This window comes from Luteibacter sp. P1_D3 (assembly GCF_056406135.1).
On the sequence record NZ_JBFUAT010000035.1, the window covers coordinates 1 to 46,756 of the forward strand.

General features: G+C 65.4%; 38 protein-coding genes and 1 riboswitch. Of the genes, 13 read left to right on the plus strand and 25 right to left on the minus strand.

The features are described from left to right. Positions 1-662 precede the first annotated feature (662 nt). The 3 genes from AC1DYM_RS18740 to ppa all read left to right on the plus strand — a co-directional run bounded on the left by AC1DYM_RS18740 (position 663) and on the right by ppa (position 5,661). Positions 663-2,711, plus strand: coding sequence for a sodium-translocating pyrophosphatase (locus tag AC1DYM_RS18740; protein WP_477340901.1), 2,049 nt, complete (start codon positions 663-665; stop codon positions 2,709-2,711). 206 nt (positions 2,712-2,917) lie between these two features. Continuing rightward, entirely contained in the window at positions 2,918-5,041 is a 2,124-nt protein-coding gene (locus AC1DYM_RS18745) for a prolyl oligopeptidase family serine peptidase (RefSeq protein ID WP_477340903.1), read from the plus strand. 86 nt (positions 5,042-5,127) lie between these two features. Further along, complete coding sequence (gene ppa / locus AC1DYM_RS18750) at positions 5,128-5,661, plus strand: inorganic diphosphatase (RefSeq protein WP_046969505.1); 534 nt, start codon at positions 5,128-5,130, stop codon at positions 5,659-5,661. Positions 5,662-5,793: 132 nt separating this feature from the next. Here the strand turns inward: ppa and AC1DYM_RS18755 are convergent, their stop codons facing one another. The 3 genes from AC1DYM_RS18755 to AC1DYM_RS18765 all read right to left on the minus strand — a co-directional run bounded on the left by AC1DYM_RS18755 (position 5,794) and on the right by AC1DYM_RS18765 (position 9,763). Further along, on the minus strand, positions 5,794-6,819 hold the full coding sequence (locus AC1DYM_RS18755; RefSeq protein ID WP_477340905.1) for a DUF2333 family protein: 1,026 nt from the start codon (positions 6,817-6,819) through the stop codon (positions 5,794-5,796). 212 nt (positions 6,820-7,031) lie between these two features. Then, entirely contained in the window at positions 7,032-8,891 is a 1,860-nt protein-coding gene (thiC, locus tag AC1DYM_RS18760) for a phosphomethylpyrimidine synthase ThiC (protein WP_477340907.1), read from the minus strand. 74 nt (positions 8,892-8,965) lie between these two features. Further along, positions 8,966-9,064: riboswitch (TPP riboswitch) on the minus strand. Between the two features lie 36 nt (positions 9,065-9,100). Beyond that, complete coding sequence (locus tag AC1DYM_RS18765; RefSeq protein WP_046969508.1) at positions 9,101-9,763, minus strand: TetR/AcrR family transcriptional regulator; 663 nt, start codon at positions 9,761-9,763, stop codon at positions 9,101-9,103. Positions 9,764-10,125: 362 nt separating this feature from the next. Between AC1DYM_RS18765 and AC1DYM_RS18770 the strand changes: the two genes are divergently transcribed. Both AC1DYM_RS18770 and AC1DYM_RS18775 read left to right on the plus strand, forming a co-directional pair. After that, on the plus strand, positions 10,126-10,785 hold the full coding sequence (locus tag AC1DYM_RS18770) for a protein-L-isoaspartate O-methyltransferase family protein (RefSeq protein WP_477340909.1): 660 nt from the start codon (positions 10,126-10,128) through the stop codon (positions 10,783-10,785). A gap of 34 nt (positions 10,786-10,819) precedes the next feature. Next, positions 10,820-12,229 (plus strand): TolC family outer membrane protein, encoded by a 1,410-nt coding sequence (locus AC1DYM_RS18775; RefSeq protein ID WP_477340911.1) that lies wholly within the window; start codon positions 10,820-10,822, stop codon positions 12,227-12,229. 791 nt (positions 12,230-13,020) lie between these two features. Here AC1DYM_RS18775 and waaA read toward each other — a convergent pair. After that, the gene (gene waaA / locus AC1DYM_RS18780) at positions 13,021-14,262 is read right to left on the minus strand and encodes a lipid IV(A) 3-deoxy-D-manno-octulosonic acid transferase (protein ID WP_477340953.1); all 1,242 of its coding nucleotides are present in this window, start codon (positions 14,260-14,262) and stop codon (positions 13,021-13,023) included. 96 nt (positions 14,263-14,358) lie between these two features. Between waaA and lpxL the strand changes: the two genes are divergently transcribed. Both lpxL and AC1DYM_RS18790 read left to right on the plus strand, forming a co-directional pair. Then, entirely contained in the window at positions 14,359-15,285 is a 927-nt protein-coding gene (gene lpxL / locus AC1DYM_RS18785; RefSeq protein WP_477340913.1) for an LpxL/LpxP family Kdo(2)-lipid IV(A) lauroyl/palmitoleoyl acyltransferase, read from the plus strand. Positions 15,286-15,407: 122 nt separating this feature from the next. Further along, positions 15,408-16,319: a VirK/YbjX family protein gene (locus tag AC1DYM_RS18790; protein WP_477340915.1), complete on the plus strand. Its 912-nt coding sequence runs from the start codon at positions 15,408-15,410 to the stop codon at positions 16,317-16,319. On the opposite strand, the gene AC1DYM_RS18795 is transcribed toward AC1DYM_RS18790, so the two are convergent. The 6 genes from AC1DYM_RS18795 to AC1DYM_RS18820 form a co-directional block, all read right to left on the minus strand. After that, a complete protein-coding gene (locus AC1DYM_RS18795) occupies positions 16,266-17,060 on the minus strand; it encodes a glycosyltransferase family 2 protein (RefSeq protein WP_477340917.1) in 795 nt (264 codons plus the stop codon). The genes AC1DYM_RS18790 and AC1DYM_RS18795 overlap by 54 nt on opposite strands. Next, entirely contained in the window at positions 17,050-18,327 is a 1,278-nt protein-coding gene (locus AC1DYM_RS18800) for an O-antigen ligase family protein (protein WP_477340919.1), read from the minus strand. Before AC1DYM_RS18800 ends, AC1DYM_RS18795 begins: the two co-directional genes overlap by 11 nt. Then, complete coding sequence (locus AC1DYM_RS18805; protein WP_477340921.1) at positions 18,324-19,436, minus strand: glycosyltransferase; 1,113 nt, start codon at positions 19,434-19,436, stop codon at positions 18,324-18,326. Before AC1DYM_RS18805 ends, AC1DYM_RS18800 begins: the two co-directional genes overlap by 4 nt. A gap of 88 nt (positions 19,437-19,524) precedes the next feature. Next, positions 19,525-19,731 (minus strand): zinc-finger domain-containing protein, encoded by a 207-nt coding sequence (locus tag AC1DYM_RS18810; RefSeq protein ID WP_046979305.1) that lies wholly within the window; start codon positions 19,729-19,731, stop codon positions 19,525-19,527. A gap of 123 nt (positions 19,732-19,854) precedes the next feature. Beyond that, the gene (locus AC1DYM_RS18815; protein WP_159890117.1) at positions 19,855-20,448 is read right to left on the minus strand and encodes a YceI family protein; all 594 of its coding nucleotides are present in this window, start codon (positions 20,446-20,448) and stop codon (positions 19,855-19,857) included. 69 nt (positions 20,449-20,517) lie between these two features. Then, positions 20,518-21,111 carry a malonic semialdehyde reductase gene (locus AC1DYM_RS18820; RefSeq protein WP_046968043.1) on the minus strand — a complete coding sequence of 198 codons (594 nt, stop codon included), beginning with the start codon at positions 21,109-21,111 and terminating at the stop codon, positions 20,518-20,520. Between the two features lie 115 nt (positions 21,112-21,226). Between AC1DYM_RS18820 and AC1DYM_RS18825 the strand changes: the two genes are divergently transcribed. Beyond that, positions 21,227-22,201 carry a mitochondrial fission ELM1 family protein gene (locus tag AC1DYM_RS18825; protein WP_477340954.1) on the plus strand — a complete coding sequence of 325 codons (975 nt, stop codon included), beginning with the start codon at positions 21,227-21,229 and terminating at the stop codon, positions 22,199-22,201. A gap of 144 nt (positions 22,202-22,345) precedes the next feature. Here AC1DYM_RS18825 and recG read toward each other — a convergent pair whose 3' ends face one another. From recG to rpoZ, 4 genes are all read right to left on the minus strand, one after another. After that, positions 22,346-24,460 (minus strand): ATP-dependent DNA helicase RecG, encoded by a 2,115-nt coding sequence (gene recG / locus AC1DYM_RS18830; RefSeq protein WP_477340924.1) that lies wholly within the window; start codon positions 24,458-24,460, stop codon positions 22,346-22,348. Positions 24,461-24,475: 15 nt separating this feature from the next. After that, a complete protein-coding gene (locus AC1DYM_RS18835; protein ID WP_046968046.1) occupies positions 24,476-24,859 on the minus strand; it encodes a RidA family protein in 384 nt (127 codons plus the stop codon). Positions 24,860-25,006: 147 nt separating this feature from the next. Beyond that, positions 25,007-27,190: a RelA/SpoT family protein gene (locus tag AC1DYM_RS18840; protein WP_477340926.1), complete on the minus strand. Its 2,184-nt coding sequence runs from the start codon at positions 27,188-27,190 to the stop codon at positions 25,007-25,009. 111 nt (positions 27,191-27,301) lie between these two features. After that, positions 27,302-27,592: a DNA-directed RNA polymerase subunit omega gene (gene rpoZ / locus AC1DYM_RS18845; protein ID WP_046968048.1), complete on the minus strand. Its 291-nt coding sequence runs from the start codon at positions 27,590-27,592 to the stop codon at positions 27,302-27,304. A gap of 176 nt (positions 27,593-27,768) precedes the next feature. Here rpoZ and AC1DYM_RS18850 point away from each other — a divergent pair, with 176 nt between their 5' ends. Next, positions 27,769-28,596: an MlaA family lipoprotein gene (locus AC1DYM_RS18850; RefSeq protein ID WP_477340928.1), complete on the plus strand. Its 828-nt coding sequence runs from the start codon at positions 27,769-27,771 to the stop codon at positions 28,594-28,596. Positions 28,597-28,737: 141 nt separating this feature from the next. On the opposite strand, the gene AC1DYM_RS18855 is transcribed toward AC1DYM_RS18850, so the two are convergent. Genes AC1DYM_RS18855 through gmk form a run of 6 tightly spaced genes read right to left on the minus strand, consistent with a single transcriptional unit; the run spans position 28,738 to position 32,871 of the window. Then, complete coding sequence (locus AC1DYM_RS18855; protein WP_477340930.1) at positions 28,738-29,034, minus strand: STAS domain-containing protein; 297 nt, start codon at positions 29,032-29,034, stop codon at positions 28,738-28,740. Next, a complete protein-coding gene (locus tag AC1DYM_RS18860; RefSeq protein ID WP_046968051.1) occupies positions 29,031-29,720 on the minus strand; it encodes an MlaC/ttg2D family ABC transporter substrate-binding protein in 690 nt (229 codons plus the stop codon). Before AC1DYM_RS18860 ends, AC1DYM_RS18855 begins: the two co-directional genes overlap by 4 nt. Before the next feature lie 23 nt (positions 29,721-29,743). Then, complete coding sequence (gene mlaD, locus AC1DYM_RS18865) at positions 29,744-30,619, minus strand: outer membrane lipid asymmetry maintenance protein MlaD (protein ID WP_477340932.1); 876 nt, start codon at positions 30,617-30,619, stop codon at positions 29,744-29,746. Positions 30,620-30,677: 58 nt separating this feature from the next. Next, complete coding sequence (gene mlaE / locus AC1DYM_RS18870; RefSeq protein ID WP_159890099.1) at positions 30,678-31,448, minus strand: lipid asymmetry maintenance ABC transporter permease subunit MlaE; 771 nt, start codon at positions 31,446-31,448, stop codon at positions 30,678-30,680. Beyond that, complete coding sequence (locus AC1DYM_RS18875) at positions 31,445-32,257, minus strand: ABC transporter ATP-binding protein (protein WP_046968054.1); 813 nt, start codon at positions 32,255-32,257, stop codon at positions 31,445-31,447. The genes mlaE and AC1DYM_RS18875 overlap by 4 nt, the downstream gene beginning before the upstream one ends. Continuing rightward, positions 32,254-32,871 (minus strand): guanylate kinase, encoded by a 618-nt coding sequence (gene gmk / locus AC1DYM_RS18880; protein WP_046968055.1) that lies wholly within the window; start codon positions 32,869-32,871, stop codon positions 32,254-32,256. The genes AC1DYM_RS18875 and gmk overlap by 4 nt, the downstream gene beginning before the upstream one ends. A 401-nt stretch (positions 32,872-33,272) precedes the next feature. Here gmk and AC1DYM_RS18885 point away from each other — a divergent pair, with 401 nt between their 5' ends. Next, a complete protein-coding gene (locus AC1DYM_RS18885) occupies positions 33,273-38,915 on the plus strand; it encodes an autotransporter-associated beta strand repeat-containing protein (RefSeq protein WP_477340935.1) in 5,643 nt (1,880 codons plus the stop codon). Positions 38,916-38,969: 54 nt separating this feature from the next. Here the strand turns inward: AC1DYM_RS18885 and AC1DYM_RS18890 are convergent, their stop codons facing one another. Then, positions 38,970-39,881, minus strand: a complete 912-nt coding sequence (locus AC1DYM_RS18890) for an AraC family transcriptional regulator (RefSeq protein ID WP_477340937.1) — start codon at positions 39,879-39,881, stop codon at positions 38,970-38,972. A 93-nt stretch (positions 39,882-39,974) separates the two neighbouring features. On the opposite strand from AC1DYM_RS18890, the gene AC1DYM_RS18895 reads away from it, so the two are divergent. Then, positions 39,975-40,967 (plus strand): oxidoreductase, encoded by a 993-nt coding sequence (locus tag AC1DYM_RS18895; protein ID WP_477340939.1) that lies wholly within the window; start codon positions 39,975-39,977, stop codon positions 40,965-40,967. 158 nt (positions 40,968-41,125) lie between these two features. Continuing rightward, entirely contained in the window at positions 41,126-41,392 is a 267-nt protein-coding gene (locus tag AC1DYM_RS18900) for a hypothetical protein (RefSeq protein ID WP_477340941.1), read from the plus strand. On the opposite strand, the gene AC1DYM_RS18905 is transcribed toward AC1DYM_RS18900, so the two are convergent. From AC1DYM_RS18905 to AC1DYM_RS18920, 4 genes are all read right to left on the minus strand, one after another. After that, on the minus strand, positions 41,386-42,726 hold the full coding sequence (locus tag AC1DYM_RS18905; protein ID WP_477340943.1) for an amidohydrolase family protein: 1,341 nt from the start codon (positions 42,724-42,726) through the stop codon (positions 41,386-41,388). The genes AC1DYM_RS18900 and AC1DYM_RS18905 overlap by 7 nt on opposite strands. 17 nt (positions 42,727-42,743) lie before the next feature. Further along, positions 42,744-44,930: a penicillin acylase family protein gene (locus AC1DYM_RS18910; RefSeq protein ID WP_477340945.1), complete on the minus strand. Its 2,187-nt coding sequence runs from the start codon at positions 44,928-44,930 to the stop codon at positions 42,744-42,746. Between the two features lie 108 nt (positions 44,931-45,038). Beyond that, positions 45,039-45,707 (minus strand): hypothetical protein, encoded by a 669-nt coding sequence (locus AC1DYM_RS18915; RefSeq protein ID WP_477340947.1) that lies wholly within the window; start codon positions 45,705-45,707, stop codon positions 45,039-45,041. A 3-nt stretch (positions 45,708-45,710) separates the two neighbouring features. After that, complete coding sequence (locus tag AC1DYM_RS18920) at positions 45,711-46,262, minus strand: DUF6932 family protein (protein WP_477340949.1); 552 nt, start codon at positions 46,260-46,262, stop codon at positions 45,711-45,713. A gap of 275 nt (positions 46,263-46,537) precedes the next feature. On the opposite strand from AC1DYM_RS18920, the gene AC1DYM_RS18925 reads away from it, so the two are divergent. Beyond that, the coding region (locus tag AC1DYM_RS18925) for a hypothetical protein (RefSeq protein ID WP_477340951.1) at positions 46,538-46,756 on the plus strand (219 nt) is incomplete at its 3' end.

A 46,756-nucleotide genomic window follows, 5' to 3' on the forward strand; every position in this document is an offset into this window, starting at 1 on the left:
CCCCGGCCCCGCGGCCCAACCCCCCCGGCTCTTTCGAAGACTGAGGTGGCGTGAGGTCGAGCCAACCGCCCGCAGCTCGCAGCTCGCAGGCTCATTGTAGGAGCCGATTCATCGACGAACCCTCACCACGGCTATCGCGAACGAGGCCTTGCGTCGCATCGTGCGGGCGGTTAACCGCTCGTCTCATCACTGCCCGGCGTCACTCGCTCGCTCGATGCCCTGAGGGTTCGCCGATGAATCGGCTCCTACCCAAGATCTACGTTGCGTGGGCGCGCGATCTGCGTCGCACGTGTGCGTCGCGCTTGTCGCTCTCCCTGCAATCGACCTCAGGGTGAGGAAGAGCCGGCGGGTGCCAGCCTCGGGGCCGGTAGCGGAGGCGAGGGCGTCGGCTGGATCGGGCCCGCCAGGGGGGCGGCCATGGATGGCCGGCCGTTTTCGCGAGACAGGATGTCGAGTCGAAAACCCCCAGTCGAAGCCCGGCCCGGCCCGTAGGGCAATAAGAAAATGGCCGCGCTCGCGGCCCTCCTTAGCGGGACGCCGCAGTGTGGCCCCGAGGCTGGCACCCACCGGCTGCGCCGCACCGCACAACGCCTTCCGCCGCCTCCCCTGCCTATACTCGGGCCGAGCCCCCTTGCGGGCTCTCACCATTCGGGGAGGCTTCGATGCTGCAACAGTACGGTTTATGGATCGCGCTGGCATGTGCGGTCGTTGCGATTCTGTACGGCGCGTTTTCGGTCAGATGGGTATTGGCCAAGTCGCCCGGCAACGAACGCATGCAGGAGATCGCCGCGGCCATTCAGGAAGGCGCGCGCGCATACCTCAACCGCCAGTACGCCACCATCGGTGTCGTCGGCATCGTCCTCCTGATCCTTATCGGTGTCTTCCTCGACTGGGGAACCGGCATCGGCTTCGCGCTGGGGGCGCTCCTCTCGGGGGCCACCGGCTACATCGGCATGAACGTATCGGTTCGTGCCAATGTTCGTACCGCAGAGGCCGCCCGGAGCGGCCTTTCTTCTGCCTTGGCGGTGGCTTTCCGCGGTGGTGCGGTCACCGGCATGCTGGTGGTCGGTCTGGCCTTGCTCGGCGTGGCCGGCTACTACGGCGTGCTCCTGCACCTGGGCTACGAACGCACCCACGCCCTGCACGCACTGATCGGCCTGGCCTTCGGCTCGTCGCTGATCTCGATCTTCGCCCGCCTGGGCGGCGGCATCTTCACCAAGGGTGCGGACGTCGGCGCGGACCTGGTCGGTAAGGTCGAAGCGGGAATTCCCGAGGATGACCCGCGCAACCCGGCGGTGATCGCGGACAACGTGGGCGACAACGTCGGCGATTGCGCCGGCATGGCGGCCGACCTGTTCGAAACCTATGCCGTCACCCTGATCGCCACCATGTTGCTCGGTGGCGTCATGGCCACCGAAACCGGCCCCTCCGGCGKGTTGTTCCCGCTGGTGCTCGGCGGCGCATCGATCATCGCCTCGGTGATCGGCACGTTCTTCGTGAAGACCCGCGGCGGCAAGATCATGAATGCGCTGTACGCCGGCGTCTTCGTCTCCGCCCTGCTCGCGGCGATCGCCTTCTGGCCGATCACCCAGTCGATGATGGCCGACTCGGCCTATGGCGCGGGCCGCATCTACGGCTGCACGATCATCGGCCTGGTCCTCACCGGCGCGATGGTGGTGATCACCGAGTACTACACGGCGACGGAATACGGACCGGTCAGGCACGTGGCGCAATCGTCGACCACGGGCCACGCGACGAACATCATCGCCGGCCTCGGGGTCTCGATGAAGTCCACGGCCCTGCCGGTGCTCGCCGTCTGCGCGGCCATCTGGGGTGCCTTCGAGTTTGCCGGGCTGTATGGCATCGCCATCGCGGCGACGGCCATGCTCAGCATGACCGGCATGATCGTGGCGCTGGACGCTTACGGCCCGATCACCGACAACGCCGGCGGTATCGCCGAGATGGCGGATCTGCCGCCCGAGGTGCGTGGCGTGACCGATCCGCTCGATGCGGTCGGCAACACGACCAAGGCGGTGACCAAGGGTTATGCGATCGGCTCGGCCGGCCTGGCCGCGCTGGTGCTGTTCGCCGACTACACGCACAACCTCAACCAGCATTTCGGCGGGACCGAGATTCGCTTCGACCTGTCCAACCACTACGTGATCATCGGACTGCTGATCGGCGGACTGATCCCGTTCCTGTTCGCCGCCATGGCGATGGAAGCGGTGGGTCGCGCGGCGGGTGCGGTCGTGGAGGAGGTGCGGCGGCAGTTCCGCGAAATCGCCGGCATCATGGAGGGCACGACCAAGCCGGACTACTCCCGCGCGGTGGACATGCTCACTCGCTCGGCGATCCGCGAGATGCTGGTGCCTTCGCTGCTTCCGGTACTCGTACCGGTGGTGGTGATCTTCGGTTTCAAGTGGCTCGGCGGTGCGGAAGCGGGCGCGCAGGCGCTAGGCGGCGTACTGATCGGCACCATCGTCACCGGCCTGTTCGTGGCCATTTCGATGACCACCGGCGGCGGCGCGTGGGATAACGCGAAGAAGTACATCGAGGACGGCAACTTCGGTGGGAAGGGTTCCGATGCGCACAAGGCCGCCGTCACCGGCGATACCGTGGGCGATCCGTACAAGGACACGGCGGGGCCTGCGGTGAATCCGCTGATCAAGATCATCAACATCGTGGCGTTGTTGCTGGTTCCGTTCCTCTAGCCATCTGCTCAGGTAGGAGCCGATTTATCGGCGAATGGGTGCTCGCGGCAGTGTTGCCCGCTGCCGCGGGATCGCCGATGAATCGGCTCCTACCAAAGCGGGGGAGCCGGTTCATGCCTGGGGCCGGGTAGCCCGGAAGTCATGGGCCGGACGGCCCTTCAGGTGAGCTAAGGTCCGGGTTCCGCTCAAGCTCGGAACTCCGAACCATGCATCGACGCTGGATTGCGCTCGTCATCGCCCTTACCTTCAGTGGCATGACCCAAGCCCACGACACCCCGCATACCGCCGCCCCCGCCGCCCAGGCCGGAGCCGATGACGAAAACCTCTGGCTGGACGACATCGACGGCGCCAAGCCGCTCGACTGGGTCAAGGCGCGTAACGCCGAGACCGTAAGTAAGTACGCCGAGAGCCAGGACTTCAAGACGCTGGACGCGCGTCTCCTCGAGATGCTCGATTCCGACGCGAAGATCCCGATGGTTTCGAAGATCGGCGACCACTTCTACAACTTCTGGAAGGACAAACAGCACCCCAAGGGCGTCTGGCGCCGGACCACGCTGGCCGAGTACCGCAAGGACAAGCCGACCTGGGACACGGTGATCGACCTCGATGCGCTGGCCGCTTCGGAAAAAGAAAACTGGGTCTGGCACGGTGCGCAGTGCCTGAAGCCGGACTATCGCCGCTGCCTGGTCTCGCTGTCGCGCGGTGGCGCGGATGCGGACGTGGTGCGTGAGTTCGACCTGTCGACCAAGGCTTTCATCAAGGACGGCTTCGCGCTGCCGGAAGCCAAGAGCCAGGTGGCGTGGATCGACGACGACCATATCTATGTCGCCACCGACTTCGGCCCCGGTTCGATGACCACGTCGAGCTATCCGCGCATCGTCAAGGAATGGAAGCGTGGGACGCCGCTCGCTTCCGCCCAGACGGTGTACGAGGGTAAGGACAACGACATGTCCATCTCGGCGTATCGCGATCGCACGCCGGGTTTCGAGCGCGATTTCGTCCAGCGCGCCCTGGAGTTCTATAACTCGGAGACCTTCCTGCGCGGCAAGGACGGCAAGCTGACCAAGATCGACGTGCCCAACGATGCCGAAACCGACGTCGAGCGCGAATGGCTGCTGGTCGAACCGCGCACGGCATGGACAGTGGGCGGCAAGACATTCCCGTCCGGCTCGCTGGTGGCGACGAAGTTCGACGACTTCATGGCGGGCAAGCGCGAGTTCACCGTGCTGTTCACCCCGGATGAGCACACCTCGCTGGCCGGCCATTCGTGGACGCGCCACCACCTCATCCTGACGGTGTCGCACGACGTGGTCAGCCAGATCAAGGTGCTGACGCCGGTCGCTACCGGTGCCTGGAAGGAAGACACGCTGAGCGGCGCCCCGGCGCTGAGCAACATGCAGGCCGGCGGCATCGATCCCGACGACACCGATGAGTACTTCCTCACCGTATCGGGCTTCCTGCAGCCCACCACGCTGTATTACGGCACGCTGGGCCAGGGCGAGCGCGAGGCGATCAAGCACGCCCCGGCGTTCTTCGATGCCTCCAAATTCGCGGTGAGCCAACACTTCGCTACCTCGAAGGACAGCACCAAGGTACCCTACTTCGAGATCGCCCCGAAGGCGATGAAGACCGACGGCAACAATCCGACCCTGGTCTACGGCTACGGTGGTTTCGAGATCTCGCTGGAGCCGGCTTATGCGGCGGGTGCGGGTCGTGCCTGGCTGGAAAAGGGCGGCGTCTACGTCATCGCCAATATCCGCGGCGGTGGCGAATACGGTCCGCGCTGGCACCAGGCGGCGCTCAAGGCCAACCGTCCGCGTGCCTACGAGGACTTCGCAGCCGTCTCGCAGGACCTGATCGATCGCAAGATCACCAGCCCGAAGCACATGGGCATGATGGGTGGCAGCAACGGCGGCCTGCTCGCCGGCAACATGCTGACCCAGTACTCGCAGCTCTACGGTGCGGTCGTCAGCCAGGTGGCCCTGCTCGACATGAAACGCTACACGCACATGTCGGCCGGCGCCTCGTGGATGGCCGAATACGGCGACCCGGACAAGCCGGAGGAATGGAAGTACATCCAGACCTTCTCGCCGTACCAGAACCTGCACAAGGGCACGACGTATCCGCCGGTCCTGTTCACCACCTCCACCCGCGACGACCGTGTCGGCCCGGTGCACGCCCGCAAGATGGCCGCGCGCATGCAGGCCATGGGCTTCGATGCCAGCCTCTACGAGAACCTCGAAGGCGGTCACGGTGCGGCGGCGGACAACAAGCAGTCGGCCTTCATGAGCGCCCTGGCCTATACCTACCTCTGGGAACATCTGAAATAGGCATGAAAACAAGGCGCTTTGCCGTGGCTGGGGCCGGGCGGTATCCTATTCGGCCGCTTTAACCCCTCGAATCACCAAGGAATCCCATGGGCCTGCACCTCGTTCCCGCCGGCAAGAATGTGCCGGACGAAATCAACGTCATCATCGAGATCCCCAAGGATGCCGAGCCCGTCAAGTACGAAGTAGACAAGGAAAGCGGCGCGATCTTCGTCGACCGCATCCTGTCGACGCCGATGCGCTACCCGTGCAACTACGGCTACGTGCCGGGCACCCTGGGCGGCGACGGCGACCCGCTCGACGCGCTGGTGATCCTGCCGCTGTCGCTGGTCCCGGGCTCGGTGATCCGTTGCCATCCGGTCGGCATGCTGAAGATGACCGACGAAGCCGGCGCCGACGAGAAGCTCGTCGTGGTTCCGGTGGACAAGGTGTTCGCCGGTTACGCGCACATCAAGGATATCGGCCAGGTGTCGGGCCACTGGCTGGAGCGCATCGGCCACTTCTTCGAGCACTACAAGGATCTCGAGAAGGGCAAGTGGGTCAAGATCGACGGCTGGGTCGGCGCGGACGAGGCCAAGGCCGAGATCGTTGCCGGCATGGGTCGTTACAAGGCTGATCACTAAACAGCGGCACTTGCCGATGGCGGCTCTTCGTAGGAGCCGATTCATCGGCGATCCCTGCAGCGCGAGGCGATCGTGATTCGCCGATGAATCGGCTCCTACCGAGCAACCCCTCGGCAGGAGCCGTTTTTGTTTCTAGCCGCGGCCCAGCAGGGTGCGCAGGTCGATGATCGCGGCGTTCGCGCGAGAGATGTAGTTCGCCATCACCAGCGAGTGGTTGGCGAAGAAGCCGAACGGCGATCCGTTGAGAACGACCGGGCTACCCAACGACTTCTGCGATTCTTCCAGCTCCCGGATCACCTGCTGCAGGCTCGCGTCGGCGTTCTTGCTGCGCAGGATCGGCGCGAAGTCGTGGCGGATCGCCTTCAGCTGCTCGAGCAGGGCCCAGGTGTATCCGCGCGCTTCGTAGAAGTTGTCGTCGATCTTGTTCCAGGGCGTCTTCACGTACACCGCCTTGGACTGGGCCGCCTTGCCGGCGACGTCGGCATTGGGCGCCGCATCCACCTTGAGCTGGCCCACGCTTGCGGACAGGCGCTGCGACAGCGAACCGAGCCGTGCAGATACGGTCTGCAGGTAATCGGCAAGATTGTCCGCACGCGCATAGAAATGTGCGTTCGCATCCTCGCTGTCGCTCAGGCGCACGAGGTACTTTTCCAGATCGTCCGTGGCCTTGCCGTACTGCGATTCCGAACTGGGCAGCAGCCAGCGATCGTTCGGGCTGTTGAGCAGCGGATCGGCTTCACCCAGATCCTTGTCCTCGGTCGACTGTGTCTGCGAACGGCTGAAGCTGTTGCGCAGCGCCTGCGCGAGATCGCGCGACGCCACCAGCGAGCCGAATTCCCAGTTGGGAATGTTGTCCATGAACACGCCAGGCGGCAGCTTGTCGTTGCTCAGGTAACCGCCGCGCTTGTCCAGCAACGTCTGGACCGACTCGATCAGGGTGTAGGTGGTCACCGCACCGGTGGCCATCGGCCGGCCGATCTCCTTCATGTGCGCGGTGGTCACCGTGACCGGATCGAACTGTTCCGGCTCCTTGTCCCACCACCACATGGTGAGGAGCACCCACAGGATGAGCAGCGCGAGGACGACAGCCACGGTGAGGCTGATCGGGTTACGCCGGCGACGGGTGGGCGACGGTGAGGGAGCGGCGGTCGCGTTCATGCCTGTCCTTTGGTGGTGGAGCACGGGGGTTAGCTTACCCCGCCTCTGCCGGGTCTACCTTTACGAATATTCTCGGTATGGCTGGTTACGCAAGGTGAAWGGGCACAAAGGCTCCATGTAGGAGCCGATTCATCGGCGAAGGGTGCTCGCGGCAGACTGGCCCGCTGCCGCGGGATCGCTGATGAATCGGCTCCTACAGAGAGCTCGCGGACTCACGCTTTCGTGTAGACCTCGCTGCCCTGGGCGCGGAATTCGAAGGCCTTCTCTTGCATACCGGCCGACGCTTCCATCCCGGCGGCGTAGTCGCGCACATCCTGGGTAATCTTCATCGAGCAGAACTTCGGGCCGCACATCGAGCAGAAGTGCGCCGACTTGTGCGCATCTTTCGGCATGGTCTCGTCGTGGTATTCGCGCGCCTTGTCCGGATCCAGGCCGAGGTTGAACTGGTCATCCCAGCGGAACTCGAAGCGCGCCTTGGACAGCGCGTTGTCACGCACCTGCGCGCCAGGATGGCCCTTGGCCAGGTCCGCGGCATGGGCGGCGATCTTGTACGCGATGATGCCGTCGCGAACGTCCTGGCGATTGGGCAGGCCGAGGTGTTCCTTGGGCGTGACGTAGCAGAGCATGGCCGTGCCGAACCAGCCGATCATCGCCGCGCCGATGGCGCTGGTGATGTGGTCGTAGCCCGGCGCGATATCGGTGGTCAGCGGTCCCAGCGTGTAGAACGGCGCCTCGTCGCACATCGCCAGCTGGCGATCCATGTTTTCCTTGATCAGGTGCATCGGCACATGGCCGGGTCCTTCGATCATGGTCTGCACATCGTGTTTCCAGGCAAGCTTGGTCAGCTCGCCGAGGGTGTCGAGTTCACCGAATTGCGCGGCGTCGTTGGCATCGGCGATGCATCCGGGGCGCAGCCCGTCGCCAAGACTGAAGGACACGTCGTACGCCTTCATGATCTCGCAGATGTCTTCGAAGTGCGTGTACAGGAAGTTCTCGCGGTGATGGGCAAGGCACCACTTGGCCATGATCGATCCGCCACGCGAGACGATGCCGGTGACGCGCTTCGCGGTGAGCGGTACGAAACGCAGCAGCACGCCGGCGTGGATGGTGAAGTAGTCGACGCCCTGCTCCGCCTGCTCGATCAGCGTGTCGCGGAAGATGTCCCAGGTGAGGTCCTCGGCGACGCCACCGACTTTCTCCAGTGCCTGGTAGATCGGCACGGTACCGATCGGCACCGGCGCGTTACGGATGATCCACTCGCGTGTCTCGTGGATGTGCTTGCCGGTGGAGAGATCCATCACCGTGTCGCCGCCCCAGCGGATCGCCCAGACCAGCTTCTCCACTTCCTCGGCGATGCCCGAGCTCACCGCGCTGTTGCCGATGTTGGCGTTGACCTTGGTCAGGAAGTTGCGGCCGATGATCATCGGTTCGACTTCGGGATGGTTGATGTTGGCGGGGATGATCGCGCGGCCTCGCGCCACTTCGTCGCGGACGAATTCGGCCGTGATGCGACTCGGCAACGAAGCACCGAAGGACTCGCCAGGGTGCTGCGCACGCAGCGCACTGTCCGTGAGCGCGTCAAGACGCTGGTTCTCGCGGATGGCGATGTATTCCATCTCCGGCGTCACGATGCCGCGGCGGGCGTAGTGCATCTGTGTCACGTTGGCGCCGGCCGTAGCACGCAAGGGCATGCGCGGAGCCGCGAAGCGGATCGAGTCGAGGCGTGCATCGTCGGCGCGCGCCCGGCCGAAGCGGGATGACAGGCCATCGAGGCGTTCGACGTCGCCGCGTTCGGTGATCCAGCCGGCACGCAGGGCAGGCAGGCCGCGGGCAAGGTCGACGGCGTGTTCGGGATCGCTATAGGGACCGGAGGTGTCGTACACGACGATCGACGGATTGGTCTCGCCACCGAACAGGGTCGGCGTGGGCGCCTGGGCGATCTCTCGCATCGGCACGCGCAGGTCGGGGCGGCTGCCGGTCACGTGGATCTTGGTCGAGCCGGCGATCGGCTGGGTGACGGCTTCGGACAGTTCGCGCGCGGCGCGGGCAAGATCGGAGGGCATGGCGTTCATTGGCTTCTCGTTCCTTGCGGATAAGGGGAGAAGCGGACGGCGCCGCCACGGAAGCACGCGTGCGCGGACGCACGTTACCCGTGGACGAAGCTTCCTACGCCGGTACGGACCGGATCAGGTTCGAAGGGACTCTCTCAGCCCACGCAATTGCTTGGGCACCCCCGCTTCGAGGGGGATTCAACCACGAAGCGGGTATCCGACGCGAGCGCTCAGCAGTTCGGGCGCGGCTCGTAGGCGCGGATGAACATCTCGACGGCGGCCAGGGCATTGGCCTTGACCTCTTCGCCGAACTGCACGGCGCAGTCTTCGCAGCCGAACAGGCGGCGCAGCAGCAGATCGCCCTTGAGCAGGGCAAGGAACTGCGTGGTGGCGCGCGAGGTGTCGGCGATCTCCAGCTGGCCGCGGGCCGTGGCGCCGTCGAGCAGGCGCTGCATCAGCTTGTGCATGCGTACCGGACCTTCTTCCCAGACCAGCCGGCCGAAGCGCGGGTTTCCGCCGGCCTGGCAGTCCGAGAGGATGGCGCGGAAGGTACCGACCGACTCGACGTTGGTTTCCATCGCCGCGTGACGGCTGGCGATGTTGCTCAGGGTGACGCGGATGTCCGCTCCCGGGCTGAAGTCGAAGAGGTCATCCGGCAGGCGTTCCTGCACGTGGGCGCGGATCACCTCGCGGAAGAGGTTGTCCTTGTCGCCGAAATGGCTGTAGACGGTGAGCTTGGAGACGCCGGCGGAGGCCGCGACGGCATCCATGCTGGTTCCCGCGAAGCCGCCCTGGGTAAAGAGTGCCTTGGCGGCATCGAGGATGGCCGCACGCTTCTCCATATCCTTCGGACGCCCGGGACCCTGCGTTTTCATTTTCGGGCTGGCGTTCATGGCTACACCTTCACAAACAAAAATTATGACTTTATTATACGCAGCGGTTCAGTTATTTCCAGCACGTCATGGTTGTCATTCATGAAGCCGGAAAAGGTAAGGGTCTGACCGCTCGTCTGCCTTAGAATAAGGTGGGGCCGGCGCAGGTCGATCCCATGGGCATCAGGGACTTGCGCCACTAGCTGTTCAGGCGCCAGCGAGTCACTGTAGGGCTGGGCATGACTTCCGTCAGTCCCGTCTGGTGACTTCCGGCACTTAGTAGGCATGGCGCGGGCACCTCAGCCTTAACACATTGGGAAAGCAGGCTCCGAACGCTTATCCTTTCCAACCTTTTTATAGCTTTTCGTACGGAATCCAACACCATGGCGATGAATTTCGAGCAGGCCCGGCAGAACATGGTCGAAAACCAGGTTCGCCCGTGGGAAGTCCTGGACTTTGACGTCCTCGAGACCCTGAAGGGGATTCGCCGCGAGGACTTCGTCGCAGCGGCCCACCGCAACGTGTCTTTCGCCGATCTCACCCTGCCCCTGGGCCATGGCGAGGTCATGATGAAGCCGGTGGTGGAAGGCCGCGTGCTGCAGGCGCTGGAGCTGAAGAAGACCGATACCGTGCTGGAAATCGGCACCGGTTCGGGCTTCCTCACCGCCTGCCTGGCCCGTCTCTCCGCCCATGTGACCAGCATCGACATGCACGCCGACTTCGTCGAGGCCGCTCGCCAGCGCCTGGCCGCCACGTCGGTGACCAATGTCACGCTGGAAACCGCCGAGGCCGTCAACGGCTTCAACCCGACCGGCGTTTTCGACGCCGTCGTCATTACGGGTGCCGTCCACACGGTCCCGGAAAAGTTCGTGCGCTGGCTCAAGCCGGGTGGGCGCATGTTCGTCGTACGCGGCGATTCCCCGGCGCAGACGGCGGTGCTCCTCACCCACGAAGGTGAAGGCCGCTACCGCGAGGAATCGCTGTTCGAAACGGACCTTCCCTACCTGGCGCATGCCGCGCCGGTGAAGCGCTTCGTGCTCTGACCCACAGATTACCCATCACCCACGAGGCGAAACCATGCGCTTGAAGCTGCTCACCGTCGCGCTCGCATTGGCCGCGACGCCGTTCGCGAGCCATGCTGAAGACTTGCTCGACGCCTACCGCCAGGCCCGGGCAAACGATCCGGTGCTGTCGCAGGCCGACTCCACCCGCCTCGCCACCGGCGAAGGCGTGGACCAGGCTCGTGCGTTGCTGCTGCCCCAGGTCAACGGCTCGCTCGGCATCACCCAGTCCGATCCCGCTGGCCCGTCGCGCTCGGTACTGACCGACGCCGCCGGCAATCCGTTGCGTGATGCCGCAGGCAACCCGCTCCTGAGCAGCGATATCGGCCACACCCGCCAGCGCACGCTGGGCGCCACGGTCACGCAGAGCGTGCTCAACTTCAGCCAGATCGCCGACCTGCAGGCCGCGCATTCGTCCGCGAACTCGCAGAACGCGACGTACGAGGCCGCACTCCAGCAGCTGGCGACGCGCGTGGCCACGGCCTATTTCCAGGTCCTGACCAACGACGACGCCCTGACCTTCGCCAAGGCCAACGAGCAGGCCCTGGCCCGCCAGCTGGAACAGGCGCAGCAGCGCTTCGACGTCGGCCTGTCCGCCATCACGGACGTGCAGGACGCCAAGGCGCAGCACGATACCTCGGTCGCCGCCGTCATCACGGCCGAGAACACGCTGGCCGATTCGCGTGAAGCCCTCACCCAGATCACCGGCAAGCCGGCCGACAACCTGAAGAAGCTGCGTGAGCAGCTGCCGATGGACGCGCCGACCCCGAACGATCCGAAGGCCTGGGTGGCCGAAGCGGTCAAGAGCAGCCCGAGCATCCTCGCCGCGCAGTACAACGTCGAGTCGTCCGAGCACAGCATTTCGTCCGCACGTGCCGGCCATCTGCCGACCATCGACGCCTCGCTGGGTTACAACAAGAGCACGGCGTGGACGCAGAACGCCGGGGCCGGCTCGGCCGCTTCCGCGGGTACCCTCGGTTCGAGCGGCACCAACGGCCGTGGGGCGACCACGGTCGGCCTGACGCTGAACGTGCCGATCTTCTCCGGTGGCCTCACGCAGTCGCGCGTCCGCCAGTCGATCTACCAGCGTGACGCCGCCCAGGACTCCCTGGAATCGGTGCGCCGCCAGGTGGTGCGTGACACGCTCAACTTCTACCGCTCGGTCGTCGCCGGCATCAGCAAGGTCGGAGCGACCAAGGCTGCCGTCGAGTCCTCGGAGAGCGCACGCGACGCGACGCAGGCCGGTTTCGAAGTCGGCACCCGCACCATCGTCGACGTCCTGATCGCCCAGCAGAACCTCACCCAGTCGCTCAGCGACTACTCGCAGGCCCGCCACCAGTTCATCCTCGACAAGCTGCTGCTCAAGCAGACGGCCGGCACGGTGGACATCAAGGACCTGGAAGAAGTGAACTCGCTGCTGCAGTAAGGCCAACGGCTCCACCGAACGAAAAAAAGGCGGGCCTTCGGGTCCGCCTTTTTCGTTGCACCTGGCGCAACCGCCTCACCTGTAGGAGCCGATTCATCGGCGAAAAGCCAACGGAGCGAAGATGCCGAGCCCCGGCACACTCGCGCTTAGGCGAAGTCGCGGTCGGGTTGGCCCTTGGGGCCGCCGGCGCAGCTCTTCGAGGCGGGCCGTAGCTGTGCTCTCGCTCGCACGGGAACTGAGCGGCCCTCAGCTCATGCGGCCCCAAGGGCCAACCCGACCGCGACACCACACAGTGAGGTTGCGTGACGCAAAAGCGCACCACCGCTTCGTCAGTCATCGTTCGACAAGCGACCGGCTGCGCCATCTAGGAGCCGCTTCAGCGGCGAACCCTCAAGCTCTCGGGCCTTCATGTGAAGCCTTTTATCGCATCGGGCGAGCAGTTGAACCTCCTGCACGATGCGATGTTCGGCCTCGTTCGCGATATCGGTGCTGAGGGTTCGCCGATAAATCGGCTCCTACAACAGCGGCGCCGCGAAGTTGCTGGCGGTGCGCTCGACCGGAAACCACCTCAGCGTTCGTTGACGCGAGGGGCAAGGCCCTTGGGGCCGCATGAGCTGAGGGCGGCCCCGACCGGCTGACGGAGCGAGAGAGTGGCTACCGCCCGCCTCGAAGAGCTGCGCCGGCGGCCCCAAGGGCCTTGGCCCTCGCGGCTTTCGCTGGCGATGACTGCACCGGCTTCCTCGCTCTGTTGGCTTTTCGCCGATGAATCGGCTCCTACATGTTCAGTCCGCTTATTCTTGCAGCAACCGGTCGACGAGTTTCATTACTTTGCCGACGGAGCCGCGCTCGCTGTCGAAGACATGGCGGGCGGCGGTGCCCATGGCTTCGCGGCGGTCGTGGTCGCGCAAGAGTGAGAGGACTTGTTCGCCGAGTTCGCCGCTGCTGGCCACGCGTTGGCCGCCGGACGCTTCCAGAAGGGCCTGGGTGATCTCTTCGAAGTTGAACGTGTAGGGACCGACCAGCACCGGCTTGGCCAGCGCCGCGGGCTCGAGCACGTTGTGGCCGCCGATGGATACCAGGCTGCCGCCGACGAAGGCGACGTCGCAGGCAGCGAAGAACCGTAGCAGCTCGCCCATGGAATCGATCACGAAACACTGGGTGTTGTGCCCGGGCACGCCGTCCGTGCTGCGCGTGCCCACCTGGAAACCCAGACTGCGCACCGACGACTCGACGGCCTTGAAGCGCTCCGGATGCCGCGGTGCGATGAGCAACAGGGCATCGGGCAGGCGTCGCATCACGTCGAGATGCGCCTGGAGCACGGCCATTTCCTCACCCTCGTGGGTGCTGGCCGCGATCCATACCGGACGGCCTGTGCCCCAGGCTTCGCGCATGGCCTTGCCGGCCTGCAGCGCGTCGTGGGGCACGGGCATGTCGAATTTCAGGTTGCCGCAGACGGTGAGCTGGCTGGGCTCGGCACCAAGCAGGCGGTAGCGCGCCGCGTCGGTCCGCGACTGCGCGGCGATGTGGCTGACGCAGCGCAGGGCGCTCTTCACCAGCGAACTCATGCGCGCATAGCCACGCAAGGAGCGCTCGGACAGGCGGGCGTTGGCGATCAACAGCGGAATGCCGTGGCGCCGGCAGGCGAAGTAGAGATTCGGCCAGATCTCGGTCTCGACGATCACCGCCAGGCGGGGGCGCGTGTTGCGCAGGAAGCTCCTTACCGCGAACGGCAGGTCGTACGGCAGGTAGACACTATGGACGCGATCGCCGAACAACTGACGGACGCGTTCGGAGCCCGTGGGCGTCACCGTCGTCACCATCAGGGGTGCCTGCGGGTACGCCTCCATGAGGGCCTTGACCAGGGGCTCGGCGGCGTTCACTTCACCGACCGATACCGCGTGCACCCACAGGCAGCCATTCAGGCGCGGCGTCGGAAAACGGCCAAAGCGTTCACGCCAGCGCACGTGGTAGTCGCCATAGCGCATGCCGCGCGCCATCAGGCGGAGCATCACCAGCGGCGTGAACAGGTACATGGCGCAGTTGTAGATCAGACGCAGCAGCACGCGGTCCCCTGGGACTTGCCAGTGACCGGGCAGTATAGCCGCCCCCATTCGCTACAATGGCGTGACATGCCCGGAATGCCTCGCCCCTCCCTGACCCTACGCCTGCTTGCGCCCCGTCACTGGGCCGCGTGGATCGGCGTGGGCTTCATCTGGCTGATCGCCCACCTGCCCTTCCGGACACTGATGCGGCTGGGGCGCCAGGCGGGCCGGCTGGCCCTGCATCTCAATCGGGAACGTCGGCGCATCGCGGCAACCAATATCGCGCTGTGTTTCCCCGAGCTGGGGGGGACGGCGCAGAAGGCCTTGCTGCGAGCCAATCTGTGCGATGTCGGCATGATGCTGGCCGAGTTCGCGCTGGGCTGGATGGGCTCGGACCGCGCCATCGCGAAGGTGCCGGTGACCGTCGACGGCCTCGAGCACCTCGAAGCCGCGCGTGCCGCCGGCCGTGGCGTGCTGCTGGTCGGTGGACACTTCTCGCATCTGGAACTGAGTGCACGCCTGGTCTCCTCGCGCATCCGCATCGCAGGCATGTACCGGCGCATGGACTCGGACGTGTTCGAGTTCGCGGTGCTGCGCTCGCGGCTGCACTACGCCGACGCGATGTTCGACAAGGACGATATCCGCGGCACGGTGCGTTACCTGAAACAAGGCGGCACGCTCTGGTACGCACCCGACCAGGACATGCGCAGCAAGGACAACGTGTTCGTGCCGTTCTTCGGCGTCAAGGCCGCGACGATCACCGCGACCCATCACCTGGCGCGTCTTTCCGGCGCCCTGGTCATCCCGTTCTATCACCGCCGCCTGCCGGACGACGCCGGTTACGTCATGCGTCTCGGCGCGCCGCTTGCGGATTTTCCGAGCGACGACGCGGAGCGCGATACCGCACGGGTGAACGAGCAGATCGAAAGCATGGCGAGGGAAGCACCCGAGCAATACCTGTGGGTGCACAAGCGTTTCAAGACGCGGCCGCCGGGCGAAGCGAAGATCTACTGATCCCCGCCCAGCGCAGGTAAGTACGGACCCAGGCAGCTACTGCCCGTCAGCGTCGACGAAAGCCACGCGAAAAAGTACGAGCGTAAAAACGACTCGTCTTCCCCCCTAGACGGACCTTCCCCATGCAGTCGCTCTTCCGCTTCGCGCGATCCCTGCGCGGTCGGGCCGAATGGCATAGCTCGCGCTGGCGCGGCTTCAACGCCGCGACGACGTATATCGCGCGCTCCGTGCTGCACTGGCGCGCGCATGCGGCGTGGCTGGCCTTCCTCGAGTCGCCGGCCATGGCTGGCCTGGCGATGATCGATCGCACGCTGACGGAGCGCTACCAGCACCGTTACATGAACCGCCACTGGTCGATGATGCAACGCCTGGGTGCCACGCACGCACACTATGCCTTCGCCGTCCGCCGTTTTCCGTCCGAGCTGTTCGACAGTCTGTACTGGCAGCGCGAAGTGCCGGTGGGTCGTGTGATCTTGCGCGATGGAAGCGGCTTGTCCCTGCTGCTGAAGGCCCCTGCCCTGCGGGGCCGCGAAGGCGAGCTGAGCATCTCGCTCACGGACGATCACGGCTTGCAGATCTCCTACGCGACGATCTCCTTCGTCGACGACGGCCGCACCGTGATCATCGGTTGCCTGCAAGGTGCGGCGAACAACGCCGGGCGCGACGCAATTCGCGAACTCACCCGGCAGTCGCATGGACTGCGCCCGAAGAACCTTCTGCTTTCGATGATCCGCTCGCTGGCCGAATCCCTGGGTGCGGAACGCATTCTCGGCATCGGCAACGAGGCGCATCCGTTCGCGAGCAGGAAAAAGATCAAGGCCGACTACGACGCGTTCTGGCTGGAGAACGACGGCGTGGCCGATGCACAGGGTTTCTATGCGATGCCGGTGCGCGAGCCCGAACGCTGCGCCTCCACGGTGGAGAGCAAGCGACGCAGCGAGTTCCGTCGTCGCGAGACGCTGCGTCGGGAGGCCTGTGCCTTACTCGTCTCGGCCTTTGTCGCGGAGCGAAGCGCCGAGGCCCAGGCGGCGTGAGACACGAAGCTCGTAGAGCTTGGCGTATTTGAGGAAGGCGTAGAACGCGTGCACGCGGGCGGCGACGAAGCCCGCCCAGCCACCACGCCAGTGACCGCGCCACAGGTAGTAACGCAGGAAGGCCACGGTTGGGTAGACCACCATGCGTGCACGCAAGTGTCGCGGCGTGCGCGTGCGGCGGTCATGCACCTGCAACGACGAATAACGATTGGCCTTGTCCACGCGACCTTCAATGTCGCGCTCACCGTAGTGGTCGATCACCGCGTCGAGACGACGCACGGGCCCGTCGACGACGATGCTCTCATGCACTTCGTGACCGCTCATACGCGCACGGGTGCGATCGAACAGGCGGACGTAGTGATTCAGCCTGGCGTGATCGGACTGCCAGCGCCAGAACACCCATTCGCGACGAAGCAGTTCAAAGCCCGCGACATCGGGTGATTCCAGGGCGCGGCAGATGCGATCCACCGCCGCTGCCGGAAGGGCTTCATCCGAGTCGAGCAGGAGCACCCAGCGATGGACCGCGAGATCGATCGCCGCCTGCTTCTGTGCGCTGTACCCGGCGAACGGCTGCACGGCGATGCGCGCACCCGCTCGCGCGGCGATATCGCGTGTCGTATCCGTGGAACCGGAGTCCAGGACCAGGATGTCATCGGCGAAGTGCACGGAGGCCAGGCAGGCCTCGATCGTGTCGGCGTTATTGAACGTGGTAACGACGACGGAGAGTGGCTCACGCGCCATCGCGCGGCTCCAGGTCCGGCAGGTCGGCGAACAACGCGGCACACCAGACCGACACGAGCCAGGCGGCCAGCAAACCCCACCAAGCCGAATAGAAGGCCATATGCGTGTTCAGCGGAAAGAGGATCGCGACCAGGGCGAGCGTGGCGGGAAATGCGCGATATCGCGCGACGGTCCCCGCGCGCCACCACGTGCGTACCGCCAGGATCACCGCCGCCAGCCAGGCGAGCACGCCGATGATGCCGGTCTCGGTCGCCACCTCGAGCACGACCTGGTGCGCGTGACAGGCGCCCTCGCCTTCCGCGCACTTCTCCATCGTCAGGAAGTGATCGCCCGGGTTTGCCACGGCTGGATAGGCGTAGCGGAATCCGCGTACACCCACGCCGTTCACCGGATGCGCGGCAAACATGCGCAGCGAGGTGGTCCAGATATCCAGGCGCCCGGTCAGCGCGGCGTCGACGCCTTCGCTCGTACCCGACAGGGCCGGCAAGGTGTGGGCGATGCGATCACGGAAACGCGGCGACACCTGCCACGCGAGCAGCGCGACCAGGGCGAGCGATGCGCCCGCGGCGACGCACGCCACGGCAAACCGTCGTGGCGTCTTCGCCTCGTTCCAGAGAAAACCCAGGGCGACGAGCCCGTAGCAAAGCCACGAGGCACGCGACCCGGAAAGCAGCACGGGACCGAGCGCCAGCAGAAAGGCGATCGCCAGGCCGCGACGCCCCCAGCGCTCGCGGGCACCCCAGAGCAGGAAGGGCGCAAGCGCGGAAAGCGCCGGGCCGAGTTTCAGGTTGTCGGCACCGAAGAGGCCCGAGAGGCGCTCGGCATTCGACGCGCCAGCCAGGCCGTAGCCCGTGATGGCCTGGATCCAGGCATCGGCGACCCAGATCGCGACCACGACCGCCGTGGCGAGATACAGGGCCCGCACCTTGCCCGGCCGGCGCATCGCGAAGCAGGTGTACACGCCCAGCGGCGCGAAGCGCAGGATGCCTGCGACCGTGAGCCAGGTCTTGCCCGGCGCGACGGCACCGATCGCCGAGACCAGCGCCGCCCCTGCATAGGCGGCAAACAACCACAGGAAAAGCTTGGCACCCGGGTGATGGCGAATGACCTGCGGCTCGCGAACCAGTAGCAGGATGCTGCCGACCAGGCAGAGGAACACACCCAGCTCGGCACTGCGGCCGAAGGGCAGCAAGGCAGGCACGAGCCAGATCGGCAGCAACGGCGATGCAAGGCCGGCTTTCAGCGACCGAGCGAAGGTCCCGCTCACGCGGCAGGCACGCCCTGGAGCACATCGGCGTAGAGCGCCAGCGTGGCTTCCTGCATGTCGATCAGGCGATAGCTGCGCGGCGGCGGAATGGGCGGGGCGAAGCGGAGCAGCTCGGCCGCCCGCTCGACCAGTTTCTCGCGGTCGCCCAGCGGGACGCGCCCAGCCGGGTAGAGCTCGGCCAATAGCTCGCCAACGCCGCCATGGGCGTAGCCGATGACCGGCCGACACAGCGCCAACGCCTCGACCACCGTCCGGCCGAACGACTCGGGCCGAACGGACAACTGAAGGACGAGCGCCGACATGGCGAATACGTCGCGAACATCGTCACGCGCCGGCGAGATCACCACCTTGTCGTCCAGGCCGCGGGCATGGATGAGCTCGCGCAACTCGGCCACGTAGGCCTCGCGCCCGGGTTCGTCCGCACCGAGCAGGAGCAAGCGCGCGTCAATGGCGCGGTGGTTCAGGTCGGCAAGCAGCTCGATGGCGTCCGCATGACCTTTCAGGCGCGTACCGCGCCCAGGCAGGGTCAGTAGCGGCGCACCGGCCAGTTGCGGATATTCCTCAAAGAAGCCGCGCTGCCAGGTCTCGTCGGGCCGGTAGCCATACGGGAAAGCCTCCGTGTCGATCCCGCGCGGAATGACGGCGATCCGCGCCGTATCGATATCGTCGGGGTAATGGCGGAGCACATAGTCGCGCAGGGTCTGCGACACCACGATCACCCGCTCGCCACGGAGCAGGATGGCGCTGTAACGCCCCGGCGAATTCAGCCCATGCACCGTGGTGACGAAGTGCGGACGGGGTTTCACGCCGCGCATGGCCCACCAGCCGATCCACGCCGGCAGTCGCGAACGGGCATGGACGATGTCGGGCTTCACCTCGCGCAGGATGCGGCGAAGCTTGCCCACCGTGAACAGCGTGCCGAGCGACTTGTGGCCGATCGGCAGGGTGATGTGCTCACTACCCTCGGCCTCGAGCTGCGCGACGAGACGGCCGCCCGCCGAGACCACGACCGAGCGATGCCCGGCAGCGACCAGCGCCCTGGCGATTTCCAGGGTCGAACGCTCGGCCCCACCGGAGTGGAGGGTGGGGATGAGCTGTACGACGGTCATCGTCCGATCTGGGAAGACGGTGGCCATGGGCGGTCCGAGAGGAAGGAGTGTCACGGGCAATGCAGGAAACATGCCCGCGCGGGGCCGTTCAGTCTTTCAACACGTAATTGGCGCCGCAATAGGGGCATTTGGAGGTGCCACCATCGTCGACGATGGGCAGGTAGACCTTCGGATGCGAGTTCCACAGGTACATGCCGGGCATCGGGCAGGACAGCGGGAGGTCCGCCTTGGTGACTTCGTAACGGTTCTCGGCGTTGGCCGGGATCAGCTTGGCGGCCGCGGGATTGGCATGCATGGGGGAAACTCCGGACAAGGCCGTGGAACTGGGGTCTGCGATGGTAGCAAAAGAGGGCATGTGGGATAAAAAAACCCGCGCCGTTACCGGCGCGGGTTCGAAGGCGTGAAACCTTGAAGCTGCTTACTTCTTGTCGGCAGCCGCGGCGTCGTGCGCTTCGGTCGTGATGCGGATCTTGATCTCGTCGGAGACGTTCGGCACGTAAGCGCCGACGCCGAAGTCCGAACGCTTGATCGTGGCCGTGGCGTCGAAGCCGGCGGTCTGGACCTTCATCATCGGGTGCGGGCCGACCTTGTTGACGGTGACGTCGAGGGTGACCGGCTTGGTGACGCCGTGCACGGTCAGATCGCCGACGACCTTGAGCTTGTCCTTACCGGCCGAGGTGACCTTGGTGCTCTTGAAGGTGACGGTCGGGAACTTGGCGGCGTCGAGGAAATCGGCCGACTTCAGGTGCTCATCGAGCTTCGGCACGAAGGTGTCGAGGCCGGCGAGCGGCAGGGTCGCTTCGACGGTGGACTTGGTCGGGGCGGCTTCGTCGTAGACGAGGGTGCCATCGACCTGGCCGAGGTTCGCGGTCGGGTTGGAGAAACCGAAGTGGTTCCAGCTGAAAAGGACCATGGTGTGGCCCGGGTCCAGCTTGTACGTGACCGGAGCGGCGGCAGCGGTGCCGGCGGTGGCGAGCAGGCCCGCGAGGGCGACGTAACGGAGTGCGCGCATGGTGAATCTCCTGCAGTGGGTTGGGTACTGCTGATGGCAGCGGGACCGGTTGGTCACCGCGGGAATGGGTCAGGCTATTTGTGCCGCTTCGTCGAAGGAAAGACGCGGCAGTCGACCGAAAAGATTGGTGTCCGGRTCGCCGTAACCGATGTTGATCAGGAAGTTGGACTTGATCTGGGTGCCGGCGAAAAACTCGGCGTCCACGCCGGCCTGGTCGAAGCCGGACATCGGGCCACAGTCGAGGCCGAGCGCGCGGGCCGCCATGATCAGGTAGGCGCCCTGCAGCGAGCCGTTGCGCGTACCCGACGCCTGGACCAGCGCTTCGTTGCCGACGAACCAGCTACGCGCATCGGCGTGCGGGAACAGCTGCGGCAGCTTTTCGTAGAAAGCGTAATCGGTGGCGACGATGGCGGTGACCGGCGCCTGCATCGTCTTCTCGGCGTTGCTCTCGGAGAGATACGGCTTGAGGCGCTGCTTGGCATCCGGCGACTTCACGAAGACGATGCGCATGGGCGAGGAGTTGGCCGCGGTGGGGCCGAACTTGGCGAGCTCGTACAAGCGGCGGATCTGCTCGTCGCTGACGTCCTTCGGCTGCCACGCGTTATAGGTGCGGGCGGTCAGGAAGAGCTGGTCAAGCGAAGCATCGGACAACGGAGCGCTCATGGATATCCTTGTACAGTGATGGATCGCCGGGGCCCCGGCATCCCGACAGTGTAAGCGTCATCAGCCGGTCCGTGACCGGTCGGCCAGGGAACGTACTGTGGCAAATTCGACAACAATGCTGCCCCAGGATGCCTGCTGGGTCGTGACAGATGGGGGGGCCGGCAATCGGAGGCAGGCGCTGGCCCTTGCCGAGGCCCTCACGCCGTCCATTCGCGAAATCGTGGTCGAGCTGCGCGCGCCCTGGTCGTGGTTCGCACCCCGCCAGTTGCCGGGTTCGCGCATGGCCCTGGGCCGCGACGACGAAAACCTGAGCCCACCCTGGCCAAGCCTGGTCATTGGCTGCGGCCGCAGCGCCGCCTGGGCGACGCGACAGATCCGCCAATGGTCCGGCGGCAGGACGCTGGCGGTGCAGTTGCTCGATCCACGGATCAATCCGGCGCACTGGGACCTGGTGATCGCGCCGAAGCATGATGCCCTCCGCGGTGAGAATGTACTCAATCCGCTGGGCTCGCTGCATCCCATCGACGACGCCTGGCTCGCCGACGGGCGCGACGCCTTCGCACCGTTCGCGGACCTGCCGTCGCCTCGGCTTGGCGTGCTGATCGGCGGCGCCCGTCGCGGCACGCCGTTCGACGACGATGCGGCGAGCGCCTTCCTCGCGGCCGTCAAGGCTCGGCATCGGGGGGAGGGTGGCTCTGTCCTGGTAGCCGCCTCGCGGCGGACACCGGAGGCGCAGCGGACTCGCATTCGCGACGCGTTCGCGGGCCTGCCAGGTGTCGTCTGGACCGACAGCGCGGACGGCGCCAACCCCTACCCCGGCATTCTCGGCTGGGCCGACCGGCTCGTGGTCACGCCGGACTCGGTAAACATGCTGTCCGAGGCCTGCGCGACGGGGCGACCCGTGCATACGTTCGTGTCGAAGCCGCTGCCGGAGAAGCTGGCACGTTTCCATCAGGAGCTACGCTCGGCGGGGTTGTTGCACGACATCGATGCGACCACCGCAGCCACACAGACACCGCTGCGCGAAACCGCGGCGATTGCCCGCGAAGTGCGAAGGCACCTGGGCCTGGACGAGCCTACGCTCCTGTAGGAGCCGATTCATCGGCGAGCTCTTCTTCCGTCCGGGTGGGGACCGGGGCCAGCAACCTGGGAGGAGCGCTGCTGCGCAGCGGAGTTATTTGCCATTCGCCGATGAATCGGCTCCTACACGTGTCTATTGCGATGAATCGGCTCTTTATGCATCGACGTAGCGGGCGGCGTCGCCGACCCAACGCGCGATGAGCCGCTCGCAACGTGCGGGATGGTCTTTCATCATCGCCTCGGCCACCCGCTGCACTTCCGGCATCAGATGCCCGTCCCGCGTGAGATCGGCGATGCGGAATTGGAGCTGACCGGTCTGGCGCGTGCCGAGCACTTCGCCCGGGCCCCGCAGTTCCAGGTCCTTCTCGGCGATGCGGAAGCCGTCGTTGGTTTCGCGCATCACCTGCAGGCGCTCGCGGGCCAGACGCGAGAGGGGCGTCTGATAGAGCAGTACACAGTTGGACGCGATGGCACCGCGCCCCACGCGACCGCGCAACTGATGCAACTGCGCCAGGCCGAGGCGCTCGCTGTTCTCGATCACCATCAGACTGGCATTGGGCACGTCCACGCCCACCTCGATCACGGTGGTCGCGACGAGCACGGCGATCTCGCCGGCCTTGAACGCGTCCATCACCGCCTGCTTTTCCTTCGGCTTCATACGGCCGTGGATCAGGCCGACGGCGAGGTCGGGCAAGGCGATCGTCAGCTCGGCATGCGCCACTTCCGCCGCCTGGGCGTTGAGCTGCTCGGACTCTTCGATCAAGGTACAGACCCAATACACTTGGCGCCCTTCGGTGCAGGCCGCATGGATGCGCTCCATGACGTCGTAGCGGCGCTCGTTGGAGATGGCGACGGTCTGCACGGGCGTGCGGCCGGGCGGCAGCTCGTCGATCGACGACACATCGAGATCCGCGTACGCACTCATCGCCAGCGTGCGCGGAATCGGCGTCGCGGTGAGCACCAGTTGGTGCGGAATGAGATCGCCCTCCGCGCCCTTGTCGCGCAGCGCCAGGCGCTGGTGCACGCCGAAGCGATGCTGCTCGTCGACGATGACCAGGCCCAGCTTCGCGAAGCTGACGCCTTCCTGCATGAGCGCATGCGTTCCTACCAGCACGTGCGCACCGCCGGCCGCACGAGCGAGCGCACTCTTGCGCGCCTTGCCCTGGACCTTGCCGGCGAGCCACTCCACTTCCAGGCCGAGCGGCTCGAGCCAGGCGCGGAAGTTGCGCAGGTGCTGTTCGGCGAGCAGTTCGGTCGGCGCCATCAGGGCGACCTGATAGCCGCTCTCGATCGCAGCCAGCGCGGCGAGCGCGGCAACCACGGTCTTGCCGCTACCTACGTCGCCCTGGACCAGACGCAACATCGGGTGCGCGCGTGCGAGATCGCGGGCGACTTCCTTGGAGACACGAGCCTGCGCTTTCGTGAGCGCAAACGGGAGTGCCGCGAGCAGCCGATCGCGCAAGGTACCGGCGCTCTTCAGCGCGGGTGACTTGCGCTTCTTCACCGCGGCACGCATGCGCCGCAAGGTGAGGTGCTGGGTGAGCAGTTCTTCGAATGCGAGACGCTGCTGTGCCGGGTGCGTGCCTTCGCCCAGTTGCCGAAGGTCGACGTCGGGCGGCGGACGATGCACATGAAGCAAGGCGTTGCGTAGCGAGGTCAGGCCCATGGGCCGGCCGATCTCGTCCGGAATCAGTTCAAGACGATCGTCCACGGGAAGGTGCGCGAGGGCGCGCGAGATCACACTGGCCAACCGGCGCGGACCAAGACCCTCGGTGGTCGGATAGACCGGCGTCAGGCGCTCATCGACCAGGACGGCTTCATCCGGTTCGATGCGCTGGTATTGCGGGTGGACGATCTCCAGCCCCTGGGGACCTTGCCGCACTTCACCGAAGCAAAGCAGCCGGGTGCCCTTGGCCAGCAGGTCCACCTGCGCTTTGCGGAAGTGGAAGAAGCGCAGCAGCAAGGGCCGGCCGGAATCGTCGCCGATGATCACTTTCAACTGGGGACGAAAGCGGAAACCGCGCTCGACGTGCTCGACGATCCCTTCCACCTGCGCGCGGTCGCCCGGGCGGAGGTCACCGATAGGTACGACCGTGGTCCGGTCTTCGTAGCGCAGCGGCAGGTGGAACCAGAGGTCCTGCACCTCGCGGAGGCCGAGCTTGCCCAGCGTGTCGGCAAGCGCAGGCCCGACACCGCCGAGTGTCGTCAGCGGTGCGCGTCCAGGATCCGCCGGCGGTGCTACCGGCGTGGTCGCTGCGCTTCGGGCCACGGAGCGTGCCGTGGATTACGGCAGGACGAGGATCGCGTCGACTTCGACCTGGGCGCCCTTGGGCAGGCCCGAGACTTCGATGGTCGAGCGTGCCGGGTACGGCTGCTGGAAGTACTCGGCCATCACCGCATTCACGGCGGCAAAGTTGCCCAGGTCCGTTACGTAGATACCCACGCGGACGATGTCCGCCAACTTGCCGCCCGCGGCTTCGGCCACGGCGACGAGGTTGTCGAACACGCGACGCGTCTGCAGGGTGATGTCGCCCTCGACGAGATTGCCGGTGGCGGGATCGAGCGGGATCTGGCCCGAAAAATACACCGTGTTACCCGCGCGAACGGCCTGGGAATACGGGCCGATGGCCGACGGTGCCTTTTCGGTGGCGATGGTGCTGCGGGTCATGGACTTTCCTCGGGGAAATGATTCCCAGAGTCTATCGCATGCTCTGTGTGGGAGCCGCTTCAGCGGCGATGGGTGCTTGCGTCACTCTGGCCCGCTGCCGCGGGATCGCCGATGAATCGGCTCCTACCGTCACCGGCGCCCGCCGGATTACAACGGGTGACGGTAGACGCCGCTGACCACACCGGTACGGCGGACACGACGCATGACGTCGGCCAGGTGCTTGCGATCCTTCACCTCGATGGCGAAGAGCAGCGTGGCTGCCGTGCTGTCGCGCTCGATGTACTCGACGTTCTCGATGTTCGAGCCGGCGTCGGCGATGGCCGCCGCCACCGTGGCGAGCACGCCCGGACGGTTGAGTACTTCGATACGGAGTTCGGCGCGGTAGTCGCCCTGCACGTCGCGGTCCCACTCGATGGCGACAATGCGCTCGGGTGTCTTGCGGAACTCGACCACGTTCGGGCATTCGACACGATGGACCACGATGCCCTTGCCCGATGACAGGAAGCCGACGATTTCGTCGCCCGGCAGCGGGTGACAGCAGTTGCCGAAGCTGAGCACGCCACGCTCCGCACCACTGATGCGGATCTTCTCGGCGTTGTGCTCCGGCGGCGCCTGCGGATGGGTCCCCTCGCGCGGCCCGAGCAGGGCGACGAGTTGCGTGGCGACCTGGTCGGCGAAGCGATTGCCGAGGGCGATCTCGGAGAGCAGTTCCTCGAGGCGCTTGAGCTTGGCGTCGTCGAGGAAACGATCGAGCGCGGCGGCCGGCACGGAGTCGAGGCTCAGGCCGCGCGCGTCGAGGGCGCGATCGAGCATGCGGTGACCGAAGTCGACCGCGTCCTCGTGCTGCAGATGCTTGAGGTACTGGCGAATCGCCGTGCGCGCCTTACCGGTGACGACGGCCTCCAGCCAGGCTGGGTTCGGCACGGCGGACGGCGCGGTGATGATCTCCACCTGCTGGCCGGAGATCAGGCGCGTACGCAGCGGTACCAGCTTCTTGTCGACGCGTGCCGCGACGGCATGGTCGCCCACATCGGTATGCACGGCATACGCAAAATCCAGTGCCGTGGCGTTGCGCGGCAGCGAGAAAATCTCGCCGCGCGGCGTGAACAGGTAGACCTCGTCCGGGAACAGGTCGATCTTGACGTTCTCGAGGAACTCGGCCGCCGAAGGCGTGTTGGCCTGGCTGTCCGCCAGCGCGGAAAGCCATTCGCGGGCGCGCGCCTGCGCGCTGTTCGCGGGACCGGAGTCCGACTTGTATGCCCAGTGCGCCGCGACACCCCGCTCGGCCACGGATTCCATTTCCGACGTACGGATCTGGATCTCGATCGGCGCGCCGAAGGGACCGAGCAGCACGGTGTGCAGCGACTGGTAGCCATTGCCCTTGGGAATGGCGATGAAATCCTTGAAGCGGGCATCCACCGGCTTGTACAGGCCGTGCACGGCACCGAGCGCCATGTAGCAGTGCATGGCCGAATCGGTGATGACGCGGAAGCCGTAGACATCCATCAGCTGGGCGAACGACTTGTGCTCGCCGCGCATCTTCGAATAGATGCTCCAGGCCGACTTGATCCGGCTGACCGCGCGGCCGGGAATCTTTTCCGCGGCGAGGCGCCCTTCCAGGGCCATCTCGATCTTCGCCATCGCTTCGCGGCGATTGCCCAGCGCGGCACGGATACGCTCGCCGATGATGCGGTGGCGATCCGGATACAACGCCTTGAAGCCGAGGTCCTGGAGCTCGGCCTTGAACTTGTTCATGCCCAGGCGCTGGGCGATCGGCGCGTAGATCTCGAGCGTTTCTCGGGCGATGCGGCGACGCGACTCGCCGTCTTTCGCGCCGAGCGTGCGCATGTTGTGCAGGCGATCGGACAGCTTGATCAGGATGACGCGCAGGTCGCGCGCCATCGCCAGCAGCATCTTCCGGAAGCTCTCGGCATCCGCTTCCTGGCGGCTGGAAAAACGCATCTTGTCGAGCTTGGTGACGCCGTCGACCAGCTCGGCGACGGTCTCGCCGAATTCACCAGCGAGTTCGTCACGCGCCAGCTTGGTGTCTTCGAGGGTGTCGTGCAGGATCGCCGCGATGATCGTTTCGGCATCCAGGCCGAGCTCGGCCAATACCTGCGCCACGGCCACGGGATGCGTGATGTAGGGCTCGCCCGATTTGCGGGTCTGTCCGTCGTGGGCGGCGGCACCGATCAAGAAGGCGCGGCGAATGCGCAGCACCTGTTCCCGGGGCATATAGGCGCCCACGCGCTCTTCCAGCGCCTGCACATACGGAGGCACCGGGCCATCATCGACCACGTCGGTCAGTTTTTTCGCAGGGATGACTTCCATGGGAGGGTCTGGCGCCTTAGCCGGCGCAGCCTCCCGCGCGCGGCCTCAGCAGCCGCGCGTCAACATGCGCAGTGTTCCGTTTATGACAGGGCCGACAGCGACCCGACGTCATCAGTCATCCCCACCCTTCGAGAGGTCGTCGTCCACTTCCGTGGCGGCCCACTCGAGGGCTTCACGCTCGGCACGCTCGCGGGCGGCACGGTCGATTTCGTCGATCATCTCGTCGTTGACGCGACGGTCGGCGATTTCGCGCAGGGCCAGCACGGTCGGCTTGTCGTTGGCGGGATCGATGGTCGGCTCGGCGCCCTTGGAGAGCTGACGGGCACGCTTGGTCGCCATGAGCACGAGCTCAAAGCGGTTGTCGACTACCTCAAGGCAGTCTTCGACGGTAATACGGGCCATTTCAAATCCTTGACAATTAAGACACTTCTGGTCGTGCAGTTTAGCGGTCCGGCCGGTTGGCTGGCAATCAGGGGAGGGGTATCATGCGCGGTTCTGGCCAGGACGGACGGGTATTAGTGCAAATAATAAAACCAAGCGGTACACTAAAGTATCGCCCCACCCGCAAAGTCGCCCCGATGCACCCCAACCTGATTTCCCGGATAGCCAGACCTGCGCTGGCCGCGTTCGCCACCGCCCTGCTTGCCGCGTGCCATATCGCACCGCCGCGCACGGACGACCCGAACGAGCACTTCAACCGGAACATGTACGCTTTCAACGACAAGCTGGACAAGGCGGTCATCCGCCCCGTCGCTGTCGGCTATCGGAAGGTGACCACGCCGGCCGTGCGTACGGCGGTGAGCGACTTCTATACCAATATCCGGCTGCCGATCACGGTGGCCAACGACCTGCTCCAGGCCCGCCCGAAGCAGGCCCTGCAGTCGACCAGCCGCTTCGTCGTCAACCTGACGATCGGTTTCCTCGGCTTCAAGGATCCGGCCAGCCTCCTCGGCATCCCGCTGGAAGACAACGATTTCGGCGTGACCCTGGCTCGCTGGGGCGTTCCCGAGGGCGACTACCTGGTCTTGCCGCTGGTCGGCCCGACCACGGTCCGCGACGTCTGGCGCCTGCCGGTCGACAGCTATTTCTTCGACCCGCTCAGCTATTACTCGCGCAACCACAGCTACAAGTATGGCCAGGAGTACATCCCGTCGGCCCTCTACCTCGTGACCCTGCGCTCGCGCGGTATCGATGCGGAGAGCTTCCTCGCCTCGGCCTACGACCCGTACGTGTTCATGCGTGACGCCTACCGCCAACAGCGCCTGTACCAGATCTACGACGGTAACCCGCCGGCCGGGGTCATCGAGCAGATGCAGGGCCTGAACGACAACCAGGGCTTCGATCCCGACAAGCTGCTCGACGAGCAGCACACGTGGGAACGCCAGAACGGCGAAAAGCCCGAGTAAAGAAAAAGGCCCGCAAGGGCCTTTTTCTTTACTCGGGCTTTCGTAGGAGCCGATTCATCGGCGATTGGGTGCTAGCGATAACCCGGCCCGCTGCCGCGGGATCGCCGATGAATCGGCTCCTACCGAGTGCGAAGAGTGGGGTTACAGCAGGTTTTCTACGCCGGAGACGCGAGCCAGGGCTTGCAGGCCTTCGGGCGTGTGCGTGACGGTGAGCGTCTTGCCCTGGGTACGCGCGTGGGCCAGCAACGCCAACAGCGTGGCGAGACCGGCGCTATCCGCGTGGGTCACACCGCTCAGGTCGAGCGTGGTTTGGCCGTTGCGGTCGAGCTCGGCCCGTGCGCTTTCGAGAGCCTGTGCCGCCGTGGCGAACGTCAGGGCGCCGGACAGCCCAAGGCTGCCCGGCGTCGTGGTCGTCAGCGAGAACGACGACGAGGTCACTTCTGCGCGCCGCCCTTGGCGCCGCCGGTATCCTTCTGGATATCGTCGATGGCTGCGCCGCCCTTCGATTCGAGGTCGGCGGTCAGCTTGTCGAGGCCTTCCTTCTTGATCTCGGCGTCGACCTGGTTGCGGTAGTTGGTGATGTACGAGATGCCCTCGATGATCACGTCATACGCCTTCCAGTCGCCGCTGGAGCTCTTGCGGAACGCGTAGTCGACCGAGACCGACTTGCCGTCGTCCAGCATGACCTGCGTACGCACCACGGTGCGCTTGTTGTTGAGGTCGTCGGTGAACGGCAGGACCTTCACGCGGCCGCGGGTGTAGTTGAGCAGGCCTTCGGCATAACGGTGCGTGATCGAGTTGTAGAACGCCTTGGCGAAGCGCTGACGCTGCTCCGGCGAGGCCTTGCTGGCGTTCTGGCCGAGCACCAGGATCGACGCGTAGTCGATGTCGAAGTGCGGCAGGAACGTGTCGTCGATCACCGCGATCAGCTTTTCGTGATCGTTCTTGAGCTCGGCCTGGTGGCCTTCGATGGCCTTGGCCAGGTCGTCCGAAATCGTCTGCACGATCTGCTGGGGGGTTGCACCCTGGGCGACGGCCGCCGGCGCGGGCGCCTGGGCGAACGCGGGAGCGGCGATGACGCCACCGACGGCGAGGGCGATGGCAAGGGAAAGCTGACGCAGCATGCGATGTCTCCTRGGTTCCGGCCTTATTTCTTGCCGGCGTTGTCGGGTGTGGTGCCGCCCTGGGCGCCACCGGATTTGTTGTCGCTCGGCGAACCGTTCACGAGGAACTTGCCGATCAGGTCTTCAAGCTGGAGTGCGGACTGCGTAAGGATCAGCTGGTCACCTTCGGCGAGGAAGGTCGGCGAGCCGCCCGGCTGGATCGCAACATACTGGCTGCCGATCAAACCGCTTGTGAACACCGCACCGGCCGAATCATCCGGTATCTGGGAGTAGCGCTTGTCGATCGCAAGGGTCACGGTGGCTTCGCTGCTGCCCGGCTTGATCGTCACCGAATCGACGCTGCCGATCGGCACACCGGCCATCTTCACCGCCGCGCCCGGCTGCAGGGCGCCGACGTTGGTGAAGTTACCGGTGACATGGAAGGTACCGCCCAGGCGATCCGGGGCGCTGCCGCCACCGAAGAACTTGCCGATCATCTCCTCCAGCTGCTGGGCCGGACGGGTCAGGCCGATCTCACCACCCTCCTTCACCGGGGTCTTGGACTGGCCGAACTGGATGCCGACGTACTGGTCGCCGAGCAGGCCGCTGGTGAAGATCGTGGCCACGGAATCCTGGGGGATGTCCTTGTGCCGGTCGTCGATCGACAGGGTGACCTTGGCTTCTTCCTTGCCGGGAACGAGCTCGATCGCCTGCACCGAACCGACACGTACGCCGGCGATCTTCACCGGGGCGCGGTTCTTCAGCTGGCCGATGTTGGCGAAGTGGGTTTCCACCGTGTAGCTGGAGCCCTGGCTGGCGTTGGCGACCGAGGTGGTCTGGGTGGCCAGGTAAGCGAGGGCGGCAAAGCCCAGCACGATGAACAGGCCGGTGCCGAAGGCATAGGAACGTCTCTGGGTCACGGCGCGATCCTCGAACGGGTAAAGAAGGAAGGGACAGTCATGGCGGGTCTCCGGTGCCTCAGATCAGGAACGAGGTGAGGACGAAGTCCAGCGCCAGGATGGCGATGGACGAAGCGACCACCGTGCGGGTCGTCGCATAGGCGACGCCTTCGCTGGTGGGCGGCGTGGTGTAGCCCTGGAACACCGCGATCAGGGAGACCACGATGCCGAAGGCGATGGATTTGAGCAGCACGCCGTCGATGATGTCCTTATGGACATCCACGGTGGCGGTCATGTTCGACCAGAAGGTGCCGTTGTCGATGCCCAGCCAGGTCACCCCGACCAGGTGCCCGCCGAAGACACCCATGGCGCAGAACACCACGGCGAGCAGGGGCAGCGCGATCACGCCGGCGAGGAAGCGGGGCGCGATGACGTACGCGATCGGATCGACCGCCATCATCTCCATGGCGTCGAGCTGGTCGGTCGCGCGCATCAGGCCGATCTCGGCGGTAACCGAAGTGCCGGCACGACCAGCGAACAGCAGCGCCGTCACCACGGGGCCCAGCTCGCGGTAGATCGCGATCGCGACCACCGTGCCGGTGGCCGAGGTGCCACCGAAGATCGAGAGCACGTCGTACAGCTGCAGCCCGAGCACCATGCCGACGAACAGCCCGCAGGTCATCACGATGGTCAGGCTCATCGCACCGACGAACCAGATCTGCCGGATCGTCTCGCGACCGTGGCGGAAGCTGCGCGGGATCGCCGCGAGGATCGTCAGCAGGAAGATGCCGCAGGCACCGATCTGGCTGAGGCTGCGGACGACGACATTGTCATTGCGTGCCGTCGTCATGCCTTGCCTCCTGGAAAACCGAGCGCCGTGGCGTAATCGCCGGCGGGATACTGGAACGGAACCGGGCCGTCGATCTGGCCACCGAAGAACTGGGCGGTCCACGGCGAGCCATCGCTGGCCAGCGTGGCCGGCGCACCCTGCGCCACGACCTTGCCGTTGGCGATGAGGTACACGTGATCGGCCACTTTCTGCACCGCGGCCAGCTCGTGCGCCACGAGCACCGAGGTGATGCCGAGGGTGTGGTTGAGCGTGCGGATGAGCAGCAGCACCTGGTTGAGCGAGATCGGATCCAGGCCGACGAAGGGCTCGTCGTAGAGGATCAGTGCGGGATCGAAGACGATCGCGCGAGCCAGGGCCACGCGCCGGGCCATGCCGCCGGACAGTTCGGTCGGCGACAGCCGCGCGGCGCCACGCAGGCCGACCGCCTCGAGCTTGTTGAGCACGATGTTACGGATCAGCTCTTCCGGCAGCTCGGTGTGCTGGCGCAGCGGGAAGGCCACGTTCTCGAACACGTCGAAGTCGGTGAGCAGGGCCGAGTTCTGGAACAGGTAGCCGATCCGCTCGCGCAGCCCGAACAGCTTCTCGCGGCTGAGCGACGGCACGTTCTCGCCGTCCACCTCGATCGTGCCCGCATCCCCGCGCATCTGCCCGGTAATGTGCTTGAGCAAGGTGGTCTTGCCGGTGCCGCTGGGGCCCATGATCGCGGTGACCTTGCCGCGAGGGATATCCAGATCGAGCTTGTCGAAGATGGTCTTGCCGTTGAGGACCGTGGTCAGTCCGCGTACGCGGACGATGGCGTCGTCGGTCATGGTGCGAGAAGCTCCTCGATCAGCGCCTCGTGGCGGCGAGCCGACGCAGGCGTGCGCTGGCGGACGGCGCGAACGATCGCCTGGAGGTCCGCCAGGGCGTCCTCGAAGCGGTCGTTGACGATGATGTAGTCGAACTCGTGCGCGTGGGCGATTTCCTCGCGCGAATTGAACAGGCGGCGCTCGATCACCTCGGGCGCGTCCGAGCCGCGGCCACGCAGGCGGCGCTCCAGCTCCACGCGCGAGGGGGGAAGGATGAAGACGCTCACGCAGTCGGGCTTGCCCTTGCGCACCTGGCGCGCGCCCTGCCAGTCGATCTCGAGGAGCACGTCGGCACCCTCGCAGAGCTTGCTCTCGACCACGGTACGCGAGGTGCCATAGAGGTTGCCGTGGACCTCGGCATGCTCGAGGAAGATGCCGTCGGCGATCTCGGCCTCGAAATCGACACGCTCCACGAAAAAGTAGTGGCGTCCGTACTGCTCGCCCACGCGCGGTGGTCGCGTCGTATGCGAAATGGACAGCGAGATGTCCGGCTCACGTTCGAGCAAGGCATTGACCAGCGTGGATTTTCCGGCTCCCGAAGGCGCGGCGACCACGAACAGCGTGCCGTCGATCATTCGTGGGTGTCTCGTAGGGAGTGCATGGCCTCTCCGGGAACCGGGCAAAWAGAGATTGTAGCGAAATTCTGCCCTCCCCCGGCTTTCGCTGGGGCTTCGGGCACGCTAGGCGGCCATGCCCTCGGTTCGCCAGGTGACGCTATGTGACAGGTCATGTCGCGATGTGTCGCTACACGTCGTCACAGATGAAATCTGTGCACCGGTTCGCATTTCTGGTATGCGCCGTCATAATTTCTTCACATTTATCCGAATTCGCGTCTCACGCGGGTTGGCACAGCATTTGCTCTATCGCTCCCTCGTACAGGGGGACCCGCCTTATTGGCATCCAACCGTCTAAATCCAACGTGGCTCAAGGGGAGCCGCGACGGCCTGTCGCACCCAAAATTCAGGAAATCGCCGTTTTGAATAGAGTTTTTCGGATCGTCTGGAATCGCGCACTCAACCAGTTCGTGGTCGCCTCTGAACTCTGCCGTTCGCGCGCCAAGGGCGCACGCTCCATCGGCGGCGCCTCCATGATCGCGACCACCAAGGGCCGCCTGGCGGCCGGCGTGATGCTCGCCCTGGCCGGGACCACCGGCGCCTTCGCGCATACGACGTCCATCGGCTACACGAATTCGGGCAACAACTCGCTGTCGTTCTATTACGGCACCTACCACCTCGCCGACGAAACGACGTACACGGAAGGCTCGCTGCACCTCACCTCGACGGCCGGCTTCGACCAGACCGTTTCGTTCGACATCCTGACCGGCACCAAGCCCACGGGCCTGGTCGACGGCGACACGAACTTCTACTCGGACGGCACCAAGCTCATCGGCACGCCGAATCGCGTCATCGCGAACTGGCAGGGCGTGACGTTCGATAACCTGGTCCACGGCACCTACACCTTCACCTACGTCCCCATCGCCAATCCGACCCAGGTCTGGCAGCCGATCGACAACGTGATCCTGTCCAGCACGATCACGATCATCAATGCCGACCTCAGCACGGCGCCGCATGTGGTAGCCGGCCAGGTCGTCGACCAGACCTATGCGATCGATCCGTTGATCATGGACGGCGGCATGGTGAAGAACACCGCCGACGGCACGATGAGCCAGATGGTCAGCATCACCAACAACAACGGCACGTTCGACACCAACGGCCATAACCTCACGCTCACTGGCGAGATGGATGGCCGCGGGGCTCTCATCAAGCAGGGCGAAGGCACGCTCAACCTGCGTGGCGACAACACGTCGGTCGGTGAAATCGACCTCAACGGCGGCGCCATCAACGTCCTTTCGGACGCTGCACTGGGCGATACCAGCAACGATCTCAAGTTCAACGGTGGCGCGCTGCAGTGGGGCGCCGGCTTCGATCTCAACAGCGGTCGCAACGTGACGCTCGGCGCGGGCGGCGGCACGCTCGACCTGCAGACGTACAACAGCAATGTCGCCAATGTCATCTCGGGTACCGGCTCGCTGACCAAGACCGGCTCCGGCACGCTCACCTTGTCTGGTGCGAACACCTATACCGGTGATACCCATGTTGCCGGGGGCGATCTGATCGTCGCGAGCAACGGGAAGCTCGGCACGGGCGTGCTGAACGTCGACACCGGCTCCGCCGTGACGATGAACAACGCCACGCAGACCGTGGCGGGCCTCGCTGGCGCGGGCAATGTCGACCTCGAAGGCACGACGCTGACCCTCAGCGGCAACGGCGCCTCGACCACGTACGACGGTGTGCTCTCCGGCACCGGCGGCCTGATCAAGAACGGCAGCAGCACGCAGGTCCTGACGGGCAGCAACACCTACAGCGGTGGCACGACCGTCAACGCCGGCACGCTCGCTTTCTCCAGCGATGCCAACCTCGGCAATGCGACAGGCAGCCTGACCCTCAACGGCGGCACGCTCGAAGCGACCGGCACCGGTAGCACGGCACGCGACATCCACGTGGCCGGTGGCGCCATCGCGGTGGACGCCGGTCAGCAGCTGACCTCGACCGGAAGCGTCAGCGGTACCGGTGGACTGATCAAGAGCGGCAACGGCACCCTGGTCGTCAACGGCGTCGCCTCGCAGGCCGGCGGCGTGACGGCGAACGGTGGCACGCTCGCCCTGGGCGGCACCAATACCTATACCGGTGACACGACCATCAACACCGGCGCGACCATCCAGGTCTCGCGCGACAACAACCTCGGCGCCTCCGCGAACCAGGTCGATCTCGACGGCGGCGCGCTGATCGCGACCGGAAGCTTCACGACGGCGCGCGACGTGACTGTCGGCAGCGCCGGCAGCAGCCTAGGTGCCAGCACGGGCAATACGCTCACATCGACGGGCGTCGTGTCCGGCAGCGGCACGTTGAACACGCAGGGCGCCGGAACCCTCGTGCTCGACGGTACGAATATCTACACCGGTGGCACCGCGATCCATGATGGTGTCGTGCAGATTTCCTCCGATGCGAATCTCGGCGCGGCGGGCGGTGCCATCACCTTGCTCGGTGGCAGCCTGCACAGCACCGACGACATCACCAGCACACGCGCCGTCACCACCAGCGGCGCTGGCGGCTTCGATGTCGATGCGGACACGACGTTCACCACGTCCGGTGCGGTCAACGGCACGGGCGGCCTGGTGAAGAATGGCGAGGGCACCCTCGCGATCTCCGGCGTGCTCAGCCAGACAGGTGGCACAACGGTCAACGATGGCACGCTGGCGCTGTCGGGCAACAACAGCTACCACGGCGGCAACACCCTCAACGGCGGCACGCTCCAGATCGCCAGCGATGCCAACCTCGGCGACGCCAGCAACCATGTCGCCTTCCAGGGCGGCCAGCTGCAGGTGACCGGCGATACCAGCACGACGCGTACCTTCGACACCACCGCCGGCTCCAGCGCCGATCTCGTCGTCGACGCTGGCAAGACGTTCGCCGTCGACGGCACGGTGCAGGGCAACGGCGGTCTCGTGGCGTCGGGTAACGGCACGCTCGTCCTCGGTGGCAACAACACGTATACCGGTGGCACGCTGGTCCATGGCGGCACGGTGCAGATCGGCAACGATGCGGCACTCGGTGCCGCTTCTGGCGCCATCACCCTCGCCGGTGGCACGCTGCACACGACAGGCGATGTCGCTTCGGCGCGCAACGTCACGTTGAGCGGCGGCGACTTCGCCATCGACCAGGGCACCACCTTTGCCACGACCGGCAACGTCGCCGGCAACGGCGGCCTGGTCAAGAACGGCAGCGGCACGCTCGAAATCGACGGCGTGGCCTCGCACACTGGCGGCACCACGATCAACGACGGCACCCTGGTGCTGACGGGCAACAACGGCTACACCGGCGGCACGACGCTCAACGGCGGCACGCTGCAGGTCGCCAGCGACGCCAATCTCGGCAATACGTCCGGGGCCCTGGTCTTCAACGGCGGCACGCTCCACGCCACCGGCGACGTAAGCGGCACGCGTGCCCTCACGCTGAATGCCGATGCGGTTATCGCGACGGATGCCGGTGCGAGCTTCGCGACGTCGGGTACGGTTTCCGGCAACGGTGGTGTAACGAAGAACGGCGACGGCACGCTGATCCTCAGCGGCAACAATACGTACACGGGTGCGACCACGATCGACGCCGGCACGCTGCAGATCGCGTCCGACACCAATCTCGGCGCGTCGACGTCCGCCCTGACCTTCAACGGCGGCTCGCTGCACACCACCGGCAATATCGTCACCCAGCGCACGCTCAACCTCGCCGGCAATGCCACGGTCGTCAACGACGCCGGCACCTCGTTTACCGCCGCCGGAGCAATCGTCGGCAACGGTGGCCTGGTCAAGGACGGCGCAGGCACGCTCTCGATCACCGGCGTCGCATCGCACACCGGTGGCACGACCGTGAACGAAGGCACGCTGGTGCTCTCGGGCAACAATACCTACACCGGCGGCACCGTGATCAACGGCGGCACGCTGAGCATCGCCAGCGATGCCAACCTGGGTGATGCCGCCAATGCCGTCACGCTCAACGGCGGCAACCTGACGGTGACCTCGAGCATCACGACCGCGCGCAACATCGTCGTCGACAACGGCGGCGGCTCGATTACCACGGACGCCGGCGCCACGCTCAGCCAGACGGGCAGCATCTCCGGCAACGGCACGCTGACCAAGCTCGGCGGCGGTACGCTGATCGTCAGCGGCAACAACAGCTTCACCGGTGGCACGCTGGTCAACGGCGGCACCATCCGCATCGACAGCGGTTCGTCACTGGGTACCGGCGACATCATCCTGCAAGGCGGCACGCTGCAGACCTATGCGACCCTCGGCACGGGCCAGACGGTGCTGGTCAGCGGCAACTCGGGCGTGAATGTCTCTGCCGGCACCACCACCGTGCTGTCGGGCGACATCAACACCAGTGGTGCCTCGGGCTGCTTCATCAAGAGCGGCGCCGGTGCACTGAGCCTCACCGGCAAAGCGTCGCTCGACCAGGGTACCTGCGTGCAGAACGGTATCCTTCGCGCGAACGGCACGCTCAACAGCAGCTTCGTCAATGTCGACGCGATCGGCACGCTGCGTGGCGTCGGTGTCATCAACGGTCCGGTCAACGTGACAGGCCGCCTGGCACCGGGTAATTCGCCGGGCACGCTCACCGTCAACGGTACGGTGACGATGAATGCGGGCAGCACCTTCGAAGCCGACATCGATGGCAAGGGGACCGGCACGGGCGCAGGCAACTACTCCCGCTTGCTCGTGATCGGCGCGGGTCATCAGTTCATCGCCAATGGCACGCTGGCACCGCTGCTTCGCGGCATCACCGGTGACGCGAGCAATACGTTCACGCCGACGCTGGGCGATACCTACCGTATCGTCACCGCCGAAGGCGGCATCGTCGGACGCTTCAGCAGCCTCGACCAGCCGAGCGTCGGCCTGCCTGCCAACACGCGCTTCCTGGCCTTCTACAATCTCGCCAACAGCAACAGCATCGACCTGCGCGTCGTGCCGAAGGCCTATAGCGAGTTCCTCGGCACGGGTGCCACGCGCAATACGCTGGCGCTGGCCGGTGCGCTGGACCGCGCGGTGGATGCGCAGATCGCCGGCAACGGCGCGGCCTATACCGCTGTCGTCAATGCCATCGGTGCGCTCGATACCGGTCGCATCGCGGACACCGTCAAGGCGATGGCCGGCGAAGTGCACGCCGACCAGGCCGCCGCGGCACGCGGCATGGGTCTGGCGCTCAACCGCGACGCCTTCGACCACCTGGGCACCGACACGACCAACCCGGCCAACAAGGTCTGGGCGAACGTAACGCAGGACGGCCAGCGCTTCGTCGCCGATAACCAGGGCTCCGGCTACAACGCCAGCACCAGCCACGTCACGGCGGGTGTCGACGTGTTCGCAAACGACGCCACGGTGATCGGCGTGGGCGCGTCGCATGGCGAGAGCAACATCATCGCCACCGGCGGCCAGGGCACCATCCGCGGCAATGCCGGCCTGATCTACGCCCAGCAGAAGGCCGGTGCCGTCATCGTCGACGGTGTCGTGTCCTACGGTTCGGACGACTGGTCGAGCCGTCGCATGGATCCGTTCGGCAACGGCTCGCTCGAAACGCGTACGGAGGGTCATGACACGATGGCCAGCCTCACGGCGCGCCTTCCGCTGGATGCCGGTGGCCTGCGCGTCGAGCCGTATGCCGGTGTGATCTGGCAGAAGGTGGAACGTGATGCGGTGAACGAGACGGGCACGTCGCCGGCGGCACTGTCGCTGGACAAGCTGTCCGTGACCGGCACCCGTGCCCTGGTGGGCGTGACCGCCGGCTCGAAGGCGAACGATCCGCTCGCGTCCGAGCTGACCTGGCGTGTCGGTGTGGCCGGTGGTGTGGATTCCGGCAAGCTGCTCGATCCGACGGTGCGCGCTCAGCTCGCCGGCGAACAGTTCGCGACCAAGGCACCGGACGCCGGTCGCGGTTTCGTGCAGTTCAACGCGAACGGCACCATGCGTCTTGCCCACAACACGTACCTTTACGGCGGCCTCACCGCCGAACAGGGTTCGGGTCGGACGGCTTACGGTGTGACCGCCGGTGTGCGCGTCGCCTTCTGAGGCAACGCATCCGGTTAGCAAGGAAAAAGCCCGCTTCGGCGGGCTTTTTCTGTTTCAGGGAACCGCGGTGGCGTACCGACTCGGCGAAACGCCGACGATCCGCTTGAAGGCATGGCTGAACGCGCTCTCGGACGCGTAGCCGAGATCCCTCGCCAGCACGGCTACCGGCACTTCGCCCTGGCGCAGCGCGCGCTCGGCAAGGCGCATGCGCCATCGCGCCAGGTAGGCCAGCGGGGCCACGCCGGCCGCGGCCTTGAACTGCGAGGCGAAGATGGTCCGCGACATCGCCGCCGCACTGGCCAGCTGGTCGAGGCGCCAGGCCTTGCCAGGTTCACCGTGCATCATCCGCAACGCCACGCCCAGGCGAGGATCGGCGGCCGCACGCAACCACCCTGCCTGCAAGGGGCCGCCCGCCGACAGGTGCGCACGCAGGATCTGCACGAACAACAGATGGGCGAGCTGGGTCCTGGCCATGCCCGAGCCGGGCAAGTCGCCACGACTTTCTTCGAGCATCCGGTCGAGGATCCAACGCATCGTCGCCGCCTCGGGCGCCGATGCGCGAACGTGGATCATCGACGGCAGGGCCTCGTGGAGCATCGGCGCATAGGTCGGATGCAGGCGTACGTGGCCGCCGATCTGGAGCACGTCGTCGCCCTCGCCTACCGTCACGATCGGCGTCGTGCGTCCGGCGAACACCTCGCGTGCGTCGATCGTCGGTAACGCGAGATCGCTGGCCAGCACGAAACCGCGCTCGGCAATCAGCAGGACCACGTCGCCCGTCTCCATCCGCACGGTGCTGCCACCGTCTGTCCGCAGCCAGCAGCCACCGCGCAGAACGGCGAAGAACTTCAGCTTGTCCGGCGCCGGGAAGCGAATCGCCCAGTCGCCGCCTGCGCTGAAACCGCCGGAAACGACCGATTCGACATCGGCCAGCCTCAACACTTCGGAAATCGGATCATCAGCCATCCCCGTACGATTGAGCATGAATGACGGACTTTCAAGCATTCATCGTTCGGAAGGCGACGCCTAAGCTTCTCCGGACCCTACGAGGAGATCCCCATGTCCAGCGTTCAGACCCCCATCCATTCCGGTTTCAGCATGGCCAGCACAGCGGACGAGGTGCTCGCCGGCATCGATCTCACGGGCAAGACCGCCATCGTGACCGGCGGCTATTCCGGCATCGGCACCGAGACCAGCCGGGCGTTGCGCGCCGCCGGTGCGCGGGTGATCGTCCCGGCGCGCGACCTCGCCAAGGCCCGCAAGGCCCTCGATGGCATCGATGTTTCCATCGAGCCGATGGATCTCGCCGATCCGGCGTCCATCGATGCCTTCGCCGAGCGCTTCGTCGCTCGCGGCGAGCCGCTGCACATCCTGGTCAACAGCGCCGGGGTAATGGCCATGCCGCTGACCCGCGACGCGCGCGGCTACGAGATGCAGTTCGCCACCAACCATCTGGGTCATTTCCAGCTGACAGCGCGCCTGTGGCCGGCACTGAAGCGCGCCGGCGGTGCCCGCGTCGTCTCGGTATCGTCCCGCGGGCACCGCTTCGCCGGTGTCGACTTCGACGATCCGAACTTCGAGCACCGTGAGTACGACCCCTGGGTCGCTTATGGGCAGTCGAAGACCGCTAACGTGCTGTTCGCCCTTGGCGTCGACAAGCGTGGCGAGGCCGAGGGCATCCGCGCCTTCGCGCTGCATCCGGGCGCGATCATCACCGACCTGGTCCGCCACATGAGCCAGGACGACCTGCGCGCTCGCGGCGCGATCGACGAGGAGGGCCGCCCGGTCGTCGACCTCGCCCGCGGGTTCAAGAGTGTGCCGCAGGGTGCTGCCACCAGCGTCTGGTGTGCCACCAGCCCCCAGCTCGACGGCATGGGCGGTGTTTACTGCGAGGATGTCGAGGTGTCACCCGTGTTGGTCGATGCCGACAACACACCAGGGCGCGTGAGCAGCGATGTCGGCGTACGCCCGTGGGCGATCGATCCGGTGGCCGCGGAAAACCTGTGGTCGCTCAGCGAAAAACTCACAGGTGTATCGCCCGCTTTACGCTGATCCATCATGGAAACGACGCGCCGTTAATGCGTAGCGGCGCATCGTTTGTTCGCCCCGCGTGACGGATCCGCGGTGAGCCGATCAACCCGATGACACTCCAGCCTGCGCGGCCGTTCGCGACGGGCGGACTTACGACTTCTGCGCTTCGAGGCACGGCCATGCGCATCGACAATCCGAATGGATCTTTTGATTCGTTCCCGTATCGCGTTTCTTTCGAAACGATGCGCGATATGGAGAACGCCCGCCGTCACAACTGGTCGCCCGGCTACTACGACACGGCCGAAGGCACCTGGGGGCGCCGGCCCGGCGAGTTAATCGACGTCCCGCTCGCCGATGGCGAGCCGGGACAGGAACAGCGCGAGGAATCCGAATCCGACCCGATCGACGTGAAGCCGAGTGGTCGGGAGACGGCCGACGTCTACTGAGCCGCCGAGGTCGGAGGCCCCTTGTAGATCACACCGCCTTTCATCACGAAGGCGACGTGGGCGGTCGTGCCGATATCCTGCGTGGGATCGCCCGGAACCGCGATGACGTCTGCATCGAGGCCTGCCCTCAGCTGCCCGATGTGATCCTGTTGGCGCAGCACTTTCGCGTCCACTGCGGTCGCGGCGAGCAGCGCGCGGGCGGGTGACATGCCGTCGCGGACCATCCAGGCCAGCTCCTTGTAGTTGTCGCCGTGCGTGAAGACACCGACGTCGCTGCCGTTGCCGATGGTCACGCCGGCGTCCATCGCCAGTTTGAACGCGTGCGCCGCCTTCTGCATCGATTCGGTCGGCGCGTCGCCCGGCTTCCAGCCACCGAAGTATTCCGACGTGGCCGCGCTGGCTTCGAGCGTCGGCATATAAGCGACCCCGTGCTGTTTCATCAGCGCGAAGACTTCCGGCGTGCCGTCGTATCCATGCTCGATGGTGTCGACGCCGGCCATGATCGAGCGGCGCATACCCTCGACCGTGGTCGAGTGCACGGCGACCGGCAGGCCCATGGCGTGGGCGGCATCGACCGCCGTCTTCAACTCTTCTTCGGTGAAGGTCGGCATCGAGCCTTTCGCCTTGCCGCAATGGTAGTCGGCGTAGAGCTTGATCCAGTCCGCGCCGTGCGCCGCCTGGTCGCGTACAGCGTCGAGCATCTGTGCCGTGCCACTCACGGGAATACCGCCTTGCGGCAGGTCGACGTCATCGCGGAAGCCGAGCGGACCCGGGCCATAGCAGTGCGCCGCGATGGTTGCGCGCGTGGCGACGAATAGATGCGGCCCGGGGATCACACCCTTGTCGATCGCGCGCTGCACGTCGACATCGGCATAGCCCGCACCCTCGGTGCCGAGATCGCGCAGGGCGGTGAAGCCGGCCATCAGCGTGTCGTTGGCGTGCTTCACCGCTTCGACCGTACGAAAGGCCAGCGTCTCCTTGAGGACCTGATCGTTCCAGGACGTCTCGTTGTACGGGTGCAGGAAAATATGTGAATGCGCATCGATGAGACCGGGCAGGATCGTCATGCCGGGAAGGTCGATGGTTTGCGTGCCGACGGGAGGTGTCACGTCCTTCGCCGGCCCTACCGCGACGATCTTGTCGCCTTGAATGAGAACAACCCAGCCGGGATGCGCCTGCTCGCTACGTGCGTCGAAGACACGGTCACCCTTGAGCAACCAGGGGTGATCTGMTGGCCTGGGAGTGCTTGACGATTCCGCCGCCAACGATGCGCCCATCACGGCGATGCACGCCGCAACGGCGACTGCCCTGCTCCACCCCACCCGCTTAGCCATGCCGTCCCCTGATCGATTCATTGCTGCCCCGGATGATAGGTCCGCTCGACGTGCCCTTGCAGCTCTTCCGGCCAGAAGTACACCGTCCGCAGATTACCAGTGGTGTAGCGCTCCGCCTCGTCGTTGAAATGCGCCGACGTGGGATGTCCACTTTCGCCGCCCGCCGTGATCGCCCGCGCATGCACCTTGTCACCGAACTCGACGACGGCGACGAAGCTGTTCCCGCTGGTGCCGTAGTAACGCTTCGTCCCCGGCCAACGGTGCGCACCAAACGACGCCAGCGAGCCCCAGCGCGATGAGGTGAAAGGCACCGGGATGCTCGCCTTCGTATCGTCGAAGGGCTGCACGATGGCGCCGTCGACACGCTGGAAACGATTGACCTCGCCCCACGGCACGCCCCAGCTGCCAAAGTCGTGCTCGAGTCGATCGGCCGCTTCCACCAGCGCATGGAGGCGTACCTGCGGACCGGCCTTCTCCGCCATCACGTCGTAGACCGAAAGCCCCTCCTCCGTATCCAGCTTGCTGGCCTTGTCCCAGAGAATGTCTCCCCAGAAAACGGCCAGCGAGGTCGGCATCGAGCTGATGCCCCAGCGGTAATCCCAGGTCCGCAACAAACCGATGGGACCAGCGAGCTTCAGCCTGAGGGGATCGCCCTGGGGCAACGCGTCGTAGTCGGCGATAAGGATCGGTAACTGCCGCGCGAAGGCCGGCAGATAGGGATCGAATGCGGCATCGATCAAGGATGCCAGCGTGAAGTCATGACGGCCGGTGAGCACGCGCGTCGCATGAAGGCCGCGGGGATTCTCGCCGACCGCATCCATGTAGCGCGGGAAGTCGGCCTGCTTCGGGCTGTCGGGACCGGCCGCGGAGTACGGCCAGTCGTTCGTGTTGAAAATCCAGCCCGTAGGCGGATTGAGCAGGCGCGGCGCCTTGTCCAGCGGCAACAATCCTTGCCAGTCCGTCGCGGGGTCGCTGCCATCGACGGGCTTCGTATAGTCGAATCGGTTGTCGCGCTTCGGAATGAACTGCGGATGCAGGTACGCGATGTTGCCCTTGTCATCGGCGTAAATCGTGTTGTTGGACGAGTTGGCCTTGAGCTCCGCGACCTTCATGTACGCTGAGTAATCGTTGGCCTTGGTCCGAAGCCAGCTCTGCTGCAAGGCCTCCAGTGGCTTGTTCATCAACGCGACGGCGATCCACTTGCCACCCTCCGCGCGGACCACAGGGCCGTGATGCGTCGCATAGACGGTGAAGGTTCGCGTCGTGCGTGTACCGTCGGCTGCGCGATACGGCACGACGATCTCGCGCGTGGTTATTGCACGCAATTCCTGGCCGTACCGATAGAAAGGCTTGCCGCCCTGTTCGACGATGGTTTCAGAAAACTCATCGACGACGTCCGCACCGGTGGACGTGTGCATCCAGCCCACGTGCTTGTTGAATCCCTGGTAGATGAAGAACTGACCCCACGTCACGGCGCCATAAGCATCGAGACCTTCGTCGCTGGACATCTGCAGCTCGGAGCGGAAAAAGAACGACGTGTGCGGATTGATCAGCAGCAAGGCGTGGCCGTTGGCGGTGAGCTTCGGCGCGATGGCGATGCCATTCGAACCCGTCGGTTCCTCCCAGCTGGACGGCGCTGTGTACTGCGCGAGCGCACCTTGCGGATCCTTGCCGTAAAACGCCTGCAAGCCCTTCGCCGACACCCGTTCGATGTCCCCGCCGATACTGCCTTCACTGAAGCTCAGCGCCATCCAGGGCTCGAAGTGCGTGATAACGCGCGGATGTACATCCGGATGCGTGGCGAGGTAATCGTTGAGACCGTCCGCCCACGCGTCCATCAAGGCCACCAGCCAACGTGGGCTGCGCGCATACATCGCCTTGAGCTGGACCGGATCGACGAACAGCTTCTGGCGAAGGTCCTGCCAGATCGCCGACTCTCCTTCCGCCTCGGCCGTCCGACCCAGCGCTGTCAGGTAGTTGGTCTCGACGCGATTGAAGTCGTCTTCCGCCTGGGCGTAGGCCATCCCGAAGACGGCATCGGCGTCCGTCTTGCCGTGGACATGGACGATGCCCCAATCGTCACGCTGAATCGTGACGGCCTGCGCTTCGCGCTTCCATCGGCTTGCGTCGTCCGCTGCGTGCGACGGTGTTGCCGCCAGGCCGAGCATGGCGAATAAGGGCAATGACAGACGGCGTACGAGCATCGGATATCCCCTGGCAACCGATGTGGGCGCGCCGATGGCACGCGACGCCGCAGTATAGCCATCCGACCCGGCTGTGCGTCGCATCGCCCACTGCCGTCGACGACCTCGCTATGCGCGCCTTGCGCCCTCCAGACGATGTCGCGCCAGCGCGACCCCTTCCGCAGACAAGGTCACATCACGCTTGCCTCCGACAATGCGTACGGACGCGCTGGCGCTATCCATCAAATCAAACCACAGACCGACCGCTTTACGGACCGTACCGTCCATCGATCCCACTGCGGACGTCCACGACGTATCATCAGCCGACAGTTGCGAAACGATGAGCGTCAACCGATCAAGCGCGCGCCTCAGTCCGGTCATAGAGCTGCCGTTATCAGGCACCTCCTCGAGAAGGAAGGCAACTGATCGGCGCACGCATGCCGTGACGCTCATGGCGCGCTCGACTTGCTCGACAAGCCCCGAAACATCGCCATCATTTTCCCCCTCGCACGCGAACTGAAAACCGAGGGCTCTCCTGAAAGCGTCCATCGCCCTGCAGCCGAACGAAACGTCGACACCTCCACACCCCACACTCGTAGTCTCGTCGAAGAAGAACGTCGCAGTCGCGATGAGATCCTCATAACCAGCCGCCTCGTCAAGAGACGTCTGTAGCATCTGGACGCGATATTCGAACTGCCGGATCGCGAGTCTGTCGTGATACTCGCGCGCCGCCATCAGCATGTCCTTGGCCGCGCCGAGATCCGCGCGGAGGTCGTAGATTCTTAAGAGATTACTCATGATTCACTCCATTTCGTGCGAAGGGCAATCATCAGGATCGATAAGATTGACCTGCACCAGACCCTTCCAACGTTCCGTTTTTCGTTGATGCGAGAACAATCCGATCCAGTACGCGACCTGCCTGACCAACCAAACCGGCCTGGCGTCCAGATCGATACAGTACGCGTCGCAGTCGAATCGGGCCTTGGCGATATGAGCGTGAAACAGCTCCTCGTAGTTATCAAGGGCGATGGACCATTCCGCCTCATTTTCCAGTCGCCTCGGGCGACGAATAAACGTCACGATGTCGAGATCATGAGGCCCCCTACCCCTGATCTCTTCCACATTCTCCACGAAGCTCCCACCAAGCCACTGGAAGCCCTCTATGACTCCGAAGTCACGTAGTGCGGCTCGATACTGCAACAAGCCCTCGAAAAGCGAGTGCCGTGTCGGCGTGGCCGCGAAGCGCTCCCTGACCGCGGCCAGGCTGACAGGATACGGCGAGCGTCCCTCGAGGGAGTAAGCGGTGGTCGTAAAAGGGGGGAGCACGCCCGATTTATCGAATGCGGGGATCATTCCTCGTGGCTTCCATGCAAGGTGATCAAGCATCATCTCGAAGCCGCGGGCCGTTGGCTGTGGGCGACACGCGGCGATGCCTGTAGGCCTCGCCGCCCCGCTCGTCGATGCTCGCGCGCTGTCGCTGAAACAGCCGGGGAATCATCATTCGTTATCGATAATCGGCAACGATCGAGTGACGGCCTTGATAGACCGGTGAATTCACTTCTGCGAGCAAGAAGCCGTTTCGCCGCGCGCGTCGTCATGCGACGTGACTACCGGCGTTACCATGACTCATGGCGACGACTGACGTCGACGGCAATTGCGAAACTTCTCACGAACGAAATCTCAACGACCGGTGTTTCCGCCTTTCGGGTCGCGGCGATGCGATAGCACTCATCGACGTGGTGGCAGCACTCATCAACGGCGTTTTGCTCGCGCAAGACTCGTCAGACAGCGCCTGCGGCCAGCTTAGTTTCTGCTTAGCGACGCACACCGTATCGATGTCCTCGTCT

Coding starts and splice junctions, on each gene's coding strand:
- AC1DYM_RS18745 (WP_477340903.1), top strand. CDS start 2,918: ATGCATCGACGCTGGATTGCGCTCGTCATCGCCCTTACCTTCAGTGGC.
- ppa (WP_046969505.1), top strand. CDS start 5,128: ATGGGCCTGCACCTCGTTCCCGCCGGCAAGAATGTGCCGGACGAAATC.
- AC1DYM_RS18755 (WP_477340905.1), bottom strand. CDS start 6,819: ATGAACGCGACCGCCGCTCCCTCACCGTCGCCCACCCGTCGCCGGCGT.
- thiC (WP_477340907.1), bottom strand. CDS start 8,891: ATGAACGCCATGCCCTCCGATCTTGCCCGCGCCGCGCGCGAACTGTCC.
- AC1DYM_RS18765 (WP_046969508.1), bottom strand. CDS start 9,763: ATGAACGCCAGCCCGAAAATGAAAACGCAGGGTCCCGGGCGTCCGAAG.
- AC1DYM_RS18770 (WP_477340909.1), top strand. CDS start 10,126: ATGGCGATGAATTTCGAGCAGGCCCGGCAGAACATGGTCGAAAACCAG.
- AC1DYM_RS18775 (WP_477340911.1), top strand. CDS start 10,820: ATGCGCTTGAAGCTGCTCACCGTCGCGCTCGCATTGGCCGCGACGCCG.
- waaA (WP_477340953.1), bottom strand. CDS start 14,262: ATGTACCTGTTCACGCCGCTGGTGATGCTCCGCCTGATGGCGCGCGGC.
- lpxL (WP_477340913.1), top strand. CDS start 14,359: ATGCCCGGAATGCCTCGCCCCTCCCTGACCCTACGCCTGCTTGCGCCC.
- AC1DYM_RS18790 (WP_477340915.1), top strand. CDS start 15,408: ATGCAGTCGCTCTTCCGCTTCGCGCGATCCCTGCGCGGTCGGGCCGAA.
- AC1DYM_RS18795 (WP_477340917.1), bottom strand. CDS start 17,060: ATGGCGCGTGAGCCACTCTCCGTCGTCGTTACCACGTTCAATAACGCC.
- AC1DYM_RS18805 (WP_477340921.1), bottom strand. CDS start 19,436: ATGACCGTCGTACAGCTCATCCCCACCCTCCACTCCGGTGGGGCCGAG.
- AC1DYM_RS18810 (WP_046979305.1), bottom strand. CDS start 19,731: ATGCATGCCAATCCCGCGGCCGCCAAGCTGATCCCGGCCAACGCCGAG.
- AC1DYM_RS18815 (WP_159890117.1), bottom strand. CDS start 20,448: ATGCGCGCACTCCGTTACGTCGCCCTCGCGGGCCTGCTCGCCACCGCC.
- AC1DYM_RS18825 (WP_477340954.1), top strand. CDS start 21,227: ATGCTGCCCCAGGATGCCTGCTGGGTCGTGACAGATGGGGGGGCCGGC.
- AC1DYM_RS18835 (WP_046968046.1), bottom strand. CDS start 24,859: ATGACCCGCAGCACCATCGCCACCGAAAAGGCACCGTCGGCCATCGGC.
- AC1DYM_RS18840 (WP_477340926.1), bottom strand. CDS start 27,190: ATGGAAGTCATCCCTGCGAAAAAACTGACCGACGTGGTCGATGATGGC.
- rpoZ (WP_046968048.1), bottom strand. CDS start 27,592: ATGGCCCGTATTACCGTCGAAGACTGCCTTGAGGTAGTCGACAACCGC.
- AC1DYM_RS18850 (WP_477340928.1), top strand. CDS start 27,769: ATGCACCCCAACCTGATTTCCCGGATAGCCAGACCTGCGCTGGCCGCG.
- AC1DYM_RS18860 (WP_046968051.1), bottom strand. CDS start 29,720: ATGCTGCGTCAGCTTTCCCTTGCCATCGCCCTCGCCGTCGGTGGCGTC.
- mlaE (WP_159890099.1), bottom strand. CDS start 31,448: ATGACGACGGCACGCAATGACAATGTCGTCGTCCGCAGCCTCAGCCAG.
- AC1DYM_RS18875 (WP_046968054.1), bottom strand. CDS start 32,257: ATGACCGACGACGCCATCGTCCGCGTACGCGGACTGACCACGGTCCTC.
- gmk (WP_046968055.1), bottom strand. CDS start 32,871: ATGATCGACGGCACGCTGTTCGTGGTCGCCGCGCCTTCGGGAGCCGGA.
- AC1DYM_RS18890 (WP_477340937.1), bottom strand. CDS start 39,881: ATGGCTGATGATCCGATTTCCGAAGTGTTGAGGCTGGCCGATGTCGAA.
- AC1DYM_RS18895 (WP_477340939.1), top strand. CDS start 39,975: ATGTCCAGCGTTCAGACCCCCATCCATTCCGGTTTCAGCATGGCCAGC.
- AC1DYM_RS18900 (WP_477340941.1), top strand. CDS start 41,126: ATGCGCATCGACAATCCGAATGGATCTTTTGATTCGTTCCCGTATCGC.
- AC1DYM_RS18910 (WP_477340945.1), bottom strand. CDS start 44,930: ATGCTCGTACGCCGTCTGTCATTGCCCTTATTCGCCATGCTCGGCCTG.
- AC1DYM_RS18915 (WP_477340947.1), bottom strand. CDS start 45,707: ATGAGTAATCTCTTAAGAATCTACGACCTCCGCGCGGATCTCGGCGCG.
- AC1DYM_RS18920 (WP_477340949.1), bottom strand. CDS start 46,262: ATGATCCCCGCATTCGATAAATCGGGCGTGCTCCCCCCTTTTACGACC.